The organism is Rhodococcus zopfii NBRC 100606 = JCM 9919, assembly GCF_001895025.1.
Classification (GTDB): domain Bacteria; phylum Actinomycetota; class Actinomycetes; order Mycobacteriales; family Mycobacteriaceae; genus Rhodococcus; species Rhodococcus zopfii.
This window is the reverse complement of the sequence record NZ_BCXI01000038.1, coordinates 1-56086: the sequence shown is the minus strand read 5'-3', so window position 1 is coordinate 56086 and position 56086 is coordinate 1. Positions and strand designations below refer to the sequence as shown.

The 56086-nt window shown below is 66.6% G+C and carries 56 protein-coding genes and 5 pseudogenes (1 of these 61 cut by a window edge); 18 read left to right on the top strand and 43 right to left on the bottom strand.

The window, feature by feature from the left end; translation table 11 throughout:
* From RZ1_RS21980 to RZ1_RS21950, 7 genes are all read right to left on the bottom strand, one after another.
* On the bottom strand, positions 1 to 102 hold the 5' portion of the coding sequence (locus RZ1_RS21980; protein WP_072814646.1) for a DUF3703 domain-containing protein. Its footprint begins 246 nt before the window's first position; 102 of the gene's 348 nt are visible here — the first part of the coding sequence; the start codon lies at positions 100 to 102; its stop codon lies off the left edge, out of view.
* On the bottom strand, positions 99 to 599 hold the full coding sequence (lspA, locus tag RZ1_RS21975) for a signal peptidase II (RefSeq protein ID WP_072814645.1): 501 nt from the start codon (positions 597 to 599) through the stop codon (positions 99 to 101). The genes RZ1_RS21980 and lspA overlap by 4 nt, the downstream gene beginning before the upstream one ends.
* Positions 596 to 2554 carry a heavy metal translocating P-type ATPase gene (locus tag RZ1_RS21970; RefSeq protein ID WP_072814644.1) on the bottom strand — a complete coding sequence of 653 codons (1959 nt, stop codon included), beginning with the start codon at positions 2552 to 2554 and terminating at the stop codon, positions 596 to 598. Before RZ1_RS21970 ends, lspA begins: the two co-directional genes overlap by 4 nt.
* Positions 2551 to 2934 (bottom strand): ArsR/SmtB family transcription factor, encoded by a 384-nt coding sequence (locus tag RZ1_RS21965; RefSeq protein ID WP_072814643.1) that lies wholly within the window; start codon positions 2932 to 2934, stop codon positions 2551 to 2553. The genes RZ1_RS21970 and RZ1_RS21965 overlap by 4 nt, the downstream gene beginning before the upstream one ends.
* 224 nt (positions 2935 to 3158) lie before the next feature.
* Complete coding sequence (locus tag RZ1_RS21960) at positions 3159 to 3806, bottom strand: vitamin K epoxide reductase family protein (protein WP_072814642.1); 648 nt, start codon at positions 3804 to 3806, stop codon at positions 3159 to 3161.
* Complete coding sequence (locus RZ1_RS21955) at positions 3781 to 4440, bottom strand: DsbA family protein (RefSeq protein ID WP_072814641.1); 660 nt, start codon at positions 4438 to 4440, stop codon at positions 3781 to 3783. The genes RZ1_RS21960 and RZ1_RS21955 overlap by 26 nt, the downstream gene beginning before the upstream one ends.
* Positions 4441 to 4798: 358 nt before the next feature.
* Complete coding sequence (locus tag RZ1_RS21950) at positions 4799 to 5671, bottom strand: helix-turn-helix domain-containing GNAT family N-acetyltransferase (protein ID WP_072814640.1); 873 nt, start codon at positions 5669 to 5671, stop codon at positions 4799 to 4801.
* 102 nt (positions 5672 to 5773) lie between these two features.
* Between RZ1_RS21950 and RZ1_RS21945 the strand changes: the two genes are divergently transcribed.
* The 3 genes from RZ1_RS21945 to RZ1_RS21935 are packed head-to-tail and all read left to right on the top strand — an operon-like array spanning position 5774 to position 9406.
* Positions 5774 to 7120, top strand: a complete 1347-nt coding sequence (locus tag RZ1_RS21945) for an FAD-dependent oxidoreductase (protein ID WP_072814639.1) — start codon at positions 5774 to 5776, stop codon at positions 7118 to 7120.
* A gap of 6 nt (positions 7121 to 7126) precedes the next feature.
* Positions 7127 to 8350, top strand: a complete 1224-nt coding sequence (locus RZ1_RS21940; RefSeq protein WP_072814638.1) for an MFS transporter — start codon at positions 7127 to 7129, stop codon at positions 8348 to 8350.
* A 15-nt stretch (positions 8351 to 8365) separates the two neighbouring features.
* Positions 8366 to 9406, top strand: a complete 1041-nt coding sequence (locus RZ1_RS21935) for a flavin-containing monooxygenase (protein WP_072814637.1) — start codon at positions 8366 to 8368, stop codon at positions 9404 to 9406.
* A 76-nt stretch (positions 9407 to 9482) separates the two neighbouring features.
* On the opposite strand, the gene RZ1_RS21930 is transcribed toward RZ1_RS21935, so the two are convergent.
* The gene (locus tag RZ1_RS21930; RefSeq protein ID WP_072814636.1) at positions 9483 to 9896 is read right to left on the bottom strand and encodes a hypothetical protein; all 414 of its coding nucleotides are present in this window, start codon (positions 9894 to 9896) and stop codon (positions 9483 to 9485) included.
* A gap of 19 nt (positions 9897 to 9915) precedes the next feature.
* Between RZ1_RS21930 and RZ1_RS21925 the strand changes: the two genes are divergently transcribed.
* Positions 9916 to 11001, top strand: a complete 1086-nt coding sequence (locus RZ1_RS21925) for a tyrosine-type recombinase/integrase (protein ID WP_139281935.1) — start codon at positions 9916 to 9918, stop codon at positions 10999 to 11001.
* Positions 11002 to 11013: 12 nt separating this feature from the next.
* Positions 11014 to 11175, top strand: a pseudogene (locus RZ1_RS30145) (IS256 family transposase); the annotation flags it as partial.
* Between the two features lie 198 nt (positions 11176 to 11373).
* Here RZ1_RS30145 and RZ1_RS21920 read toward each other — a convergent pair.
* The 3 genes from RZ1_RS21920 to RZ1_RS21910 form a co-directional block, all read right to left on the bottom strand.
* Positions 11374 to 11700, bottom strand: a complete 327-nt coding sequence (locus tag RZ1_RS21920) for a hypothetical protein (protein ID WP_072814635.1) — start codon at positions 11698 to 11700, stop codon at positions 11374 to 11376.
* 67 nt (positions 11701 to 11767) lie between these two features.
* Positions 11768 to 12145, bottom strand: coding sequence for a hypothetical protein (locus tag RZ1_RS21915; protein WP_072814634.1), 378 nt, complete (start codon positions 12143 to 12145; stop codon positions 11768 to 11770).
* A 190-nt stretch (positions 12146 to 12335) separates the two neighbouring features.
* Positions 12336 to 13247: a nucleotidyl transferase AbiEii/AbiGii toxin family protein gene (locus RZ1_RS21910; RefSeq protein WP_072814633.1), complete on the bottom strand. Its 912-nt coding sequence runs from the start codon at positions 13245 to 13247 to the stop codon at positions 12336 to 12338.
* A gap of 218 nt (positions 13248 to 13465) precedes the next feature.
* Here RZ1_RS21910 and RZ1_RS30640 point away from each other — a divergent pair, with 218 nt between their 5' ends.
* Positions 13466 to 14077 (top strand): hypothetical protein, encoded by a 612-nt coding sequence (locus RZ1_RS30640; protein WP_169918043.1) that lies wholly within the window; start codon positions 13466 to 13468, stop codon positions 14075 to 14077.
* Positions 14078 to 14129: 52 nt separating this feature from the next.
* Here RZ1_RS30640 and RZ1_RS21900 read toward each other — a convergent pair whose 3' ends face one another.
* The 4 genes from RZ1_RS21900 to RZ1_RS21890 all read right to left on the bottom strand — a co-directional run bounded on the left by RZ1_RS21900 (position 14130) and on the right by RZ1_RS21890 (position 16702).
* On the bottom strand, positions 14130 to 14765 hold the full coding sequence (locus RZ1_RS21900) for a type IV toxin-antitoxin system AbiEi family antitoxin domain-containing protein (protein WP_072814632.1): 636 nt from the start codon (positions 14763 to 14765) through the stop codon (positions 14130 to 14132).
* A 157-nt stretch (positions 14766 to 14922) separates the two neighbouring features.
* On the bottom strand, positions 14923 to 15348 hold the full coding sequence (locus tag RZ1_RS21895; RefSeq protein ID WP_072814631.1) for a hypothetical protein: 426 nt from the start codon (positions 15346 to 15348) through the stop codon (positions 14923 to 14925).
* On the bottom strand, positions 15348 to 15524 hold the full coding sequence (locus RZ1_RS30635; RefSeq protein ID WP_169918041.1) for a hypothetical protein: 177 nt from the start codon (positions 15522 to 15524) through the stop codon (positions 15348 to 15350). Before RZ1_RS30635 ends, RZ1_RS21895 begins: the two co-directional genes overlap by 1 nt.
* Positions 15525 to 15757: 233 nt before the next feature.
* Positions 15758 to 16702 (bottom strand): DUF932 domain-containing protein, encoded by a 945-nt coding sequence (locus RZ1_RS21890; protein ID WP_072814630.1) that lies wholly within the window; start codon positions 16700 to 16702, stop codon positions 15758 to 15760.
* Positions 16703 to 17037: 335 nt separating this feature from the next.
* Between RZ1_RS21890 and RZ1_RS21885 the strand changes: the two genes are divergently transcribed.
* Positions 17038 to 17712, top strand: coding sequence for a helix-turn-helix domain-containing protein (locus RZ1_RS21885; protein WP_072814629.1), 675 nt, complete (start codon positions 17038 to 17040; stop codon positions 17710 to 17712).
* Complete coding sequence (locus tag RZ1_RS21880; RefSeq protein ID WP_072814628.1) at positions 17709 to 18134, top strand: hypothetical protein; 426 nt, start codon at positions 17709 to 17711, stop codon at positions 18132 to 18134. The genes RZ1_RS21885 and RZ1_RS21880 overlap by 4 nt, the downstream gene beginning before the upstream one ends.
* On the opposite strand, the gene RZ1_RS21875 is transcribed toward RZ1_RS21880, so the two are convergent.
* From RZ1_RS21875 to RZ1_RS21840, 7 genes and pseudogenes are all read right to left on the bottom strand, one after another.
* Positions 18109 to 19485 (bottom strand): cytochrome P450, encoded by a 1377-nt coding sequence (locus tag RZ1_RS21875; RefSeq protein WP_072814627.1) that lies wholly within the window; start codon positions 19483 to 19485, stop codon positions 18109 to 18111. The genes RZ1_RS21880 and RZ1_RS21875 overlap by 26 nt on opposite strands.
* Positions 19478 to 20683: an MAB_1171c family putative transporter gene (locus RZ1_RS21870; RefSeq protein ID WP_072814626.1), complete on the bottom strand. Its 1206-nt coding sequence runs from the start codon at positions 20681 to 20683 to the stop codon at positions 19478 to 19480. The genes RZ1_RS21875 and RZ1_RS21870 overlap by 8 nt, the downstream gene beginning before the upstream one ends.
* Complete coding sequence (locus RZ1_RS21865; protein ID WP_139281933.1) at positions 20680 to 21222, bottom strand: hypothetical protein; 543 nt, start codon at positions 21220 to 21222, stop codon at positions 20680 to 20682. The genes RZ1_RS21870 and RZ1_RS21865 overlap by 4 nt, the downstream gene beginning before the upstream one ends.
* Positions 21223 to 21660: 438 nt before the next feature.
* Positions 21661 to 23358, bottom strand: a complete 1698-nt coding sequence (locus tag RZ1_RS21860) for a hypothetical protein (protein ID WP_072814624.1) — start codon at positions 23356 to 23358, stop codon at positions 21661 to 21663.
* Positions 23359 to 23643: 285 nt separating this feature from the next.
* Positions 23644 to 24054 (bottom strand): DUF6573 family protein, encoded by a 411-nt coding sequence (locus RZ1_RS21855; RefSeq protein ID WP_072814623.1) that lies wholly within the window; start codon positions 24052 to 24054, stop codon positions 23644 to 23646.
* 334 nt (positions 24055 to 24388) lie between these two features.
* Positions 24389 to 25482: pseudogene (locus tag RZ1_RS21850) on the bottom strand (RNA-guided endonuclease InsQ/TnpB family protein).
* A gap of 529 nt (positions 25483 to 26011) precedes the next feature.
* On the bottom strand, positions 26012 to 26458 hold the full coding sequence (locus RZ1_RS21840) for a hypothetical protein (protein ID WP_072814621.1): 447 nt from the start codon (positions 26456 to 26458) through the stop codon (positions 26012 to 26014).
* 296 nt (positions 26459 to 26754) lie between these two features.
* On the opposite strand from RZ1_RS21840, the gene RZ1_RS21835 reads away from it, so the two are divergent.
* Genes RZ1_RS21835 through RZ1_RS30630 form a run of 3 tightly spaced genes read left to right on the top strand, consistent with a single transcriptional unit; the run spans position 26755 to position 28489 of the window.
* Positions 26755 to 28056, top strand: a complete 1302-nt coding sequence (locus tag RZ1_RS21835; RefSeq protein ID WP_072814620.1) for an AAA family ATPase — start codon at positions 26755 to 26757, stop codon at positions 28054 to 28056.
* Entirely contained in the window at positions 28053 to 28334 is a 282-nt protein-coding gene (locus RZ1_RS21830) for a hypothetical protein (protein ID WP_072814619.1), read from the top strand. Before RZ1_RS21835 ends, RZ1_RS21830 begins: the two co-directional genes overlap by 4 nt.
* The gene (locus RZ1_RS30630; RefSeq protein WP_169918038.1) at positions 28331 to 28489 is read left to right on the top strand and encodes a hypothetical protein; all 159 of its coding nucleotides are present in this window, start codon (positions 28331 to 28333) and stop codon (positions 28487 to 28489) included. Before RZ1_RS21830 ends, RZ1_RS30630 begins: the two co-directional genes overlap by 4 nt.
* Before the next feature lie 97 nt (positions 28490 to 28586).
* Here the strand turns inward: RZ1_RS30630 and RZ1_RS21825 are convergent, their stop codons facing one another.
* Positions 28587 to 29090 (bottom strand): hypothetical protein, encoded by a 504-nt coding sequence (locus tag RZ1_RS21825; RefSeq protein ID WP_139281932.1) that lies wholly within the window; start codon positions 29088 to 29090, stop codon positions 28587 to 28589.
* 188 nt (positions 29091 to 29278) lie between these two features.
* Between RZ1_RS21825 and RZ1_RS21820 the strand changes: the two genes are divergently transcribed.
* Positions 29279 to 29839 carry a hypothetical protein gene (locus tag RZ1_RS21820; RefSeq protein WP_072814617.1) on the top strand — a complete coding sequence of 187 codons (561 nt, stop codon included), beginning with the start codon at positions 29279 to 29281 and terminating at the stop codon, positions 29837 to 29839.
* 259 nt (positions 29840 to 30098) lie between these two features.
* On the opposite strand, the gene RZ1_RS21815 is transcribed toward RZ1_RS21820, so the two are convergent.
* The 10 genes from RZ1_RS21815 to RZ1_RS21770 all read right to left on the bottom strand — a co-directional run bounded on the left by RZ1_RS21815 (position 30099) and on the right by RZ1_RS21770 (position 38625).
* Entirely contained in the window at positions 30099 to 30443 is a 345-nt protein-coding gene (locus RZ1_RS21815; RefSeq protein ID WP_072814616.1) for a hypothetical protein, read from the bottom strand.
* A gap of 464 nt (positions 30444 to 30907) precedes the next feature.
* Positions 30908 to 31642, bottom strand: a complete 735-nt coding sequence (locus RZ1_RS21810; protein WP_244899375.1) for an HAD family hydrolase — start codon at positions 31640 to 31642, stop codon at positions 30908 to 30910.
* Between the two features lie 241 nt (positions 31643 to 31883).
* Positions 31884 to 32240: a hypothetical protein gene (locus RZ1_RS21805; RefSeq protein ID WP_072814614.1), complete on the bottom strand. Its 357-nt coding sequence runs from the start codon at positions 32238 to 32240 to the stop codon at positions 31884 to 31886.
* Complete coding sequence (locus RZ1_RS21800; RefSeq protein ID WP_072814613.1) at positions 32237 to 32752, bottom strand: hypothetical protein; 516 nt, start codon at positions 32750 to 32752, stop codon at positions 32237 to 32239. Before RZ1_RS21800 ends, RZ1_RS21805 begins: the two co-directional genes overlap by 4 nt.
* 151 nt (positions 32753 to 32903) lie before the next feature.
* The gene (locus tag RZ1_RS21795; protein WP_139281931.1) at positions 32904 to 33239 is read right to left on the bottom strand and encodes a hypothetical protein; all 336 of its coding nucleotides are present in this window, start codon (positions 33237 to 33239) and stop codon (positions 32904 to 32906) included.
* Between the two features lie 199 nt (positions 33240 to 33438).
* Positions 33439 to 33672 (bottom strand): hypothetical protein, encoded by a 234-nt coding sequence (locus RZ1_RS21790; RefSeq protein WP_072814611.1) that lies wholly within the window; start codon positions 33670 to 33672, stop codon positions 33439 to 33441.
* Positions 33669 to 34196 (bottom strand): hypothetical protein, encoded by a 528-nt coding sequence (locus RZ1_RS21785; protein ID WP_072814610.1) that lies wholly within the window; start codon positions 34194 to 34196, stop codon positions 33669 to 33671. Before RZ1_RS21785 ends, RZ1_RS21790 begins: the two co-directional genes overlap by 4 nt.
* Before the next feature lie 192 nt (positions 34197 to 34388).
* A complete protein-coding gene (locus RZ1_RS21780) occupies positions 34389 to 36746 on the bottom strand; it encodes a pentapeptide repeat-containing protein (protein ID WP_072814609.1) in 2358 nt (785 codons plus the stop codon).
* Between the two features lie 143 nt (positions 36747 to 36889).
* Positions 36890 to 37123: a hypothetical protein gene (locus RZ1_RS21775; protein WP_072814608.1), complete on the bottom strand. Its 234-nt coding sequence runs from the start codon at positions 37121 to 37123 to the stop codon at positions 36890 to 36892.
* A 95-nt stretch (positions 37124 to 37218) separates the two neighbouring features.
* Complete coding sequence (locus tag RZ1_RS21770) at positions 37219 to 38625, bottom strand: hypothetical protein (RefSeq protein WP_139281930.1); 1407 nt, start codon at positions 38623 to 38625, stop codon at positions 37219 to 37221.
* Between the two features lie 154 nt (positions 38626 to 38779).
* Here RZ1_RS21770 and RZ1_RS21765 point away from each other — a divergent pair, with 154 nt between their 5' ends.
* Entirely contained in the window at positions 38780 to 39340 is a 561-nt protein-coding gene (locus RZ1_RS21765) for a hypothetical protein (protein WP_072814606.1), read from the top strand.
* A 278-nt stretch (positions 39341 to 39618) separates the two neighbouring features.
* Here the strand turns inward: RZ1_RS21765 and RZ1_RS21760 are convergent, their stop codons facing one another.
* On the bottom strand, positions 39619 to 39933 hold the full coding sequence (locus RZ1_RS21760; RefSeq protein ID WP_072814605.1) for a hypothetical protein: 315 nt from the start codon (positions 39931 to 39933) through the stop codon (positions 39619 to 39621).
* Between the two features lie 41 nt (positions 39934 to 39974).
* Positions 39975 to 40265 (bottom strand): hypothetical protein, encoded by a 291-nt coding sequence (locus tag RZ1_RS21755; protein ID WP_072814604.1) that lies wholly within the window; start codon positions 40263 to 40265, stop codon positions 39975 to 39977.
* Positions 40266 to 40542: 277 nt separating this feature from the next.
* Between RZ1_RS21755 and RZ1_RS21750 the strand changes: the two genes are divergently transcribed.
* Complete coding sequence (locus tag RZ1_RS21750) at positions 40543 to 42147, top strand: hypothetical protein (RefSeq protein ID WP_072814603.1); 1605 nt, start codon at positions 40543 to 40545, stop codon at positions 42145 to 42147.
* A gap of 58 nt (positions 42148 to 42205) precedes the next feature.
* Positions 42206 to 42352, top strand: coding sequence for a hypothetical protein (locus tag RZ1_RS30625; RefSeq protein ID WP_169918036.1), 147 nt, complete (start codon positions 42206 to 42208; stop codon positions 42350 to 42352).
* Between the two features lie 223 nt (positions 42353 to 42575).
* Here RZ1_RS30625 and RZ1_RS21740 read toward each other — a convergent pair whose 3' ends face one another.
* The 4 genes from RZ1_RS21740 to RZ1_RS21725 all read right to left on the bottom strand — a co-directional run bounded on the left by RZ1_RS21740 (position 42576) and on the right by RZ1_RS21725 (position 46830).
* A complete protein-coding gene (locus RZ1_RS21740) occupies positions 42576 to 42908 on the bottom strand; it encodes a hypothetical protein (RefSeq protein ID WP_072814601.1) in 333 nt (110 codons plus the stop codon).
* A 330-nt stretch (positions 42909 to 43238) separates the two neighbouring features.
* On the bottom strand, positions 43239 to 44882 hold the full coding sequence (locus RZ1_RS21735) for a hypothetical protein (RefSeq protein ID WP_072814600.1): 1644 nt from the start codon (positions 44880 to 44882) through the stop codon (positions 43239 to 43241).
* Between the two features lie 74 nt (positions 44883 to 44956).
* Positions 44957 to 45889 (bottom strand): hypothetical protein, encoded by a 933-nt coding sequence (locus RZ1_RS21730; RefSeq protein ID WP_072814680.1) that lies wholly within the window; start codon positions 45887 to 45889, stop codon positions 44957 to 44959.
* The gene (locus tag RZ1_RS21725) at positions 45889 to 46830 is read right to left on the bottom strand and encodes a site-specific integrase (protein ID WP_072814599.1); all 942 of its coding nucleotides are present in this window, start codon (positions 46828 to 46830) and stop codon (positions 45889 to 45891) included. Before RZ1_RS21725 ends, RZ1_RS21730 begins: the two co-directional genes overlap by 1 nt.
* A gap of 284 nt (positions 46831 to 47114) precedes the next feature.
* Between RZ1_RS21725 and RZ1_RS29700 the strand changes: the two are divergent.
* Positions 47115 to 48285, top strand: a pseudogene (locus RZ1_RS29700) (IS1249 family transposase).
* Positions 48286 to 49541: 1256 nt separating this feature from the next.
* Here the strand turns inward: RZ1_RS29700 and RZ1_RS21705 are convergent.
* Positions 49542 to 51113: an IS1634 family transposase gene (locus RZ1_RS21705; RefSeq protein ID WP_072814595.1), complete on the bottom strand. Its 1572-nt coding sequence runs from the start codon at positions 51111 to 51113 to the stop codon at positions 49542 to 49544.
* Positions 51114 to 51283: 170 nt separating this feature from the next.
* Here RZ1_RS21705 and RZ1_RS21700 point away from each other — a divergent pair.
* A pseudogene (locus tag RZ1_RS21700) lies at positions 51284 to 51628 on the top strand (transposase); the annotation flags it as partial.
* Between the two features lie 175 nt (positions 51629 to 51803).
* Here RZ1_RS21700 and RZ1_RS21695 read toward each other — a convergent pair.
* Both RZ1_RS21695 and RZ1_RS21685 read right to left on the bottom strand, forming a co-directional pair.
* Positions 51804 to 53270, bottom strand: a complete 1467-nt coding sequence (locus RZ1_RS21695) for a hypothetical protein (RefSeq protein ID WP_139281929.1) — start codon at positions 53268 to 53270, stop codon at positions 51804 to 51806.
* 136 nt (positions 53271 to 53406) lie between these two features.
* Complete coding sequence (locus tag RZ1_RS21685; protein WP_083583838.1) at positions 53407 to 53841, bottom strand: Rv0361 family membrane protein; 435 nt, start codon at positions 53839 to 53841, stop codon at positions 53407 to 53409.
* A gap of 177 nt (positions 53842 to 54018) precedes the next feature.
* On the opposite strand from RZ1_RS21685, the pseudogene RZ1_RS31890 reads away from it, so the two are divergent.
* Positions 54019 to 54147 (top strand): annotated as a pseudogene (locus RZ1_RS31890) (IS256 family transposase); the annotation flags it as partial.
* 352 nt (positions 54148 to 54499) lie between these two features.
* On the opposite strand, the gene RZ1_RS21680 reads toward RZ1_RS31890, so the two are convergent.
* On the bottom strand, positions 54500 to 55516 hold the full coding sequence (locus tag RZ1_RS21680) for an outer membrane protein assembly factor BamB family protein (protein ID WP_083583837.1): 1017 nt from the start codon (positions 55514 to 55516) through the stop codon (positions 54500 to 54502).
* Between the last annotated feature and the right edge of the window lie 570 nt (positions 55517 to 56086).

Below are 56086 nucleotides of genomic sequence, written 5' to 3'. Positions count from 1 at the left end.
CCGCTCGAGGTGCCGCCAACGTTCGGTGGCCTCGGTCGCGGCGGCAGCAGCGGTCATTTCGGTGGTGTAGGCGTCCCGGACCGGGGCGGGCATCGCTGTCATGGCGTGGTCTCCTTCGGCGTTTCGGTGCGGGCTTCGGTGAGCATCGCGATGAACAGCAGGGCCACGCCGCAGGTGAGAAAGGTGTCGGCCAGGTTGAAGGTGGCGAACCATCCGGTGTGGAAGTAGTCGGTGACCTTGCCGTCGAGGGTGCGGTCGATGACGTTCGCGGCAGCGCCGGCGAAGATCGCCGCCAATCCGGCGGTGGTGGGCCAGGTGCTGGTGGGGGCAGACCGCCACGCATACACGCCGACACCGGCGGTGATCAGCCCGGTGACCGCGAGCAGCAGCGGGGTGGGCAGCTGACTGCCCATGCTGAATGCCACTCCGGTGTTGTAGGTCAGCCGCAACTCCAGCACCCCGAGGTCGAGGATGCGGCCGCCCGCGAGAATGTGCCGGGCAATCGGGTCGATGATCAACGCGACCGCGAGCAGCCCGGCGGCCACGACGAGCAACAGTCGCCGCGGCCGCCGCGGCCTCGACACCGGTGTGCCGGTCATGCGTGCGACGCGGTCGCCGGAACCGGTGCGGGCGCGGCCGCTGCGGGGGCGGTGAGGGCGCGGGTGCGGCCGGCGCGGACACCGTTGGCGATGACCACGATCTCGGCGACCTCGTGCACGAGGACGACCGCGGCCAGCCCCAGGACCCCGAACAGGGCCAGCGGCATCAGGACGGTGATGATCGCCAGCGACAGGCCGACGTTCTGCAGCATGATCGTCCGGGAGCGGCGAGCGTGCGCCAACGCTTGGGGCAGGTGCCGCAGATCCTCACCCATCAGGGCGACGTCGGCGGTTTCGATGGCCACGTCGGTGCCCATCGCGCCCATCGCGATGCCGAGGTCGGCGGTGGCGAGGGCGGGGGCGTCGTTGACGCCGTCGCCGACCATCGCGGTCGGCCGCTGCTCGCGGAGGGTTTCGACGATGCGGGCCTTGTCCTCTGGCCGCAGGTCCGCGTGCACCTCGTCGATCCCGACATCGGCGGCCAGGGCGCGGGCGGTGCGGTCGTTGTCGCCGGTGAGCATCGCGACCTGGTAGCCATCGCGGCGCAGGCCGGCGATCACCTCGTGTGCCTCGGGTCGGAGTTCGTCGCGGACGGCGACCGCCCCGATCACGGTTCCGGCGCGTTCGATCAGGACCGCAGTGGCGCCGGCGTGCTGCATCCGCTCGATGTCCGTGGCGAGCGGGCCCGGGTCGATCCAGCCGGGCCGACCGAGTCGAACCGGTGTGCTGTCGATGCGGCCGGTCAGTCCGGCGCCGGTCACGGCATCGACGTCGTCGGCGGGTTCGTAGTCGTCGACGGCGGCGAGAATCGCTCGGGCGAGGGGGTGTTCGCTGCGCGCCTCCAATGCTGCGGCCACCGCGAGGACGTCGTCGCGGGTGGTGCCGTTCGCGGTGGCGACGTCGATCACGGCGGGCTGGTTGCGGGTGAGGGTGCCGGTCTTGTCGAGCGCGACGGTGCGGATGCGGCCGAGGGCTTCGAGGGCGGCACCACCCTTGACCAGGACACCGAGCTTGGAGGCGGCACCGATCGCAGCGACCACCGTCACCGGAATCGCAATCGCCAGCGCACACGGGGACGCCGCGACCAACACGACCAGGGCCCGTTCTATCCACACCAGGGGATCGCCGAACACACTGCCGATCGCGGCAATCAGTGCCGCCGCGACCATCACCCCCGGGACCAGCGGCTTGGCGATCTTGTCGGCCAAACGTTGCGCCTCACCCTTGCGGGACTGCTCGGCCTCGACGATCTTCACGATCTTGGCCAGCGAGTTGTTCTCGGCGCCGGCGGTGACCTCGACCTCGAGGACACCGGTGCCGTTGATCGACCCGGCGAACACCTCCGCACCCGGGCCGGCCTCGACCGGCACCGATTCCCCGGTGATCGCCGAGGTGTCCAGAGCGGTGCGCCCGGACCGGATGGTGCCGTCGGTGGCGATCCGCTCACCCGGTTTGACGATCATGATCTCTCCGAGCCGCAGCTCGGTCGGCGCGACGACCTGTTCCCGGCCGTCGCGAAGGACGGTGGCGGTGTCCGGGACCAGGGACAACAGGGCGCGCAGACCGCGGCGGGTGCGGGTGACCGCGTACTCCTCGAGGCCCTCGCTGATGGCGAACAGGAACGCCAGCATCGCAGCCTCGCCGACCTCGCCGAGCAGGACGGCGCCGACCGCGGCGATCGTCATCAGGGTCCCGACGCCGATCTTGCCTTTCACCAGCCGGGTGAGGGTGGAAGGGACGAAGGTGTAGCCGGCGACGATCAACGCGAGTGCTTCGAGGGTCAGTTTCACCGCGTGGGGGCCGCCGCTCCAGCCGACGATCAGCGCGGCGACCAGCAGCACACCCGCGGCCGCGGCGGCCCGGATCTCGGTGATCTGCCACAGCTTCTCGGGTTCGTGTTCTTCCTCGCCCTCGGGGCGGGGTTCGTCGTGGCCGCAGCCGCAGGCGTCGCTCATGCCGTCACCCCCGCGCCGGTGTCGGTGCCGTAGTTCGGGCAGAGTGCGACCGCGTTGCCGGTTGCGTCCAGGAGGGTTTCGGCGGCGGCGAGCAGGTCCAGCAACTCGGGTCGGGCCAGGGAGTAGAACACCTGCCGACCCTGCGGGCGGCCGGTCACCAGGCCGCAATCACGCAGGCAGGCCACGTGTGCCGACACCGTCGACTGTGCCAATCCGAGCGCTTCGACCAGGTCCGCGACCCTCGCCTCTCCGTCGGCGAGGCGGCGCACGATCGCCAGCCGGGTTCCGTCGGAGAGGCTGTGGAACAACGCCACCGCCGCACCCAGCTCCGAACCGGCGCCCGCCGCGGCAAGGCACCCATCCACATCATTCATCGTCATATGACGATAATAACCGGATTTCGGCGATGAATTAAACCCTGCCCACCTCCCGGCCGCGGCGGTGGCGGTGGCGGTGTTCGTCACCGTCACCCCCACCCGTGGCGCACCATGCCCTGACCATCGAGCGGTCACCGTCCGCACCGGCCCTGATGCCGACCGCGATCGACAACCCTCGTCCCGGAAGGCCGCAACCTCCCGAACCGCGCTTCGGGCCGATCAACGAGTCAGATCAGGCCGGACCAGTACGAGAAGAAGCGGTGGATGACCAGTGCGGCGACGATCAGGAACCACACCGTGATCGGGAGCAGGTGCAGCCCTGCCGCAGAAACCTGTTCGGCGCTACGCGGCCGAACGATGAAGGCGCCGTAGGTGATGTTGCGCAGGGTGACGTACCAGAACACCGGGACCGTCACGGCCCAGACGATCATGCAGTACGGGCACAAGGCGCCGATCTCGTAGAGACTCTGGATGATCAGCCAGTGCACGAACGCCGCCGCCGCAGTCACCCCGACCTGCAAGGAGAGCCAGTACCAGCGGGCGAGCCGGGCGCCGGCAAGCAGCGCCGCACCGGTCGCCGCGACCACCGAAAACCCGGCGATGCCGAGCAGCGAGTTGGGAAACCCGAACACCGCCGCCTGCGGCGTGGACATGATCGAGCCGCAGTTGAGAACGGGATTGAGACTGCAAGTCGGTATGTAGTCGGGATTCGCGGCGAGGGTGAACTTCTCGACCGTGAGAACGAACGACGCCCCCAGGCCGACAAGCCCGCCGACCAGCAGCAGCCAAGACAGCGCCCGGCCGAAGGGGGCGCCGCCACGAGCCGCACCGGACGGCGGGTTGACGGCGTCAGTCGAGTGCGGCGTCGAACGCATCGATGAGGTCCTGGTAGGTGGAAGGCTCGAAGCGCTGACCGTCGAGGAAGAACGTCGGGGTGCCCTGCACTCCGAGCGCTTCGCCGTCGGCGACGTCGGACGCGACCCGTGCTGCGGTGGCGGGATCTGCGTAGGCCGCGTCGTACGCGGCCATGTCGAGTCCGAGGTCGACGGCATATCCGCGGAAGACGTCGTCCTTGGGGACGCGTTGCTCGCCCCACTCGGTCTGCGTTTCGTACATCCGCTGGTACATCTGCTCGAGCCGGCCTTGCTGGGCCGCCGCCTCCACCGCGCGGGCTGCGCGCTCGGAGTTGAAGTGGCCGGGCAGGGGGAAGTAGCGCACCACGAAGCTGACCCGGTCCCCGTACTCGGCGCGCAGCTCCTCGATAGCCGGGTACACCGCGCGGCATGCCTCACACTCGAAATCGAGGAACTCCACGAACACGGGGCTGCCCTGCGGAGCAGAGGAGAGCCGGTGGCTGTCCTGGCGGACCACCTCGGCGGCTACGGCCGGCGTGCCCGCAGCCGTGCCATCCTCGGCGTCTTTGTCCGGGCGGCCGACCAGCAGGATCGCGGTGGCGGCAACCACGAACACGACCACGAGCGCCAGCGAGATCTTCGCTCCCCGACTCATGCGTGCACCCCCGGACAGCTCGGCAGATCGAGCCTTCGAGGTGAGAAGAGAAGGGCCACTCGGAAAGGGCACGGCAATCGCCGGGGCTCGCACATCACACCCAGATACTATCCTGCGTAGTAGATATGGGTGACTCCATCCCGGGGCTCCAATTGTCGGAGCTCAACGAGATTGACACTCGAAAAATATTGCATTGCAGTCATATTCGACGACAACTATCGTCGGCCACGGCTGCGGTCCGCCTACGCGGCGTGATCGAACCCGCCGACTTCGCGCAGAAGCTCGCCGACGGCACGCCTCCTCCATCGCGCACATCGTGCACTCCATCCTTGGACAACCCCGACCGACCGGGACTGGACTATTGCTCGCTGGCGGGCCTGCGACGTTCGAGGAAGACGGTGTCGCGCCACTGGCCGTCGAGTTGGGCGATGCGCTCGCGAACCCCGACGGTGCGGAATCCGGCCGAGTGGTGCAGGGCGATACTTGCCCGGTTCTCGGGGAAGATCGAGGTCTGCAGGGTCCACAGGCCGTCCTGGTCGGCGGCGATGACCTGGCTGCGCAGCAGCGCCTTGCCGACGCCGCGGCCCCGCATCCCGGCGGCGACGTACACCGAGTTCTCCGCGACCCCGTGGTAGCAGTCCCGGCTCGACACCGGACTCAGGGCAGCCCATCCGACGACGGTGCCGTCGATCTCGGCGATCCACCGGTGCCCGGGGAGCCACTGTTTGTCGAGGACCTCGCGGGTGGGGACCTCGGCGGTGAAGGTCGCGGCCTTGGTGGCGATGCCCTCGCCGTAAATGCGGCGCACCGCGTCCCAGTCGTCGCCCTGCATCGGGCGGACAGTGACGTCGGCGGGCAGATCATCCGGGCAGCACGGGCGTGGGGCGAGCGTGCCCATGACCACGTCGGCGGCCTGCGGCAGGCCGGTGCAGCAGGTCGGGTTGACCACGACGACGGTGCTGGTGCCGTCCTTGTGGACGCGCACGAACCCGACGTCGGCGAGTTTGCGGACGTGATGGGAGACGGTCGGCTGCCCGATCCCGAGCGCATCGGCCAGTTCGCCGACGGTAATCCCGGCGGGAGTGCTCGCGACCTGGTGCAGCAGCCGCACCCGGGTCGGTTCGGCCAGGCACGCGAACCAGGCGGCGTACGTTGCGGCGTCCTCGGTCGCCAGTGCCTCCGCCGCGGTGGGGCGGGCGGTCGCGGCGACCGGCATGTCCAGGGAAGTCATGACCTCACTATATCGATGTTCGTCGATGGTTGCATTCATCGATGGACGTCGATACAGTCGGGAAGTGAGTTGATCGATGATCGTCGATGAAAGGTGTTTGAGATGTCCGACCTGCCCGTTGTTGTCGTGGGCGCCGGCCCGATCGGCCTGGCCGCCGCCGCCGAGCTACGCGAACGAGGACTGACCCCGCTGGTGTTCGAGCGCGGCCCGGCCGCCGGAGCGGCGGTCGCACAGTGGAACCACGTCCGACTGTTCTCCCGCTGGTCCGAGCTGGTCGACCCGGCCGCGCAGCGGCTGCTGACCGCCGCCGGCTGGACCCACCCGGACCCCGAGGCGTATCCGACCGGATCGCAGTGGGCCAGCGACTACCTCGTCCCGCTCGCCGATGCTCTCGGTGATGCGGTCCAGCCGAACACCGAGGTCGTCGGCGTCGCGCGTCGCGGTCGCGACCGGATCGTCGACGCCGGACGCGACACCGAACCGTTGTCGGTGCACATTCGCCGCACAGACGGCACCGAGGACCGGATCCTCGCGAGTGCGGTGATCGACGCCTCCGGAACGTGGGGCGCACCGAACCCGCTCGGCAGCGAAGGCCTGCCCGCGGCCGGGGAACACGCCGCGGCTGCCCGCATCTCCTACCGCGTCCCCGACCTCGACGACCCGCAGGTCCGCGCCGAGTACGCGGGCAAGCACACGGTGATCGCCGGCGCCGGCCACTCCGCGCTGACCGCGATCGTTGCCCTCGCCTCGCTCGCCGCGGACGCGCCGGGCACCCGGATCACCTGGGCGGTGCGCCGCGCCGGGGTCGGGACTGCATTCGGTGGTGGCGACGAGGACCAGTTGCCCGCCCGCGGCGCCCTCGGGTTGCGTGCGAAGAAGGCCGTCGACGACGGACTGCTGCAGGTGGTGACGGGATTCCGCACCGCCACGGTCGAATCCGACGGCGACGGCCAGATCGCCCTGGTCTCCGACGCCGGTCAGCGAATCGACGCGGTGGACCAGGTCGTCGCGCTGACCGGGTTCCGCCCCGACCTGTCGTGGCTGTCGGAGATCCGCCTCGGTCTCGACCCGGTCTTGCAGGCACCGGTGGAGTTGGCGCCGTTGATCGACCCGAACGTGCACTCCTGCGGCACCGTCTACCCGCACGGGGTCCGCGAACTGACCCACCCCGAACCGAACGTGTACGTCGTGGGGATGAAGAGCTACGGCCGCGCCCCGACGTTCCTCGCGATGACCGGCTACGAACAGGTCCGGTCCATCGCAGCCCACCTCGCCGGCGACCACGAGGCCGCGAACCGGGTCGAGCTGGTCCTGCCCGAGACCGGGGTATGCGGCGGCGCGGGCGTGTTCGACGACCCGAACGCCGACACCGCCGAGGGCGGCGGTGGGTGCTGCGGCGCCCCCGCGGCACCGGAGCTGGTCACCCTCGCCTCGCCGTCGGGCCGGTAGACACCGGTGACGGAGACGACCACCACGCCGCAGATCGGCACCCTCGATCGCGCCGGTCTGCGGCGGGTGCTCGCCACCCTGTGCCTGACCGAGATCACCAGCTGGGGAATCCTCTACTACGCCTTCCCCGTTCTGTCGGTGGCGATCTCCCGTGAGAGCGGATGGTCCGCCTCTGTGATCGTCGCGGCCTTCTCGATCAGCCAGCTGGTCGCCGCGCTGGTCGGGATCCCCGTCGGACGGATCCTCGATGCCGGCGGTCCCCGCACGGTGATGACCGCCGGCTCGGTCCTCGCGGTGCCGTCGCTGCTGCTCGTGGCATGGGCCCCGACGCTGCCGTGGTTCTACGCAGGGTGGGTGCTGGCCGGCGCCGCGATGGGCGCGGTGCTCTACCCGCCCGCGTTCGCGGCCCTGACCCGCTGGTACGGCTCCGATCACGTCAAGGCGCTGATGATCCTCACCCTCGCCGCCGGTCTGGCCAGCACCGTGTTCGCGCCGCTCACCGCGGCGCTCGTCGATCGATACGACTGGCGGGCAACCTATCTCGTCCTCGCCGTGATCCTCGCCGCCGTCACCATTCCCGGGCACTACGTCGGTCTGCGCGGTCACTGGCCCGATCCGCCGCAGCATCCCGGACAACAGGCCACCGATCACCGTGACGCCTCCCGCAGTCGCGCGTTCGCCGCCCTCGTGATCGCCCTAGCCCTGGCCGCGTTCGCGGCGTTCGCCGGCGTGTTCAACCTCGTCCCGTTGCTCATCGAGCAGGGGTTCTCCCCCGGCCTGGCCGCGCTCACCCTCGGCCTCGGCGGCGCCGGACAGGTCCTCGGGCGGATCGGCTACCTGCCACTGTCCGCTCGCACTGGGCCACTCGGCCGCACGGTCGGCATCATCGCCGCCACCGCCGCCACCACCGCCCTGCTCGGTGTCGCCGACACCGTCGTCGCGCTCATCGGCGTCGCCATCGGCGCCGGACTGGTGCGCGGTGTGTTCACCCTCGTCCAGGCCACCGCCATCACCGACCGCTGGGGCGCCACCCACTACGGCCGTCTCAACGGCCTGATGTCCGCACCGATCGTCATCGTCATGGCCCTCGCGCCGTGGGCCGGCACCGCACTGTCCACCTGGACCGGAAGCTACACCCGCGCCTACCTCGTTCTCGGCGCCATCGCCCTGGCCGGCGCAGGATTCGCCGCCGCCTCCCTACCCCGGCGCACCACCGAACCCACACCCTGACCTGCAAGGAACCCGATGCCCGACTACGACGCCCTCGTCATCGGCGGCGGCCAATCCGGCCTCGCCGCCGCCTCCGCACTGCGCCGCGCACACCTGCGCACCGCGGTGCTCGAGGCATCGCACGAACCCGTCGGATCCTGGCCGCACTACTACGACAGCCTCACCTTGTTCTCGCCCGCGAAATACAGTGCCCTGCCCGGACTTCCGTTCCCCGGCGACGGAGACCGCTACCCGCACCGCGACGAGGTCGTCGACTACCTGCGCCGCTATGCCAAGATTCTCGACGCCGACATCCACGTCAACCAGCGTGTGACGGCCGTCGCCCACGACGGCCACCTCTACACCGCCACCACCGACACCCGGGAAACGTTCACAGCACCGCGGATCGTTGCCGCCACCGGCGGATTCGGATCACCCGCCATCCCGGCCCTGCCCGGTCAGGACAGGTTCGCCGGCACGATCATCCACGCAAGCACCTACCGCAATCCCGCCGACCACGCCGGCGAGGACGTCATCGTCGTCGGCGCCGGGAACTCCGCCGTCCAGATTGCCGCGGAACTCGCCGACACCGCCCGCGTCACCCTCGCCAGTCGCACACCACCGAAGTTCGTGCCCCAACGCCCCCTCGGCCGTGACATGCACTTCTGGTTCACCGTCACCGGTATCGACACTCTCCCGATCGGATCTCTGCTCCACCGGACTCCGACCGCGCCGGTGTTCGATACGGGCCGTTACCGCACCGCCCTCGCTACCGGGAAACCCCAGGCCCGCCAGATGTTCACCGGTCTCGACGGCCGCACCGCGCTCTGGCCGGACGGCACCACCACCGAGGTGGACACGATCATTCTCGCCACCGGCTACACCCCGCACCTGCCCTACCTCGCCGACCTCGGCGCGCTCACCGACACCGGGCTCCCTCACCACCGAAAGGGCGTGTCCACCACCCATCAGGGTCTCGGCTACGTCGGCCTCGAATGGCAACGCAGCCTCTCCTCCGCATCACTGCGCGGCGTCGGCCGCGACGCCCGGTACCTGGTCAGACGGATGGTCCGGTAGACGGTCGCAGCCTCCGTCCGATCTGCTGTCGTGAATCCGAGGATGATCCGGCGGCAGCGAACAGGGCGCCTTCGTGTCAGGACATCTCGTCGGCTGCGGGGCGCTCGGAAACGCGTCGGGTGGCGACGAGGGCGCCGTAGGCGCTGCGATGGCCGGCCTCGATTGCCCAGCCCTGGGCTGTCGTGACGTCGATCCCGAGAAGCGCGGAGAGAACGGCCGCGGGCAATTGACCGGCAAGGTCCATCAGTGTCGTCTGCCGTGCGGCTCGCGCGGGGACACCGAGGCTTTTGAGGCGTGCGTTGAGGTGGCCACTGGTCATTGGGGTCCCTGCGCGGACACCGGGAAAAAGCCAGTCGTGATCGGTGACACGGGCCAGGGCAGCGCGGCCGCGATACCGGTTGACGACCAGGTCGAGCGCGAGCTGGTCGAGCGGTGCGGGCAGTCGGGCGGGCTCGCTGCCGAGCGACAGGTAGACGGCGAGGTTGTCCACGCGCTGACCCGACCCCCGAGTGATCGCCGATGACCTCTGGGCCAAACTTCTCTGGGCCGGCCTCAACCTCGATCCCGGCGACCTGCCCGCAGGACCCGGGGCCCACCCGGTCGACATGGTCCGCGCCGTCACGCTGACCTGGCTGTTCGCCGGCCAGCGCAGCGACGAAATCGCCCGGCTTCGGGTCGGCTGCATCCGCTGGCAACACGATCAGCCCGCCGTCGGCGACGACCCACAGCAGACCGACTCATCGGTCTGTCTGCTCGATATCCCTACCCACAAGACCGGCACCGCGTTCACCAAGCCCGTCGACCCGCTGTTGGGCCGGGCGATCGAAGCATGGCAGCCCCTGCACCCCGCGCAACCACCGATGCTGGACCGGAAAACCGGTGAGAAGGTGCACTTCCTGTTCGCAGTCCGGGCCGGGCGGATCAGCAAGAACTACATCAACGACACGATCATCCCCGCGCTCTGCCGCAAGGCCGACATTCCAGCCGCCGACGTTCGCGGGCCGATCACCAGCCACCGCGCTCGCTCCACCATCGCGACACAGCTCTACAACGCCAAGGAACCGATGACGCTGTTCGAGCTGCAGGCCTGGCTCGGGCACCGCAGCCCGGAATCGACCCAGCACTACGCCAGAATTACCCCGAATACCCTGGCCAAGGCATACAACGACGCCGGCTACTTCGCCCGCAACGTCCGCACCATCGAAGTCCTCGTCGACCGCGACGCGGCGACCTCCGGCGCTGCCGCCGCTGGTGAGCCTTGGCAGCACTACGACCTCGGCCACGGATTCTGCAGCTACACCTTCTTCGAGCAATGCCCGCACCGCGTGGCCTGCGCCCGCTGCGACTTCTACATACCCAAAGAGTCCAGCAAAAGCCAACTTCTACAAGCGAAATCGAACCTTCAGCGCATGCTCGTCAGCATCCCGCTCACCGACGATGAACAAGCGGCCGTCGAAGACGACCAAGCCGCCCTCGAGCAGCTACTGCAACGCCTCGCCGACGTTCCGACCCCGGCCGGAACAACACCACGCCAACTGACCGCCACCCCGTTGCCGATCGTCGCTGTCAACCATGGCCGACCAGCACGAACTTGACAATCGTGATTCCACAGAACCAACGAGCAAGCCGCGATCAAGTGCCTGTATCTGGCGACCCGGGCACTGGACCCGACCGGGAAGGGAAGAGCACGATGGGCAGCGATGTGGAAGCCGGCCCTCAACGCCTTCGCTATCACGTTCGAAGGCCGAATCACACCAAGTGAGAACTAAACCTGTGTGCCAGAACCGGATCCACCGTTATCCGGATAGTCCCGGCGACTGCGCGGACACCGTCGCCGAACCACAAGGTGGACAGCCCGTGCATCTGTGAGCGCTCGCGCACCGTCGCATCCGCCGGTTGATGTTCGATGCAGGGCGGGCGCGGAAGCTGGCGGTGACTCCAGCCGTGCGCGCCCGGGGCTCGATGGACTAGTCCTCGCCCGCCACTTCCGCCTGGTGGTGCGTGGCGGCGGCGTCGACGGCTGCATCCCAGTCCGTTCCGATCGCGTCCGAGAGGTGGTGTAGATCGCCGAGCAGGTCGGTGAGGCCGGTCTGCAGTTCGTCGTCGCCGACGGATCGCATGTACTCGGCGAGCAGCCGTGCCGCGTTGAGTCCGCGCACCGCGTTCGCTTCGGTCGATTCGGTGATCTCGTAGGTGTTCGGCGTGCGATCTCGTAGGGCTGCTGCTTCGATGAGGTCGGCAGTCGTGGTTGCGGCGCGCAGGACGGGCAGGGCTTTCACAGGTGCCTCGGGCATTTCGGTTCCTCCGGTTCGTGGGGATTGCGGTGGGCGTCGGGTTGCTTTTCGGGATGACTGTGGAGTGTCAGGCACGGCCGTGGGAGGGCCACTGAAACCCTGTGGGTCGCGTTCCGGTGGCGATGACTCGGATGAGGGAGGCCGCGGTCAGGGCGAGGCCTGGCACGATCAGGATCAGGGAGAACGCGCCGTAGCCCTGCAGGCTCGGTCCTGTGCCGATGAACCAGCCGATGAGCGCGGTCACGGCCAGGACGATCGCGGTGGCGGGGCGTTCCGCGACGGCGTAGCGACGGGCGAGCCAGGCCAGTGAGATCGAGGCGATGACCGTGGCGACCGCCGGTGCGGGGAAGGCGAGGATCACGAGCGGGACGTAGATCCATTTGCGGGCACCGATGCCGGCGGCGGCGATGAGAGTGGCGATGGGGATGATCAGTGCGAGGGTCACGGTCTGCTCCTGCAGGCTCGGTTCGTGAGGGCTTCACTGTCGCGCGGACCCAGTTGTGTTGTTGCAAAGTGGAACTGCGGATGATGGTGAGTCGTCTCGGGATTTCCGGTTCAGCGGAGCTGTGCGCGCCGCCGCCGGGGTGGACAGCGGGCGCGCATCGGCGGGCCCGCCCCTTGAGCGGGCTCGCCGGTTAGTCGTCATGCCAGGTCGCCGTTTCCGGGGACCAGGTGCCGGTGGTGCGGGTGCCTGTCAGCAGCGGGTTCAGGCACGTGCCGACGATTGCGAGGGCGGTGTCGAGGTCGGCACATTCGGCCGCGAGTCCGGCGAGGCGGGCGGTACGGCGGTAGCCGTCGTGCCACCGATCTCCGGGTACGGATATGGCGGCGACGGCGGGCATCTGGCGGCGACGGAACTCGCTGGCGAGTGCGGTGTGGGTGTCGGCGGCGGGGATGGTGCAGCGGGTGACGATGAACAGCAGGTCGACGAGGTCGTGGAAACGGGTCGACGGTGAGCGGCGCGGGCCGTAGCGGTAGAACATCGCTGAGATCTTGTCTGCCACCTGGTTTGCGATCGGGTACAGGGCAATCGCAGGGGTGGGGGTGATGCCGTCGAGGTCGAGAACCGGTGCGGGAGCGATCCGTTCGATGCGGCCGACAGTGCTGCGGCCGACCACGAGATCGACCGGGAAGTTCCCGGCGGCGGTGGTGCCGAGGTGCGCGTTGACGCGTACGGTGGCTCCCCCGGTTAGACCGTGGAGTGTGGTGGGGACGCTGATGGTGAACCGGAACGGGTCGAGATCTTCGGTGGCGGTGATAGTGGCGCGCAGGTCTGCGATGGCGGCTGCGGCGTCGGTCCCACTGCTGGTGTGGAGCAGGTCGAGATCTTCGCTGTGCCGCGCACCTGCGAGACGAACCAGCAGTCCGGTACCGCCGGTCAGAACCCAGGGTGCAGCCGGATCGGCGAACACGCGGGCGAGGAATCGCTGGGCCAGGAACTGGCGGCGGACCTGTGCAGCGGGGGTGCCGGTGGTCATTGCCACGGACTTGATGCGCGCGTTCAGCGCCATCTGGAATGCGCCGGGGCTGCGGTATCTCTGGGTCATGCCGCTAAGCGTCTGTGCGAGCGGTTTCTGGTGTTGCAGTTCACCTTTCCGATATGCACGTCGGCGCGGGATGGTTGGTGAGCATGTATGGATACGGTGTCGGGGAATGAGGTAGATACGATCGCGACCGTTCATTTCGATTCGCCGGCGTGGCCCGGCGGGTGTGGCGAGATTCGCGGACAGAGGGGAACAGTGTGATGGCGTTTTCGCGGGGTGTAGTGGGCAGTGTGGCGTTGTGCGCGGTAGCGAGCGCGCTGCTCGCTGGTTGTGGGAGCGATTCCTCGGAGGGCGTTGCGTCGGCGACGTCGCGGAGCGCGGCGGTGGAAGGCACGACGGCGAGCGCGCAGCCGACGGTGTCGGCATCGACCACGACGGCAGCTACGACGACGGACAGGGCGGCCGCGGATCCGCTCGTCGGCGAGGCTCAGCACGTGTCGGGTAGCGATTGGAGTGCCACGATCACGGTCGGTGGGCAGCTGGCAAGGCGTGAGAGCTTCACATACAACGGTGTGCTGGTGCCGGTGTCAATCGATGTTGAGTCCGGTGCCGTCCCGGCGGCGCCGCTGTATTGGAAGCTGCATACGCTCAGTGGACAGACGGTCGATGGCGCATCGACGAGTTCCGTTCCCAACGTGATCGGTGATCGTCCGCTCGATCGCGCAGCGGAAGGACTGATCTCGTTCTCCAGCTACAGCTCGTCCGGTCTCGCCGATGATGTCTCGATTACCGAGGTCGCGCTGTATCCCAGTGCGACGGCGAAGGATCCGATCGCGCGGTGGGCGTTCCCGTCTCCGTTGGCTGTTCGGGATATTCCGCAGGCTGCGGAGTGATGGAGTGATAGGGGCCGGGGTCATCGGAGGGTTGGCCCCGGTCCGTCGCCGGTCAGGCGAGGAGATGTTCGAGCAGTCGCCGACCGTTGTGGCGGGGATGGCCGTAGCGGCGGGAGTGTCGGTCGAGGATGGCGGCGGCCGCGGTGTCGGTGAGGCGACCGGTGTTGATCGCGGCGTGGATGATGCCGGCGAGGTGGCCGCCATCGAGGAGATCGGCGGCGAGATCGTCGATGGTGCGCGCCGGGGTGGTGACGGGTAGGCCGTCAACGAATTCGATGTCGTCGGCGGTGAGGGTGCCGATGTGGAAGCGTTGGTCGGTCAGTCGGGTCTGGCGGCGGCGAGGGAGGGTGAATTCGAGGAGGTCGGCGTCGGTGTCGCCGAGTTGGAGGACTTTGGCGGCGCTCCGATGCGACACGGCGGCGGGGGTGGTGGCTGCGGTGAGGCGTTCGTCGGCGGTGTGGGTGGGGTCGAGCGCGAGCCAGGCCGCTCGGAGGTCCTCATGGGGATGCCAGGGAGCTCCGTTGATGCGGTGGACGCCGTGGCGGACGTGGTGGATGGCGCCGGCGTCGGCGAGGGTGGCGAGGTGCTTGGGGTGCATGCCGGCGGCGCGGGCCTGAGCGGTCGTGAACAGGCCCCACTGTGTGGTGGCGAGTTCAGCTGCGATCGGCAGCCAGGTTGTCCCTTTCATGCTGCAAAAGTACCTCCCCCTTGGGTGGGTATTGCAGTCACAATTCCGGGATTCCTCGTGCCGCACCCACAGGCGGACAGCTCCCCGGCAGGCGTCGGCGTGAACGCACGTGCGCCCCGCACGACGGGACTGTCGTGCGGGGCGCAGAGACCGGTGGTCACGGGAAGCGGTGGCGACCGTAGATGTGGTCGGCGCAGGAGTCGTCCTCCTCGAAGGTGCGGCCACAGGCGATGCACCGGGGCGGGCCGCCGGGCAGCGTGACGAGATGGGTGTCGGCGTCGCGGTCGTAGGTGACGGCCCCACCGGGGAGCGCCGAGACGGCTTCGACGAGGTTGTCGTCGGGGTCGATTCCGTCGATGTCTACCGTTCCGTCGATCATGTCGCGGCCCTCGGCGGCGAACATGCCGAGGATGTAGTACCCGCCTCCGTCGCAGTTCAGGTGCAAGGCCCGCGCCTCGGGGTGCTCCTTCGCGGCGACTTCGCGGACGCGGTCGACGGCGAGTCGTGCGATCTGGGCGTGAGCGTCTCTCACGACGGTTGCCCACACGTCGATCTGGGCATTGATCTCGTCAAGTGCCGTCATCAGCGCACCTGCTCGGAGATCGCGCGGCCGCGGGTGGCGGAGCGGTTGCCGCGCCACTGGCCCTTGGCGTCGCGTGCGCGGCCGTTGGGCTGCAGCCGCCCGGACGCGTGGGCGACGTTGAGCTTGTGCCGGAGCTGCCGGGCGGTCATCTTCCCGGTGGGCTGTACGACGGTCATCGCGGGTGTCCTCTCTGTTCGTCTGGCGTGATGACTCGACTTTGCTTGTCGCCTACCTGCTGTGTTGCAGGCCTAGTACCCGGGAAATACACGACACACGCGATGCACGCGATACCCGTGATTCTCCCGGTTCTCCGATAGCCGGCCGGCGGGTCCGGCGGACAGCGCGGCGCGGAAACATGGGAAGGGGCGGGAAGACCCTCCGGCCTCCCCGCCCCTTCCCTAGTCAGCGATCAGACGCCGGCGAGCATCTTCATCGCCCGGTCCTTGGCGCCCTGGGCGGTACCGTCGAGCTGACGCAGCGCCCGGGCGTCGTCACCGCCCCGCACCGGCGCGAACCAGTCGACGTACTCGGTCAGGGCCGAGTACGCGCCCCACCGGCTCCCCCTGCCGAGATCGTTGGTGTCCGCGAATCGGAACAGCTCGATCAGCTCGTGACGGCGGCGCTCCCACCGACCGAACTCGCGCGCGTTCTCCTCGTCGGGCCGCGGGTACATGGCATCGATGAACGCGCCGAACTCCGACAGCGTCATCGGGGTGTCGAGCATGTGATCCGCGATTGCGCTGAACTCCTTCGCGTAACGGACCGCACCCTGGACCATCGTCGTCGCTGCGGCGAGACGATCGTGTGCGGAGCGGGTGTGCCCAATGGCGAACGTGGTCGGGAAACCGATGTTGGCGGTTTGTCCGTTCATGCAGACGAGTCTGCGGGCGACGGCCTGGCCGGTCACCCGCCCGGAGCCGTCGTGGGCAGTGCGCTGTAGGAGGGTGAAGGTCACCAGGTCCTTGCCTCCGACCTTCACGGCGGCGTCCGGCAAGTCCAGTTCCAGATAGGTTTGCCGACCCCCACGCAGCGCGCCACCGGTAGCGAACCGGGCGCCCATCGCGACTGCGGCGTCTGCGGCAGCGAATGCGTCCGCGTTGGTAACGGGCGTGTAGCGGGCACCGCCCAGGTGCAGCGCCTCCTTGGTGTCCGACCGCAAGAAGAAGCGCATCCCCGGCATGCCGGTCATCGTGACACCGTCGTCCGTGGTGAGGGCGAAGCTGTCGGCCGGATGCTCTTCGATCCCCCAGTCCAGTCCGGCGAGCTCGAGGGCGTCGTGCACGGTGCGTGCTGTGCTGATGTCGGCACCGAGTGCGCGGCTGGCGGGGATGCGGGTGGCGGCGGGAGCGGTCATGTGAACCTCCGAGATAGCTGGAATGCGATGTCGGATTCGACGCTATGAACGGGACCCCCGGGTGTTTCAGGCGTCGCGTCACCGCGCTACAGGACGAGCTGTCGACCGCTGGCGGTAACGCCGGCGACGTGCGAAACGGTAGACGGGTCGGTGTGCCTCGTCTTGCGCTCGCCGGACAAGGGTCGGAACGGCGAAAAAGTTGCATTCGAGCGAATCAGCTTCCCCAGTACCGGTGATCCACGCAGGTCATCGGGTGATTTAGAGGAGACATTGAGCGTGACGATATTTTGCCAACAGTTGGCTTCTTCGTCGCTCCTTACCCTAGGCTGCAGGTCATGAAGGCGTCGAATCGTGTCCGTTTCGGACGTATCGTGCGTGAGCGACGTCTGAAGCTCGGACTGACACAGGATGACGTGTTCGGCGCCGGTGGCCCCTCGGACACCACCCAGACTCGTGTCGAACGAGCCGATGGCCCCGAGCCCTCCTTGAGCACCCTCAACAAGTTCGACGCGGCTCTGCGTTGGGAGCCGGGAAGCGCAGCCCGGACATGGCGCGGTGGGCACCCCACTCCTGTGCCTGATCCGATCTCGTTGAACGGAACCTCGCCGGCCGCTTTCACCCTCGGCCCAATGGAGGTGCCGGTCTCGCTCGAGGAGCTGACCAAGCTCCTCGACATCCACAGCACCCTGGTCGCGGTCGCCGATGCGAATCCCGACAATGCGCTGCTGACGAAAACCGTCGCGGAGATGAAGGAATTCGTGTCCTCGTTGACCGGGATCTGGGTCACCGAAATCCTTGAGCGAAACGCTCATTCAACGAACGGGATCCCGGTGATGATCGAGTTCGCCTTCAGCTCGCACCTGGCAGCCCCGGTCGACCTATCGTCACCGGACGCCGAGGAACGCCTCTACCGGCGCTGGCTGGCGGGCCGGACAGATAACATCTCGGACGAGCAAGCAGCAGACTTCACCGAACGCCTTGCCCGCAGACAGGAGGCGCCAAACTCGTGATTGGTTCGGACATCGCTACCCGGGTCGACCGACTGTTCACTCTCGCGCACGGACTCCATGAGCCCGAGCGTTCCGCCGCGTCGGTCGCGGCTGCGGTGGCCGCCAAGCTCGACACCCACGTCGACGAGGACACCATCGTCGCGCTGCGCCGCGGCACCCTCACCGACGCGCCCACCAGCCTGCTGGTGGCGGTGGCGGAAGTCTTCGCCGCACCCGCCAACTACCTGACGGAGTTGGATGCGACAGGCGCCTACGATCTGCAGTTCCGTGCATTGATCGCCGCCCGTGATGCCCAAGTCAATGGCATCTGTTTCCGCGGCGACGGTGCGGGTCCCGAGTTGACGAACTTGGTGTCCGAACTCGAAGACCTCGCCCGCCACCGCGACGACGCCGCTCTCAGCGTCGACGGAACTCGAGAGTGAACCCGGCCGGGCGCAACGTCAGCAGCTCATCGACCTCGAGGGTGTAGTCAGGGTCGGCCACCAGGTCGTACTGGTGCACGATCGTGGCGAGAGCGAGCACCATCTCGTGCAGCGCGAATTGGCGTCCGATGCACGAGCGAATCCCCGTCCCGAACGGCCGGTAGACGTGGCCGGGCCGGGCCTTGATGTTCTCCGGCAGGAATCGATCCGGATCGAAACGCTCGGGATCGGGTCCCCACACCGGGTCGCGATGCAGCCGCAGCAGCAGCACGAATGCCCAGTCCCCGGCCTTGAATCCATATCCGCCCGCGACGGTGGTGTCGGCGATGGCTTCCCGGAAGTAGCCGGGAGCCGACGGCCACAGCCGCAGGGTTTCGTCGATCACACGGCGGATGTAGCGGAGCTTGGGTACCTGGTCGAAGGACAGTGACGGTGCCGAGGCATCGGGCCACATTGCGTCGATCTCGGCGCGGGCACGAGCGGCGATGTCCGGGTGGGTCGCCAGCAGATGCAGTGCGAAAGACAGCGCATTCGACGACGTTTCGTGGCCGGCGATCAGGAAGGTGATCACCTGGTCGCGTACGTTCTCGAGATCGAGCTGTTGACCGGTCTCCGGGTCCGGATTGGTCAGCATCAGATCCAGGAGGTCTGCATGGGCTCCGGGGTTTCCGGTTCGGGCCGCGATCACTTCGTCCACAACCGAGTGGAGGTAGGCGATGTCGGCGGCGTTCTGCTTGGCCTCTGCACGGCCGAGGAGTGCGCCGAGAATCGGGATGGGAATCGATGACCGCTGGGAGTAGTCGAGCGCGCGCAGCATCGCGGTGACGAATGGGTCGACCGCGTCGCGGCTGAACGATCCGAAGCTGCGACCAAATCCGCATCGGCCGATGACTTCGAGGGTGAGCTTGCTCATCTCGGCACTGACGTCGAGCCGCTGGCCGGGGCGCTCGTCCCAGTGCTTGACGAGCTCAGCGATCGTCGTGGCCATGGTGTCGTGGTAGCCGCGCATGGCGTCTTTGGTGAACCCGGGCATCAGCACGTTGTGCGCGCTGGTCCAGGCGTGGGTGTCGTTGAACGCGGTGAACAGGCCGTCACCGCCGAGGCTGCGGAGTTGCTGCAGCGGCCGGCCGACGTGCTTGCGGAAGCGAGTCTCGTCGTTGAGGTCGGCCACCACGTCCGCTCCGGAGGCGAAGGTCAGGTGCGTGCCCATGATGGTGCGGCGATAGATCGGTCCGAGCCGCTCGTGCATGAGCAGGGTCTTCTGGTTGGGTTTGGCTCGGTCGATTCCGATGATGTCGCCGAGGATCGGGATGCGCTTGGGCGGGTGCGGGATTGTGGTGTGCTCAGCCATGCGATCGAGACAGCCGGGGCTGTCCGTGTCCTTCCTGGTTGGCGGGATCATTGGTCGAAATTTTGAGGTCCCGTGCTGTAGCCCATGCTCGGGCGAGACGGTCGATGTCGATGGATTCGGTGTGGTCGTCGAGCCGTGCGATGGGCCGGGTGCCTTGCTGCGCGCGGTACGTGTCGATCGCTTCGTGGACTGCGAGTGCGCGGATGACGTCGGCGCGGGAGTGTCGGCTCACCTGGGCGAGGTCTGGAAGGTCGTGGGGCGTCAGGTCCGGGCGGAGATAAGGGCGGAGCCGGACGATCGTGTCCCATATTTCAATCTCGAGGCGGTCGACAATCGCGTCGACGTCCGTAGGGCGCGGGTGGAGCACCACTGTGGGCATCGCCTCTGTCAGATCGCGCCACATCGGTTCGAGACGTCGGATACGGCGGCTGGCTCCGTCGATGCCGAGTTTCGCCGCGAGCCGGTGTGCCAACGGTGTCGCAAGGACGATGGCGATCGCGGTGACTTCGGGCAGGAACAAGATGTCGTTGGACTCGCTGCGCCATTCGGTGAAGGCGTTGTTTTGGTGAGCGGCCACGAGGAATGAGTTGATGATCCGGGTGATGCCGTCGAAGGCGGACACAGCGCTAATGAAGACGGCGAGTCCGGCTCCGATTTGGAGTACTCGGGTGCCGGCGGCACGCGCGGTTTCCCAGGCGAGTGCGGCCAGGCAGGTGACGGCCACGATGGTCGGGGCCGAATAGATCGTCATGTACGCGACGACATGCCAGGTGCCGTGCTCTTCGAGGGTTTGCCCGGCCACTCGTGCGGGCGCGGACAGTGGGAAGAGTGCCAGGCCTGCGAGGAATACGGCGCAGTAGATGAGCGGCTGGCGATCGCGGCGGCGGGTCTTGGTGATGAAGCCGTCGTTGTCGTGGTCTGGGGCTGCCCAGATGGTGACGGCGCCGATCATTGCTGCGCTGGCGAGCATGGCGCACATGTGGGTGGCCTGGCGGATCACCGAGGGATCGACGAGGTGAACGGCGAGGAGGTTCTGGACGTGAGGGTCGCGGAGGAGCCCGACGAAGACCCAGAAGGCGAGCATGGTGGACAGTCGTTTGTCGACGAGCGTGTGCAGGAACAGCACCCGAAGGATGACGATGACGGCGAGTGTGACCAGCATGGGCCAGGCCAGGTAGTCGGGCAGGGTCGAGGTCATCGACCGCCTCGCAGGAGCAGTCGTGCCCGCCCGACGCGGGTGGCGACTTGGCGGTTTGTGGATCGGATGCCGAAGTATTCGACGTCGCGGCGCCACAGGCGCATCGCGAGGAGTTCGGCTTCTTGTTCCTGGGGCCGGTCGTAGTCCGTGCGGCCGAGGATCTTCTTGATCAGCTCGGGATCGACATCGGGGGCGAGGCACTCACCGAGGAGTTGCCGGTCCTCGCCGCTGCTGCTGTGGTCGAACAGCAGGTGCGCGCATTCGTGGTAGGACACGACTCGACCCTGGCGTACGGCGTTCGACGAGTAGATGATGTCGCGGTCTTCGCAGACAATGGTCCATCCGCACGGTGAGTCCGGATCCATGCCGCCGGGCACTGTTCTGATCTCGAGTGGCACCCCACGCCGCTCGGACAGCCAGGCGCGAAAGTCGTCGAAATTCCACAGGCCCGGCAGGGCCTGGTCGATCTCCGACAGCATCACGTTGACGCGGTCCTGAACCTCCATACAAATCCGGTTGTCCGGATTGTTTCCACTCATGACACCTCCGTGCACGTTCCCCCCTGGTGCAGCTTTTTCAGCGCACCAACCATACGGGCGGGCGCCTCCCGGCGCCCCACCTACCCTCCCCATGTCCCCCACCTGAGCGTCATCTCGCAGTCATTCAGGCAGCATATAAAGGCAATAATTGGCTTTTCGATCATCTTCCACTGACCGACCCATCCATCTTGTGAACTGGCACTATCTCCGATCTTCAGTGAGTACTTGTACTCAAAAGCGATACACAAGCGATTTTTGACTTTCACACAAGCAACACTTCGTGTCATACTGTTCCCGCGCCCCTACGGGGCCGCACACATACAGACCCCGGCTTGCCGGGTCGGCCGAAACATGCCGTACGTGCCGCTGATGCTCATGCTGGCGCGAGTCGTAAAGAGCCTCAGCCCCCACCACACGGTGGGGGCTGAGCTATTTCCACTACCTGCGATTCTCGGACCTCAACGCAGTCACCGCCGCAGCACCGATGAGCTGCCCGATGCGACTCGGGTCCTCGATCACGGCGACCTCCGCCCCCGTAGGTGGCGTCATCCCACCGTCCTCGGTCACAAGCCACAAGATCCGCACACCAGCAGCGATAAGCCCCTCCGCCTCCTCACGCACCACGGCGTCGTTCGGAAGGTCGCCGTCAGTGACCACCACGACCATCCGAGCGCCCTGATCGCGACTGAGGGCGAGCTCGCGGTCGAGGACGCGCATCGCGGCCGGCAAGCCGGTGGACCCGCCGCCGATCGACGGAACAGGGACCGATCCGCTCACAGCGGTGACCGGCAGCATCGCCGCGGTGTGATTCCAGGTCACCGTCGCGGCCTTGCCGCCGACCTGCCGCACAGCCCTGGCCAGCGCCCATGCCGCCACCGCCGCGGGCGCAGCGAACGGCTCCATCGACCCGGAAATGTCGAGCGCGACCCCCACGACCAGGCTCGGGGTGTCGACAGTCCGCCGGCGGGTGTTCTCCCAGGGGGTCGCGGTCGGTCGCACCCGAGCATGAATCTGCCCCTGCCGCCGCACCAGCTGTGAGGTTCGCAGACGCCCCGGTGGGGTCGACGACGGTGTGCGGGTCACATCGACAGCGCGCAACGCCGCCGACTCGAGACTCCGTGTCAGGACCTTCGCGTGCTTGTGATCGTCAGCAGTCGGTCGGCGGCGACGAGACTCGTGCAGCCCCTGACGGGCGGCGCGCTGGTCCTCGACGGCCTGCGCAGTGTGGGCCTGACGCGCTGCGCGGGCAGCCACAGCAGCGGGGGATGGATCGACGATTCCGGCCGCCGCACGCAACCCCCGAGCGGCGGCGACAGCGACAGCAGTCAGCGCAGCCGCGAGCGGTCCGTCCCCGGGTGCGCCGTGGTGCGCACCGCAGTCGTCGTCGCCGTCGTCGGTGCCCTCACCCTCCGCGGCGTCGTCCCCGAACAGCGAGGCGATCTTCTCGGCCGCGGCAGTAATCGTCGCTGTATCGCCGTCGACCGCGGCGACCGCGCGGTCGGTCTGCTCGGCGATCACCGCGATCTGCTCCGCGGTCAGCCACGGCGCCAGCACGGCGTCCAGGTCCGGCAACGATTCCCCCTCGAGCACGCCGGCCAGAACGCGGCCACCGAGCAGAACCAGAGTGCGGGCTGCATGATCCGTGCTCGTGGGGTCGACCTGCCCGAGCAGGTGCAGCGCCGAGGCCTGCAACCATCGGCGGGCCTGGGGATTGCCTGCGGCCACCCGGCCCTCCATACGCGGCTCCTCGAGCAGCGCCGCCCACTCCGCGACAGCCCCGCTCAGACCGTAGCGACGGCTGGTGTGGGTGGCGTGGCCTGCCTCGTGAGCGAGGACGCCGGTCAGAACCGGGAATCGCGCGCGGTCCCGCTCGTCGCGCAGATCGATCCGGTCAGGGTCCGGCCGCCCGGGCATCGCTTGGGTGGCGTCGAGGGTGATGCGAGCTGTGCGGTGGTTGAACACACCCGCGGGCTGGCCACTGCCCGGATGGTGCGGGAGCACCGAAACGAGGACGTCGCGGCGCGGGGTAAGCGTGTCTACCCAGTCCGTCAGCCGAGAGCCGAGCTGCCGCCACTGCGGATGGGAGGGGCTCTCCCACGCGGCGCGGGTGGCAGTGGCAGTGGCGGTGGCGGGCATTCGGTGCTCCTGGCGGTCGTGGGGTTGTGATTTCACCGATCGTCTCGACGCCGGTCCTACGGAGTTGCAGGCGAGCGCTCCGGGAGCAGGCCGGCGGCTCTCGTCTCAGGCATGCGGCAGCGGAGGAGCCAACACAGGGAGGACAGCCGCCCGCAGCGGGCGGAGCCACTGCCGGCACCTCATCGCGGACGCAGGGTGTCGCTCCCCCGTTTGTTCTCGTGTCGCCACCGCCCCGGAACGTCGGACCGTTCCGGGGCAGTGGACGAAGGGATACCGACAACCGCGTCAGAGGTCCGCGGATGACGTGATCGTCAGCGCCGGCTCGTAGTTGTCGCCTGGGCCGACGGAGATTCCGAGAGTGACCGGCTCGGGCTCGTCGGCACCGAGACGGTTCGGAACGACGTACACGGTGAACTCCTGCAGGCCCGTCAGGCGGAGCCGACTAGCGCGACGCAATGCCACGGCAGCCATCGTCAGGACGTCCCACTGGCGGCCCGTCTCGTCCTGCATCGCCCCGTGCTCCTCGTCCCAGGCCACGGCAGCATCCCACGCGTGGGTCGCAATCGCGACCGGGTACCGCATGCCCTGCTGCGCGGCAAGCTCGGTGACATCGTGCAGAACACCGTCTGCGATCGCGTCGGCGCGGATGTAAGCGTGGATGACCTCGAGCTGGTCGATGGCTCCTGCACTGCTCATCAATTCCTCCGTGGATGTGTCGTCCGGCTGATGGGAATGACGTTATGGCGTTGCCTGCGAGCGTGTTTCACATCGATCGGGCGGCGTTGGGGGGTCTCGACGCGGCGATCGCGGGGGTTCAGGGTTCCTCGTGGTCGACATCAACGATGTTCAGTTCAGCGAGATCAAGCCTTCGGAAGGTCCTCGGACTCGGCGCGCGGACAGCGGTTTGCTGTACGTCCTCGAATTCAGTTCGGGATGGTTGACGTCCTCCCTGCCGTGAACGACCGAGATTCCTCCTGCAGCGCTACGCGCCACTCCAGTGGGTTCCTGTTTCACTGGGACTCGCCTTCCGTTAGACGGAAGGACTTACGGTCCCTCCGCAGGCGTTTAACCACTCCGCACGTCCTGCGGCGTGGATGTTCTTCGCAGCATTGAGATCGCGATCGTGGACCGCACCGCACGGGCAGGTCCACTCCCGCACCGATAGTGGTTTCGGTCCGTCGACCCGCCCGCACGTCGAGCACATCTGGGACGACGGGAACCAGCGGTCCGCCTTCACGAAAACGCGCCCGTACCGGGCAGCCTTCTCCTCCAGCATCCGGGTGAACATGCCCCACCCGGCATCCTGGACCGACTTCGCCAACCGGGTCCGTGCTAACCCTGCGACACACAAGTCCTCGACGAACACCGCTTGGTTCTCGCGGATGATCGCCGTGGACTGCTTGTGCGCCCAATCCTTGCGGGCATCGGCCACCTTCGCGTGCGCCTTGGCCACCTTGATCCGGGCCTTGGCCCGATTTCTGCTGCTCTTGTCCTTGCGGGACAGGGATTGCTGCGCCTTGCGGAGTTTGCGTTCGGCGCGGCGGAAAACTTCGGGGACTCGATGACCTTCCCGTCCGAGAGCACCGCAAACGTAGTGAGCCCGAGGTCGATCCCCACCTCCGCATCGCACTCCGGCAGCGGCTCGTCGGCCGTCTCGACCACGAACGACGCGAAGTACCGGCCCGCGGTGTCCTTGATGATCGACACGCTCGACGGCTCCGACGGCAGATCCCGCGACCACGCAACTTCGAGTTCGCCGACCTTCGCCACATACAACTTCCCGTTCGAACGCAGCGAGAACCCGTTGCGGGTGAGCCGGATCGCCTGCCGGGTATCCTTGCGGGAGCGGAACCGTGGCGCCCCGATCCTGCGGCCCTTCCGCTTCCCCGACATCGAGTCGAACCAGTTCCGGTAGGCGCGTCGCGCGTCCTGGGTGGCCTGCACCAGCACCACCGAGGCGACTTCGGTGAGCCACGCCCGCTGCGGGGTCTTCTTCGCGTCGGTGACCACCTGCTTCTGCACCTCGGTGTCCGAGAGCTTCACCCCAGCCTTGTGTGCATCCTGGCGGGCGCGCAGCGCGTCGTTGAACACCACCCGCGCACACCCAAACGACCGGGCCAGCATGTCCTGCTGCCCGGGCGTCGGATAGACGCGATACTGGTATCGGAGCTGCACGCCCGCAACGTACTGGCACCCACCGACACCAATATCGAGGGATTGCTATCCCGGCCGTGAACGACTGGGATAGCGCCGAAGAACCAGCAGGTCAAGGTCGGGCGGACAGCGGCAGCACACTCCGATGACGCACGGATCATCCAGGTTGGTCGCAACTACCTCGACGTGCGCGGGTGGGAGATCACGAACAGCTGAGTGTCCGAGGTACGGCTCTCGACGGTGCGCCGCGCCGGCCAGCGCAGCGCCGACCTGGACGATGCCGAGGCCCGGGTGAAGCGCCATGCCGCCGACCTCGGGAAGCAGCTGTCCGTAGTCGACCTGAAGGGCTGCACCGGGGAGACCGAGGTCTTCTACGGTCCGGCTTCTCCCACCTGCTTCCTACCTGTGCGCGTACGCGGACGTCGTCAGTCGCTGCACCTGATCGCGTCCAACAACGAACGCCTCCGACCACGCGGGTCGGAGGCGTTCGTTGATCAGCTCAGGCGGCGGCCGCGAACAGGTCCGGGCTGTCGACGGTGAACTCGGCGACGTGCGCTGCGAACAGGTCCGCCCATACCTTCTTGCTCAGTGGGGCGCGCTGACCACGGCGGATCTGCCGCTGGTGCCAGTCGTTGTCGAATGCCTGCCGTTCGGCGATGACGGTGCGGGCGTGGCCGACAGCCGCAGCCTCCGCCGCATCGCGAGGCTCGAGGGTCCGCGGGTATCCGGAGGCGGGGCAGTCCTTGAGGACCTTCCGCGCGGCGGCGACGGCACTCTTCGAATGCGGGACGCCCAGCTCGGGGGCCAGGTAGCGCATCTCGGTCATGGTGCGGGTGTCGACGACAGTCGGCTCGTCGGCGGTGAGGACCCACACGGTGTGCATCTTCGGGCCGGGCGACCAGAGTTCGCCTGCGGCGGGTGCGCCTTTGAGATCGGTGTAGTGCATCCCCTGCTCCTCGTCATCTCGCGATCGTGAACGCTGCCGACGCTACGAACTCACACGGAAGATGTTGCAGCACCGCTAATCCCGATTCCGGCGCTGACCATCCCCGAGCCACGGACAGCACGCCTACAACGTGGGAATGCGCGCGTGGGAGTGCCTGAGCGAGGGGCGCGGTGAGCATCCAGACTGTGCCGGCGCAGCCCGATCACGCCGCCCTTCGAGGTCTGAAACACCATGGCATGGCGGTTCATACGTTGGTGGCACACCGATCACGACCACACCACCAGGAGAAGCACGCCATGACCACGACCGTCGCCGGATTCGCCGTCCAGGATTCGAATAGCCCGGAGCAGAAGGTGTATGCGGCATTCGTGTACCGCGACGGCTCGTCGTTCCGATTCGCCACCGCCTCCGGGGGCTTCGCCAACTGGGTTGGCAACCGGATGCGCGTTCAGTCCAACAAGCAGTATGCCTCGGTCGACACCGCGGTCGCTGCGATGGCGGATGTGTGGACGAAGAAGTGCTCGAAGGGCAGCTACGGCACGGTGCTTGCCGGCCCGGTCGCGTTCGACGTCGCAGCGACCGGTGAGATCGACCCCGCCGAGCTGGTCGCCGTCGCTCGGGGTGAGAACGCTGTGCTGTCGGCTGATGTCTCGACCGTCGAGGCCGTGGTCGCTCAGACTCTCTCCCCCGTGCCGGCATCGGCGTCCGCTGCCACCGCGGCGCCGTCGGCGTCCCGGGTGACCGGCCTGACCGTTGATCCCAGCGAGCGCAACGGGATCGTGCTGCCGAACGGGCACACGATGTATCCGCGCCAGGTCGCCGGGCATACCGACGTCGCCCTCATGCGGCACCTGCGCGCCAACTCGCCCGACCTGTTCGTGCGCCTGCACGGCCCCGCCGGCGGCGGCAAGTCCACCGTTCCCTACGGCGCGTTCGGCACCGATCTGGTCGTGATGCAGGGCCACGGTGACACCAACGTCTCGCACTTCGTCGGCCAGTACCTCCCGCTGCCCGACGGCGGGTTCGAATGGCGGGACGGTCCGCTGACCCGGGCGATGCGCGAAGGCAAGGTGTTCTTCCTCGACGAGGCCTCCCGCGTGCCGTCCGAGACCATGGCCGTGCTCATGTCGGTGGCCGACGGGCGCCGCACCCTGAACATCGACGATCTGCCGGGGTCTGAGCCCGTCGTCGCCGCTGACGGGTTCTGGATGGTCATCGGCTACAACGAGTACGGCCAGGGTGTTCGCCCGCTCGATGACGCGATCAAGCGGCGGTTCCCTATCGCGATCGAGGTTGCTGCGGACTTCACGGCCGCGGAGGCAGCCGGGGTCGACCCGAAGCTGATCAAGGTCGCCCGCAATCTGCGCACCCGTAACGCCGAGGAGACGAGCGACGGTGGCCTCGGTTGCTGGGTGCCGCAGATCGCGGACTTGCTGGTCACGCAGAAGGTCCTCGATGCTGGCCTCGGATTGGAGGTTGCGCTCGCGACGATGCTCACGGCCTGCACGGATCCCGACAGCGTCGACTGGGTGCAGGAGGCGATCAATGACGTCTACGGGATGGGTGTGCAGCCACTCGCGCTCGGTGGCCGCGCATGACCGTCCTCCGGCCGAACATGCGGCAACAGCTCCCGTCCTGGCGGGGTGGCGCAGTGTTGCGCCCGCTCAGCGCATCGGACGTCGACTTCGACGGCTACACCCGGTTCGGGGTGATCTTCGATGACGAGCCCGACGAGTATGCGGTGGCGTACCTCGAGCAGGTCGTCGGGTACGCGTGGGCTTCGAACATGGCGGCGTACCGGCGATCGGCGAGGGGCGGGTGTCGGTGCACGACACCACTGTCGTGTTCGACGCAGACATTCGGCTGCGCCGCATGAGAACCCGTACTCGTGACGAGGCGACCCGGGCGCTGGCCGCGCAGGTGCTGACGTACTACGCGGAAGGCTCCCCGGTGCGCCGGGACGGGGTGCGGCTCGTCGCCCGCACAGACGACGTTGCTTTACCGAAGATCGTGGGGTTCGGGGTCGGGTGAACCGGCCAACGAACAAGGATCGGGACGGCTCGCTGATCACCCCCATTACTGGGTCAGCGAGCCGCGCCGCGCCCCTATCCGTCACCGGCGCGTGGGATCAGAGCACCACCGCGTCGGGGTTGCTGATCCGCTCGTAAGCCGCGCTCAAGTCAAGAGTTTCGACCTGCGGATGCCGAAGAAACGTGTCGGACAGCCGCACGATGCGCCCGTTGACGTGGGCACGGACTTGGAAGGTCTCTTCAACGAGTTCACGGGGAAACTTGACAGCGTTGGTCAGCTCGAAGGCGGCGTTGAACATCACGACGACGACCGAGTCATAGTCGCTGTCGCGGATCGCACCGAGGTTGCGACGCTGCCGCTCACCCGCACGACGAAGAGCCTTCACCTGGATCCGTTCGCCGGCCTCGGTGCGGATGTCCCAAGCCTTCTGGTTGAACGATCCTCGCTCGCCGCCGAAGTGCTCGAAGACGATGGCTTCCGCGAGACCACCGATCGGATTGTTGGCGGTTCGGATCACGTTGCGCTTCTGGAGCTCGTCCATTGCTCCGGTCCACACCTTCAAGATTTCAGGCACGGACAAATCCTCCAGGTCAATACTCACGGCTCGGAGTCTATGGCAGGCGCACCGGCCGATTCGTACTGTCTGGTCAGCCGCGATCTCCGATCGATTACGCCTTGCGCTCTGTCTTTTCGAGCCAACTGTCCTGATGTGCAACACCCACCGAGCGTCAGAGCGAGAGTGGTTGCACCGGTTCGGAATCGCCGAACCACCGGTCTTCAGGAGGCAGCATGTCGGTCACCTTCACCCCCGAGATCGAGCCCACCGGCTTCGACGTCACCGACGGTGAAGATGGCCGGGAGCGGCACGCCACCCGTGAGGCCGCGTACGCCCGCGTTGCCGAGCTCAAGGCCACCCGTGAGCCGCTGCCCGGCTGCACCGATCCCGAGACTGTTCGCGCCTACGGGGCGTACATGGTCGAGCCGGTGCACGGCGACCAGGAGATTCCGTCGGTGAATGCGTCGAACGCGAACGCACGTCACCTGCTGCGGTTGCTCGGTCTGCTCCCGGGGCTCGGCGCGGGCGACGTCGCCCGCGCGGGCGACGGCGGCGAGCTGCCGATCGCTGGTGAGGACGATCTGTGGGGTGAGGAGTCGTGCGAGCAGTTCCTCGGACGCACACTCCTTGCGCTGACTGCGCCCGCGTCCGCTGGTGTACCGACGCGCGCGATCGGGCCACGGATGATCGACTGCGGCCGCGCCGAGGGCTACGACGGTCGTCGGCTCACTCAGCTGCACGACCTTGCGGTCTGGGCGATCGAGAACGGAGCCAGCCGCATCACCTGGGGGTGACCTCAGGAGTGTGACTGCCCCTACGGGGGCGGTCCGCGCCCAGGACAATCTGGCGCCGGGTAGCCGGGGTGGCGTCGTGGGGATCGTCGGCTGATCAGGTCACGAGGGTGACAGGGGACGAATACCGAGCTCCGATCCCGTTGAGCGTCAGGCGCTGGCGACGACGATGACGATGGGCAGAAGGCCGGGTAGCTCGTGTGCCGGAGGGCATTGGGCGGGGCCGCTCGCCTGGAGCACCCCGCCAGCACAGCAACCGAGGTCAGAAGCGAGCGAGTTCGACGCGGTAGACCCCACCGTCGGGGTTGATCGGCTCGAAGCGGTCGGCGATGGCGCCACGCAGGTTCGTCACGTACACCGCGACATTTTCAGCATGCTCGTCGACTTGGTCCATCAGCGACGTGCCGTCAGCGGCGGTGACGTCGGCGAGGTCGTGGTGTGGGCCCTGATCGCCCCAGTCGAGCAGCAGGTGCGTCGCGGTCGGGACTGCTTCACGCAGCAACGCGGCGATCAGCGCCATGCTGGTCGTCTCGATCTCAAGATTCGCATTGGAATGCTCTTCGTAGAGCTCCGTGAGGCGGGATTCGAGGTCAGCGATGGTGGCCATACAGTTCTCCTGGGCGAACTTGGTGGGTTGGATTCGCCTGCAACGCTATGAACGCAGCGGAGCCATGTTGCACCGCTACGCGTCGACGCGGACCGGTTGGCGTTCGTGTCGCCCTTTGACAGGAACTTCGGGAAGCCGCGGCGGTGTCGCAGCGGAAAGCGGCACTCATCCGCCCGTGATCGTCACCGTCCGGCAGCCGGACAGCACGAGAGGGTTCTCGACCCGCCGGTCATTGGCGGTACGCAGAATCTGGTCGACGGCATAGTCATCGGTAGGCCGCATTCCTGCGTCCCCGAAACCGTCGGCGCCGGATGGGACGGCACGGCGACGAGGGCACCGGTCCGCAGCGATCCGATGAATACCCGGATGTTGGTGCGACCGAGGGCTGCAAGACGGTCAGCAGCGCGAAGGCGTCCTTGATGCCGATGGCGGTGTCAACGAGACAACTGCCCGGCGGCGGCCGGTCACGACTGGGCGCGTCGTTGGCGGCGTTCCCTCTGCCGCTGCTTCATTCGGGCTACGTGTGCCTGCTGCCATTTCTTGTGCTTGCGCTGGTGCTCCGCTTCGGCCTCGTCGAATATGGGGCGGGCTTCGGCGCGCTGTTGGGCGAGCTCGTCGGCGGGGCGGGGGCCGCGCTCGATCGTCGGCAGCAGGTTGCCGGCGAGGTGCTCGACGACGAGCTGGTCGAACTTCCAGACCGGACAGCCCTGCTCGGCAAGCATCGCCACGGCCTCGGGGCCATCGTCGATCCAGGCCACAACCGGTGACTGGTCCTCGTACTTGTCGACCCACTTCCACCAATGCCGGCGCTTGATGTCGAGGGACGGGCGGACGGTGCCGTCAGTCCAGAAGTCGCGGCACTCGATATGTCCCGGAGGCAGGGACTTCTGCCGGAGCCAGTAGTCCGTGGTCTGCATGAACGTGTCGAGACGCGTGGTGGTGTACGCGATGGTGAAGCCTGCGTCGACGAGGTCCCGGACGAGGCGTCCGCCGGCTCGGTTGAGTGCAGCGTCGCCGAAGTGACTGTGGAAGGCCTTCCAGTCCCGGTCCTTGTACTTGGGGGCCTGAATCAGGTGCGCGAACTCGTCCATGTTGGCCAGCGGGCCATCGATGTCGATGACGACGGTCGGGCCCGACGCGGGTGGGTCTACCCAAGGTGTCGGGCGGTCGAGAAACCGCCCCTTGTTCGGCTGACCCACTCTCATCCTCCAGCTGTCGTGTCGTAACGCACCCATGAGAGTAATGGGATACAAGCATCAAACCGGAAGCGGCCCGCGCGTTTCTCCAATGGCAATGCGCTGCGCCTTCACGGTCTGTGGGGGCGCTGGAAGGCCTGGTCTGGCCACTCGATCAGTCCCGGTTGGGAGTGTCGTTTCGGGCGGCTTCAACCGATGTTCTTGGACGACACGGGTACTCACTGACGAGCCTATGGACAGCGCATCAGCAGTGAGGTCGAGCCCCCAGGTTTTCGTCCTGGGAGCTCGACAGGTCATGCAGCGGCACCTGCTGAACCCAGGTCGAGAGGGACCAGGGCTTCGTCCGGCCACCGTGCGGCAGATGGTGAGGCCGCAACGGCGACAGGACGTCGGCCATGCTGACGTCGTGGTGGGACTGCCACAGCACCCGCAGTCGCTGGAACTTCGTCCACAGCAAATCGTGGAGGCTGGGGTTGATCCGTTTGACGTCAACGCCTGCGTCCGAGATGCCGATGCCGACAAGCATCGCGGGCTGAACCCAACGCCACGGTTCCCACAGACCCGGAGCTTGCGGGTCGGTGCAGTACTCCTGCGCGTTCATCCCGCCACGAGCTGTAGGCCGACCTTGGGATCCAGCCGCTTCGGGCGGTTGTCGAACGATTCCTTCGACTTGTAATCCCCGATGATCAACCGCCCGTTCGTCTCGAAGCCGATGTCGATGTCGATGTCGATGTCGATGGTGCCGGCGTATCCCCCAGCGTCACGATTCCAAACCGTCGCCTCACAGAAAACTGGCCGCACCTGGTACCTCATCCACCAGTCATCGAACTGTGCGGCGTAGCCAAGCTCGTCGTGAGCAGCGAGTCGATCGCGGGCATCGGCGATCTCGTCGAGAGTGCCGACCCCGAGGTAGAAGCGGGCGATCTGTTCGGCGTAGTCGTGCACACGATCGCCTCGCTCAGATGCCTGGTCGGCCAGCCAGACACCGGTTCCCGCGATTGCCTTGCGCGCTGCGCGGTCCACGTCGCGCTTGCGGGCGCGGGCTTCGTCGATCGCGGCGGTCACGTGCGGGTACCGGGCCAGCGCGTCACCGCCGTCGAGGTAGGCCTTCATCGCGTCGGCCGCGACGCGGGCGTGCCACCCGTGCAGGGTGTCCGGGGCCTCCCCCCCAGGACAGTCGTAATCGAGGGCACACGCGGCCGGTCGCCCACAAACCGGCCGTACATCCGCCCCCACTCGGTTGCGTGTGCGAGCTTTGGCTGGGTCACGACGCCGCCAGCGGGCGCCGGATCGATTCGACTGCCGGGGCTGGCAGGGGAAGCGGAATCGGCGGTGCGAGTGGCGCGGTCAGCGCGGCATCGACGTCGATCACGTACCGGCCTGCGGGCGGGTGCACGGCCGAGAACGCTGCGACGACGTCTGCGTCGAGTTCGAGTGCGTCGAGCGCCCCGTACTTTCCGACGGTGAGCACGACCATCGTGTCCCACGTGGGAACCTCGGTGCAGTCCGCGAGCTCCAGGGTGATGGTGCGTGCCTCGGGTACGACGAGCAGCACAGCAGCAACAAGATCAAGCTCGGACTGATCGATAGGTGTATGCACGGCGGCTCTCCATTCAATGCGGGGGGGTGTGAGCAGATCCGATGCACAAAATGTATGGCGGTTCTTCGCCATGTGTTGCACCCACCGAGCCTCCGAACCTTGTGCCCGTGCCCCGGTACAGCAGGCCACCGGGAGCGGACGGACAGCGCCCGGTTGGCAAGCCCGTGCGCAGTTTCTTGGGACGGGGCAGCGGTGCTGGTCACTCGTCGATGAGCACCGCCTCGGCGACTGCGCTGGTGACCTTGTTGTGGCGCTCCATGTCCTCGTGCAAGAGCCCCTCGCTGTCGCCGTGGTCGTTGATGAGGGTGACGATCTCGCCTGGGGCGAAGTCGGCGAGAGCGGGGTCGGCCTCGACGATTTCCGTGGGCGTGTAGATGCGCTCGTAGACGATGGTCTCGGTGATGGTGACGCGGATGCGCGGCTGATCGCTCATGCTGGCTCCTGGGCGGGCGGCTGCAGGGACGGGTAGTTGGAGACCGCTGCGCCCCGCCCGGGGGCAGGGCGCAGCGGTGTCAGGGCGGCCAGGTAGGCGACGGAGCGCTCGGCGAGGCGGATTTCGCTGGCCAGGGCCTTGATGTAGACCGCGTTGCGCGGCGGCAGGGGCTGGCCGTTCTCACGAAGGCGGCGCTCGACGCGGGCCTGGTCGATCGCGTCGCGCAGCCAGCGGGTGGCGTCGTGGTGGACGTGACCGCGGAGCTGCCCGAGATCGATGTTCATGGCGTCCCACAGGCGCTGGTGGCTGGCGCTCCACACGGTGGCGGTACCAGCAGCAGGGCGGGCGCGCAGCAATCGTGTGGCAGCGGCCGCGGCGGAAATGAACAGCTTGTGCTTGGCGGCGGTGATAGCCGGGGGCACCCCGAGGAACGCGCCGTCGACGTCGACGAGGTAGCCGGTCTCGGCGTCGATGCCGTGAATCTCAGCGAAATTGGACTTGGTGGGGATCACGGGAGCGGGCATGGCGGGCAACCTCTTTCGGTCGTTCTCGGTGCTGACGGGAACGACTTTGCCGATGAGGGCCGGCGGGTGTTGCACTAACAATTCGCCCGCTACCGTCCGGGATACCCTAGGCAGCCAGCAGGTTTACCCCGGTGCCCTCGCCGGCGATTCGTGGACAGCCCACCCCGCTTCCCCGCCCGCCTCGGCCAGGGGTCAGCGCTTCGTACGACCCCGGATCGCCAACACAGCGAGAGCAATCAGCACCGGAACCAGCAGCCGCAGCGCGATGTCGGTGACGGTCCCGATCCCGGTCAGCGCCGGTGCGCCCGCCGGGGCCCGCAGCAATGCCACGCTGGTACGCGCGGCGAATTCCAACGACTCCGGCCATGTGAAAGCTGGCCGTGGCACCTTCGTGTACTCGACCTCGCCGGTCCCCACATTCACCCTGTCGATCTGAGACGTCGGCACCGGCACATACTCGACCTGACCAGTAGCGGAATCCACCATGGCCACCTGCGACGTTTCGCCCGGCGCGTACTCGACCTGACCTGTGCCGAGGTCCACCTTCGCCAACTGGGATGTAGACCCCGGCGGGTCCTGCACCCCCACCGTCCAGAACACCACCGACCCCACCAAGATCAGCACCACGATCGCAGCGATCGCCCGCGATGCCCGCAACCCGTACCCGGACACCGCCCAGTACGCAGCCAGCAGTGCACTCTCGGCTCGCGGCTGGGCCCGATTCCCGGTCTTCGTCCCACGACGGGCAAGCCGGCGCATCTCCATCTCGCCGTAGTAGAAGTCCGCCGCACCAGGCTCGTTGCCGGAGTCCTCGAGGCCCTTGCGCAGCGCCCGGTAGATCCCCGCAATCGTCGCTGCGTCCGGTGCGTCGTGACGTCTTCCCTTCTCCACCTCGCGCTGATCAGGATCAGCCTCCGGCACCGCCCCTTCGGTAGAAGCCTCACGCTCGGCCTCCGGCACCGCCTCGGCGACCGGGTCGTGTTGAGTGTCCCCGCCTTGCTCCGCTGCGGGCAGGGCGAGCTCAGTTGTCCCGCCACCTTGATCCCATGTCGCGTGCTTCTTCCGCCAGATACCTTCCTCTGCGATCACGATCCGCCGGGTGAAACGTCGCAGCTTCCAGAACACAGCGGTAGACGGCGTGGTCGGGAGAGTGCAGGCGCTGTCGATGCGCATCTTGTCAAGACCGTGCGCACCCGCGAAGCGGCACTCGGTCAGGTCAACTGCGGACAGCTCGAGATCAGCGACAGTCGCCCGCCGAAGCGATGACACTGTGGTGTGGAACTCCGGTTTAAGGAGAGGTAGCAGCTGTTCTACAAGTTTGATTCGCGCTTCGTTCTGAACTGCTTCTCCGTCGAGCAGCTTGCCTGGAAGCCACTCTTCCCATTGCTCGGTCCCCGGATCGGCGAGCGTTGTTCGACCACCGAATGTTGCGGCGGTTCCATCGACTTCGCCGCGTAGCTGGAGGGTTCCTCTGGATTGCAGTTCGATGTTGGTCAGACTCACGCTTGGGCACAGCAACTGAATGGTCACGGGTTCAACGAATCGAGCCGCATCAAACGTGACAGTTCGCGCGGCCCATGCACCGTCGACCGGGCCGTTGAACGTTGCTCTCCGAAAAAATCCTTCTCCTATGACTGTCTCCGAGAGAAGGAGATCTCCGAACGTCGCCCTGTCGAACGTCGCTTTACTGGTAAACGTCACCTCAGAAAAGAAGGCAATCCCGGTGAACGTCGCCTCGACGAACAAGGATTCCCCGGCGAACGTCGCGTTGGGGAACCATGACTCGCCGGTGAACTTCGCCTGAGCGAACGAAGCCTCGTCGACGAACGTCGCCCGAGCGAACGAGGCCTCGCCGGAGAACACCACCTGTGCGAACGATGCCTTTCCAGTGAACGTCGTCCCGCTGAACCGAGTCTCCGCTGCGAATGTCGCCTCGCCGAACCCTGCATATCTGGCGAACGTCGCTCCGCCGAACCAGGCATCCCCGTCGAACGTCACGTTAGAGAACCATGCCTCCCCAGTGAACGTCGCCTTGCCGAACCCTGCATACCTGGCGAACGTAGCCCCGGCGAACCAGGCATCCCCGTCGAACGTCGAACCAAGGAACCCTGTGTATCTGGCGAACGTCGCCCCGCTGAACTGGGCCTCCCCTACGAACCTCGAATCGCCGAACCGGGCGGCACCCGTGAACGTCGAACCAAGGAACGATGCGCCTCCGGTGAAGGTCGCGCTTTGTAGTGTCACCTCCTGATACCGGCTGTACTCGGACTGGAAGTCGATGACGTCAATCGGTCCGGTGAGGTCGAGGTCTCCGTGAATGATTGCCCCTCTCACCTCGACTTTCGCGATCTCGTGGCCGTCGAATTGGTTGGTGATCAGTCGGGCGAAGAATTCGGCGCGGATTTCGCGCTCGCGGTCATTCCAGGCGACGATTTCGTCATGGGTGGGCCGCGCGTCTGGGTTGATGAGGTCGCAGGCTTCGCCGGCGATTGCTGCGTCGAGGAGTCGTTGTTCGGCGGGGAGCAGATCTGTGAGGTCGATGGTGGTCATCGTCGGCGGTCCTTGTGGTTCTGGGTGGACGCTGCGATGGTCCCCGCGGTGGTGTGGTGGTGGTGACGTGAAGATACCGAAGGGGCGCACGGGTTGTGTATCGGTGCAGGTGTCGCACCGTTCCCATGGCGGCCCGGGCGGTGTCAGATGCTCGACGCGACCACTGCGTAGGCGATGAGGAAGGTCAGTGCGACGCCGCTGACGCCGGCGACGATGCTAGCCGCGGTCGGGTGGTGTGCCATCCACTCGTCCAGGCGCGCGAGCAGCTCGTCCTCGAGCGTGGCCGGGGCCGGCGGCCGCGCCACCTCGAGCCGGGTGCGGTGGCGCACCACCGAAGCAGTCGGTCGGTGGGTGGCAGTGTGCGGGAGGTGCGCCATCGTGGATTCCCCTTACATTCCGATGTCTCAGTCGATTTCGGTCGATTGAGATGCTAGAAACGGGAATCCGCGATGTTGCAGCCGCAACAAGTGGGTTAGACGGTGGCGCAGAGCCCGAGAATCAGGTGCCGGTGTTCCGGGTCGGCGCGGTAACCGTGGCGGCCTTTCAGACCCCCATGGGAACCCCCGAACACCGATTCCATCCCCATCGACAGCACCTCGGTGTGCACCGACGACTGGTATTGCTTGCCGACGTAGACGTCGACGAAATCGTCGGGGCGCACGTACTCCCCTTTCGCATACTGCTGCAACGGATGCGGAGTTCCGTCTGCTGCCATGGTGCGGCGTTCCCGGAAGCTCAGGCATGCAGCAGTCGCTGCAACGTTGAATGCCTCGACGCGGTGGGACATCTCGTGGATCGCTGTGCGGTGGGTGTCCTCGGCAGTCGATGCGGAGCTGGGCACCCGCAGTTCGGACATCGTCACGGTGCCTTTGTAGGTCATGCGCAGTTTCCACCCCCAGCGGCGCGTTTCCGGGTCCCGGACAGCGACCCACTTCGGTTCTCCGTCGGGCCAGTCGAGCTCACGCATCCGATCAACGGTCGATTTCTCCGGTGCCGGCGGCATCTCCTTGCGGGTTGCCCAGGTCTGCTCGGACTTCGGGTCGGCGCTGTAGTCGTAGTCGGTGTCCTCGGAGACACGCACTCTCGATTGGTGCTGGTAGTACGCGCGGTCCTTGGACTCCTTGACGATCATTCGACGGCTGTTGTTGGACGCGGTCATCCAATCCGCGGGGAAGACGGTTGAGGCGGCGGCGGTGACCTGTTGCGCCCGCTTCGTGGTGCTCTGGTGGACGTCGGGCACTACGGTGCCGTACTGGCGATAGCGGCCCAGCACCTCTGCGGCGACGCGGCCTTCGGAGGCGCCGTGTGCGAGCCGGCGACGTTCAATCTCCGCAGCAACGGCCTGCAATGTTCGGGTGCGCTGGTTGAAATCAGTGATCACCTCGTCGATCTCGTCGAGGTACTGGACGCGTTCCGATGGCGGCAGCCGTCGTAGCTTGGCCCTGAGGTCATGCACTCGCTGTTCTACGGCGCGTTTCTCGCTGGCGTGCTTGATGGCTGCCGCCTCGAGCACGGCAGCGTCGGCGTCGAGTCGGTCGAGTTCGGTCGGGTCGAGGCGGGCACTGATCTCGGCGTCGACCTGGGTCGCAACGAGCTCGCCAGCGTAGCGGACAGCAGATTCATATCGGCGAAGCGTCTCGAAGTCCTGGTTGCTGGTGAACGCGGCGAACGCGGCGCTCGCCGCGGCGCATGCCTCGCGCACTTGGGAGTCTGCCGCGATTGCCGAGTGGTCGCCAGGCGTGGAGTCGGGTCCGGCAGGATCGGTAATGGCCGCGGCCTTCTGCGCCGCGTACAGCGCCCGCCGGTATTCGCGGCGACGCTCGCCGCGCTGTGAGGGGCATCGACGTGGCCCGCCCGGATCGTTGATCCCGTCACACACAAATTTCTCTCCCTGTTTCCCGACCGGCTTTACCTGTGGTTTCGGTGTCCCCACCGCGTGTGGGAGGCGGTCGCGACGTGATCGAGTAGGTGCAACGCGCGTAACGGGGCAAGATTGCGTAGCCACCGCTACGACCGGCCGACGAAAGGACCGCATGCCGCCGCGCGACCAGCTCGCCGACCTCAGCGATTCGGAGTTCGTGCGCGCAATCCTCACCGAACTCGATCGCCGCCCGGGATTCGAGGCCGTGCGCGACCAGCTCGCGACTCTGCTTTCGATGGGACCGACGCTGACCGCGGTCACCGAAGCCGGCGTCGGACAGCTCGTTGAGCAGGCCCTCGCCGCCGCCCGTTCCGAGATCGCACAGCAGAACGTCGTGCTCGGCCAACCCCTGTTTACCGCGGTGGAGGTCGCCGAAGCCGTGGGTGCGCGCGGATCCAGCAACCGGGTTGTCGCATCGCGGTTGCGGTCGCGCGGGGAGATCGTCGGGCTGGAGGTGCAGGGACGATTTCTGTTCCCGGCGTTCCAGTTCGACGTCGAGCGGGCGCGGGTCCACCCGATGGTCGCCGAGGTCAACCGGCAGCTGACCGATCACGGCGATAGCTGGATGGTTGCCCGCTGGTGGGTGACCGTCGTGGACGGGCACGCCCCGGCCGGCCTGATCGATACCGACCCGGAGGCGTTGCGCGCGCGGGCGGCGGCGTTCGCCGGGTAGCGCGGCGAACGGGCCAGCGCCGGCTCTGTTCCGGCTGCGCAGGGCACTGACCTGCGGCCGGGAGATTGAGAGTCGGCGGTGGCTCATGCCGGAAATGGGACCATTCGCCTTCTCCAACGCTCGAACATCGACGTAACGCCGGAGATGTTCGGCCCGCCCTGGCCGATGAATTTTCCTGCGTTCGTACGGGTCGGCAGGAGGAACCCTCGCGACCTTCGGGCAATCCACGAGGATCGGGCGCGTCGTACATCAGCGGCGCTGGCGGGCGGGTTCGCGGTTCACGTGCAGGGTCGGACAGCGGCTGCGGGGCACCATTGGTCGACGTCGAGGTGTCCGCGGCCGTTGCTGGTCGGGATCGAAAACGAGACGCGGCAGATCCAGCTACCTGTGTTCACTCTTGCCCAAGCCGACAGTGTTCCCATCACCTGAACATCCAGGGCGAGTCCCTCGGCTCGCACCCTGAGCGGAAGGGTGTTCGCGGGGCGCCCACCGATCGCGCCGAACGCCGATGCGATGTGCACGAGAACCGGCGTCGGAGGGTCGACGATGCGGTAGGGCAGCGGCTCGAACTCCGCACGCCAATCTTCGAACATACATTCGATATTATCCGTAGTCGGAGTCACTCGACATCCGATCAGCACCGCAGTAGCACAGTCCGCTCCCCCACCTCCTGCAGTTTCTCGTCGAGCACCAACACCGGGACCTCAAGAACACCGCGCCGATCAGGGTCGCCGCTGCGGGCGTTGCGCAGGCGGGTGCGCAGCCACACCACCTCCCGCACCGGGTCCTCCCCGTACCCGCCGGCCACGGCGCCAGCGTGAACGATGCCGAATACCTCCTCCAGCACCCCGTCGAGGGTCTCCGGGGTCGCAGCCGCGATCGCAGTGAGTGTCGCGAGAGTGATCGGGGTGTCGGCCGACGGCACATCGGCACTCAGCTGAGCCAGCCGTTCGGCGGCGCGGACGATGGTCCGAGGCTTCGGGGGCGACTGCGGTGGCGGTCATACAAACCTCTTGGTCGTGGGGGGTTGGGGTGATGGCTTCACACTCGGCTGCAGACCGGGTCGAGTTGCAGACCCGCTACGAACGCGGCCAGACGAGTGTTCTGCAGCAGCAGCCCGGTGCGCTCGCTGATGGCCCGCACCGGCGAACGCGGCCCGTACCGTGTGCCCGCCCCGGATCCCACCAACCAGGAGGACAACTGTGTGCCGTGTCGGCCGACGATGCTTCCCCCACACCGCGGAAAGCCTCGACCGCGCCGAACAGGAAGTGCGGCGATTGCAGCTCACCCACGATGCCCGCCTGAAGACCGCGCAGCGTGAACCGGTGTCCCCGGCATGGCTCGATCAGTCCGCCGGCGAACTCGACCAGGCCCGCCGCCGATTCCAACAGAAACGCATCGACCTGGCCTCGACCGCACGCGGCGCTCACAACCTGATGCTCGAAGCCCACGCCCACGAACAGTGCGGCCAACCCGAGCACGCCACCGAACTGCGCCGACTCGTCACGCGTGGGCTCGCACGCCGCCGGGCCGCCGACATCGCGGAGAACACGGCAGCTGCCGATGGGTGGAAGCCTCCGCAAGTGCGAGGTGGCGGTGAGCGCTGTCCTGCGTGCGGCCAGTTCGCCGCGGCCTCCCACCGTTGTCCTTCGGTGATCCTCGACGCCCGCCGCCTCGCCCTCACCGCCAGCACCCAACTTCCGCCCCCGACACCAGCGGGCACCATCGCTGGAACCGCTGCTGCGCAGTCCCTGTCGGCCGGCTTGTACGAGGACATTCCGCTGATCGCGGCCGACGCCGACGCGATCACGCAGGTGTGCCGGGACGACCGGTACGGGCCGCTACCTGAGGGGCTACCGGAAATCCCGCGCCGGGCGGACGGGTCGCTGGATACGAGCAGCGCACAGTTCGCGGCTCATCGGAACGTGGCGCTCGACCGAGCGCAGCGGGCGTGCATCGAAGACGACCACATCGACGGAGTGCCCGTGCCGGTCGTGCTGTCGCAGGGCGCGATCGAACCGTTCGCGGTGCCGGTCAAACGCGACAACGCTGCTCAGTTGGGCGACGAGCTGGCCGCCGTCGAGGACCACGAACTGTTCGACGACGCGGAGTGCGCAGCGCTGGCAGCCCCCGATCAGGCGCAATGGGGTCAGTCCGCGTCCGGGTTGTGCTGGCGGACAGCCAACGACGAGCCGTGGCGGCAGATCGGGACCGGGGAACGCGTCGATCACCGCACGGTGACCCCGAGCAAGACAGGATCTGTCGCGGTCCTCGCTCGGCGCACCATCGCCTCTCAGGCGATGTCGGCGTGGGCTGCGCACACAGAGCGCGACATGTCACCCGCGGCGGTGCACATGCAGTCCGCGGTCCGGGATGTGTTCGTCCACCCCGACGCCGGCCCGCCGCGGTCGGTGGAGGCTCTGCGGGCCCGGGCGGTGGTGCAGGCCCAGTACGCCCTCACGCAACGGCATCTCGCAGCACGTGGCATCACCGAGGTGTCGGTTTCGCGCGGGATGTGGTTTCCGACCGGCTCCCCTGCTCCTGCGTGGGTGCCGGCCGCGAAAGGCGAGCGGCAACAGGCAGATTTGACGTTGAACCCGGCAGCGTCGTTCACGCTTCGCGGCGAGGTGTCGTCGTACTTCGCACGCCGCGAGTGGGATGACGACGAGTACGTGTCGGTACGACTGCACGGCACAGTCCATGCCTCGCGGATCCTGTCGTTGCCGCGAACCGGAATGGGATGCTTGTCCGAGGAAGAGGTCATCGTGGTCGGTGGCCGTGCGCAATGGGAGGTTGAGCGTGTCTGATCGAACTCGGCGTCCGCTCCCGATGTTTCGGGATATGCGGGCCTGGGATGTTCGCAATGTGGATGGGACCCTGGTCACCACGATTGCCGCGCTGGGACAGGTGTTGGGGATGTCGCCCCGCGAGGCAGTCCGGTGGGTCCGCGAGAGGGAAGGACAGCGGGCGATGCCCGACAACCTGATCGTCGAGGCCAGGCAGGCCCGCTGACCCCTTCCGCCCGCACGGGAGGTCAGCCTCCGGTCATGACGACGGGTGCACTGTCGAGTCGTAATCCGAGAACAACGCGCGGTGGATCATCTCGGTCGTGTTCGGCCCGGGCGCCGGTCGCTCGTCGGTGATTGGCTGGGGCCTGCGGCGCGAATCCTCACGCGGAGTGTGGCCGTCATTTCCTCGGGTACTGCGATAGTCCATGTGCGAGTAATCCTTCGGGTCAGTAGATCCGTCTGTCACTGCCGTCGACGCCGTCGGTGTCGGTGTCGGTGTCGGTGTCGAGGATGCCGTCCCACAGCTCCGGATCGTCCTCGACGACAAGGCCGCGCCCACGTGCCGCGCCGAGCATCGCCACCATCGCACCCTGCCGGCTGTCGCTCCCGGCGGTGGCATATCCACCGGGTGTGACGACCTCGACCTGCGCCTCAATCGCTGCAAGGCCCTGCGCCCGTTCGACGAGTTCGCGGTCGCCAGCGAATGTTCCACCGGACCAGGCGACTGCGCGGTTCTCCCCAGGAAGTCTCACGGTGACCGTGTCTTTGGCCTTGGCCATCAAATCCTCCTGCCCGCCATCGTCGGCGGGTGCATCGGTATCGGTGCATTGAGGGTACGGCCGGGGTTCGCCATCACGAGGGATCAAGGGTGTTCACCCATCAGGCCGCGTTATGTTCACCCATTGGAACCACCGCCGAGATCTCACCCCGATCTGCATCGCTACACCGCCTGAACGGTCGGATCCGGCAGATTTGCCGCCCGACCGCGGCGCGATTCCCCACAGACCGAGCCGAGTCGTGCTCTGGCGCCGTCGACGCGATGAGCAATTTCACCAGGTGGCCGAAGTCGAGCCGCGGAACCCGTGGGTTTCGCTACCGGGGCAGGGCCGCTATCTGCCGGATCGAAACCTCACCGGGAACTCCTCGCGCGATCGCGTTACGAGACGACGCCTGCCGAATGCGCGCACCGGTTCCGGCTCACCGAGGAACCGGCCCCACGGATCGAGACGCGCACGCTTGCAGAACCAGTCGTGCAGCTCGAGCACGTTCAGCGCAGCAAGTGTGAAGCCGACAAGCACCGTGTACCGGCCGATCCCGAAACCACGGAAGTACCCGCGATGCACGTGCAGCCGATTCTGCTTCAGGTCGGCGTAGACGCTCTCGATTCCAGGGCGACGGTGATACGACTCCTCCCACGCGAGGGTGCCGTGCTGGAACGGCATCCGCATGTCGGGGTAGTCCGTGTCGTACAGGGTGACGGTGCGCCCGCATCCGCATTCCTCGCCACGGATACAGGAGGTGGTAGGCAGACTGTGCGGCTCGCGCATCGATCGCGGGTTGTTCGGGCAGCGCACCCGCGCCGGTGGGACGGCTGGTCCACGGTAGCGGCGTGCTCCGTCGCGATGGCGGGCGTCGTGCGGGGTGTACGCGTACGCCTGGCGTGCTTGGTGCCGGCGTTCGACCCGGGCGCGTTCGTCCTCTTTCATGTCGGTACTGATCGGGTCGAGGCCGTACAGGCCTTCCGGGAGACTGTCTGCGTAGAGGACCCCGTCGATCCACATCGTGTGTGTGCCCGTGGGTCCGGGATGCATCCCACGCTGATTCGGGTGCAGGTCGTAGATCGTGGTGTACCCGAGTCGCCAGACCGGGAGCGCGAAGGTGTCATTGCGGACATTGTTGTAGGCACGATCGGCGAGGAGCTGGCGCGGCTTCGGGATCGTGGCCCCGAGTGCCTCCACTGCGGGTAGCCCTCCGATGCCCTTGTGCGACCCGGCCGGGGTGAGATTCATCGACCGTGCGACGTGCACCACCGGCCCGAGGCCGGGAGCGGCGGGGACGTCGGTAATCACATGGAGGTCATACCCGCAGAAGTAGCAGGTCTCCTCGAACTCGGCACTACGCCAGCCCATTCGAGCGGTGATATCGACCGTGTAGATGTACCGCTTGTCCGCGCCGACCGGCGCGTTCGGGAGATGATGCCCGCGGCGACGGGCATGGGGATGCTTCGGGTCCGGGGGCGCCAGCGGATGATCGGGCGGTGGCACCCCGTCGGGGTCGGCGTCGACGAGCGGTTTGCGGTACCGAACCTTCGCCCACGTCGAAATGTCCGTCGAATCCAGGGCGACGGCACCGGTCGGCGGATAACACCACAGGGACGCATCGAGGAGAGCCTGCGCGAAGCCGCGTTCGTCCCACTGCGGATAGCGGGACGATCGGCACGCCCACAGCAGGCGACGCAGCGCATCGTTGACGCTCTTGTACGTGATGACCGCATGGGGCGGCAGTCCCAGTGACCGGCGCTGCGAGGTGGTCCAGCCGCGGACGACCGCGGTCACGTTCGTCTGGTGCAGCGCGATGCCGAGCATCGGGGTGAGCAGATACGCGGCGAGGAAGGCATCGGCGGTGAACACGCGGTGCGCGCCGCGGTGGTGGTCGAAGACTTCGCGGACGAATTCGCGTGCGGTGCAGTGTTCGATCAATGCCAGGACCCGTTTGAACTGCCACGGCTCGGTGCGGTACACGGCGGTGCTCACCTCGTGTAGCCGCCGGACGCGACGAGTATCCGCGTCGGGTCGGCGGTGACGTCGGTGCGCTACGCGTGTCGCTCTCACCATGGCTCCGCCTCGGCGAGCGTAGCGAGTTCTGCTGTGGTCCACCAGGGCCGGGACCGCGGCCGCGCCCCGGCAAGCACATCGGCGAGCCGGTGTGTATCCGTCCGCCCTGACATCGCCATGAACACCGGCAACGGAACGCGCTGGATCATCGCGCACTCCCACGTCCACCGCAGACGCGACGTCGTCACCGGCATCAATGTCGCCGGAACCTCACACTCGTCCAACGCCTGCGCGGCACCCTGAGCCGACCCCGGCACCGGATCCCGGAACAGGTGACCGCCCGCCGCCCGATCCACGGCCGCGAGTACCGCGGCCGCGTACTGCGGGCGCACCGGAACCTGTCTGGCCCGGGGACCTGTCACCGTGACGATCACATGATCCCCACGGACTCGAACGTCCGAGGCGCGGACGGTCATCATCTCGATGCCCCGTAAACCACACCCGGCCCCGAGTGCAACCGCGGCGGCAAGGGTCCGTCGCCGCAGCTCGGTCGTCTGTCGCGGCGCCCACCACAACAGGCGCGCCACCTGTGCCGGCGTGTACGGGTTCGCCGTGCACGGATTGTGCAGCACCACACGCGGGGGCTCCCACGGCGCCACGCGGGTGATCCTGCGTGAGAGCCCCGTCAACGTGGCACGACGCGTACACCGCGTCGCATCGGACAACCCCGCGACGGTGAGCGCATACCGATTCACCGTCGCCGGGTGGAAGATCTGCTCCACATCGAGCGGGAGCCCTTGCTCGAGCGCCCATCGCACCAACGAGGTCACTTTCCAGATCCGGCCCCGAACCACTTGAGCCACCGGTGACGGCTCGAATCCTCGCCGGACCACATCCCGCACGAACGGCGCGATCTCCTCCCACCAGTCCGGATCACCCCGCGGTACGTACAGCTCGAGTACGTCCTCCGGCCGCGTCGGTGCCATCACCGCTCACCTCCCAACCGCCTCCAGGCAGGCGAACCGACCTCCGCAGCAGGCAGATACGGCACGAGATCGGACAACGCCTTCCCACTGGATATACCGGCGGCCGCGAAGATCTCCGCGACACCACAGTCGGTGAGCACACCGGTCAGCCAGGTCGACCGCAGCCGCGCCACCTTCAACGGCGTCATCCCGGCGGGGTACTCGAACGAGCCCACCAACGCCGACGCCCGATCCCGACCGACACGCCGCGACGCGATCAGCGGCACCGTCCCCGCACCGCCGGTGACCGTCTGCAGTCGCTCGACCCACCGGGCGCGGACCGGAACGACGCGCACCGACCCATCCGCCCCGAGCCGCACCGCGGTTACCCCGTCGACATCGACGACGTCCTCCCCCGTCACCGCGAACAGCTCCCGAGCCCGGGCACCGGCCCCCACCGTCAACGCCAGGACCGCGCGCAGCGCTTGCACCCGGAACGGACCGTTCTGCGCCGCCGCGGCCCCCCAGTAGGCGTCGATCTGGCCGTCGGTGTACGGCGCGGACAGCCCCTGCCTCGCGGCGCGTTCGTCGGCGGCGGGCCACGGTGCCCGCCGCGTCACCGACCTCGCCAGCGTCCGCAACCGGGAGATCTCCGTCGACCGCGACGTCGGAGCGAGTTCCCGCATCCCGGTCACCCGGTAGCGTTCGAGCACCTCCGGGGTCAGCACTACCTCGCGGTCGAGGTCGTAACCCACTTCGAGAGCCCACACCGCGAATCGGGTCAGGACCTTCATCGAGTTCGCGGCCTGACTGTGCAGGCTCGGCTGCGACAGCGTGACCGTCTCGCGCACCCAGACGGCGACCGCGGTCCACGATGCGGGATCGACCGATCGTGGTTCGAAACCCCGGATGCAGACCGCAATCGATTCGGGATCATCGACGCGACGCCGGTACGCAGCCATCACCGTTCACCGCGATCATCGGCACTCGGAGAACGTCGGAAGCGTGCTGTCGCTGTCGGCGCGCAGAGGGGTATTGTCATGAGTAGTCACACCCTCATGAGTCATGTGAGATCCCCGCAGGATCCTGGCTGATGATTCCGGAAGGACACCGAATCGGCTCGGCGTCCTTCGGCATTTCAGAGTGCCAATCGGGGTTAATGGCCAGAATGTGTGTACAGAACCCGCCATTTCCTGCCCCTGACCTCGAATGATAGGCGTCCGAACATGCTCTGAAAGCATGTTCGGTGTCAGCTACCCGGAATTCCCCGCTCTGCGGTGTATGCGGAGCCAAGCTGGTCAAGAACGGCACCACCACAGCCGGCCGCACCCGCTGGCGCTGCAAAGCCTGCGGCGCATCGACCACCCAGTCACGCCCGGACATCACCCGCAAAGCACAACTCAACGCATTCCGGGCATGGCTTCTCGACGGCCACACACCCACCCAGGTGGCCTCCAGCGCCCGCACCTTCCGCCGCGACACCTCCTGGTGCTGGAACATCGAGATCCCACCACCGGCCCCCGCCCCGACACCGGCCGATCTGGTGATCCTCGACGGCACCTACTTCCAGTCCTGGTGCCTGCTGATCGCCACCGACGGCCACCACGTCATCGACTGGCAATGGTGCGACCGCGAGAAGAAGATCGCCTGGCTGCAGATCCTCGAGCGCCACCGCGCCCCGACCGTCGCCGTCATCGACGGCGGCACCGGCCTGCACGCCGCGATCGCCGAACAGTGGCCCACCACCCGCATCCAACGCTGCTACTTCCACATCTTCCAGGTCGTACGCCGCCACCAACACCCTCAAACCCCGACTCGAAGCCGCCCGCGAAATCCTCACCCTCACGCGAGCTTTGATGAACGTCCGCGGCATCGACCAGGCCGTGCTGTGGTTGCAGGCGTACGCCGCGTGGGAGGCACGCTGGGACGGCTTCCTGCGCCACCGCACCTACGCGAAAACGCATGTGGCCCGCCCCAGCGGGGTCTCGGACGACCAGCAGTGGTGGTACACCCACCGGGACCTGCGCAAGACCCGCGGCCTGTTCCGCCGCCTGATCGCCAACAACCACCTGTTCACCTGGATCGACCCCGAGCTGACCGACGACGATCACCCCCTGCAGCGGACCACCTCACCGCTCGAGGGCGGCCCGAACAAGGCGATCAAGGACCTGTTCCGCACACACCGTGGGCTGCCGGTCGAGCACGCCCGCCGGGCCGCCGAATGGAAACTCAACAGTCTCACCGCCGAGCCCCGCGATCTGTGGGCTCTGGTCCGGCCCGAGCACTACGCACCGCCGCGGATGACCCGCCGCGTCACCACCGAGGACGAACCGCTCGGCCCGGCGATGGGCACCGATTTCAGTTGGGAGGACGGCAACGGTCTCCAACAGGGTTGGGCGGGCAGATCACGCCGGTGAACCAGGGCGACACACCGAGGGCTGTACACACATTTTGGCCTATAACCCGCCAATCGATCACCACCCTGACCACGACGCGGTGCAGTACTCGTGGTGCGTAGTCGCACAACGAGTCAACGGGATTCAGGTGGCGTAACACCCACGGTAGAACCAGATTCCGCTGTCCGACACTCTGCCAACGAGCAGCGTGAACCATCCGATCGAGCGGCCGTTGCAGGCAGTGCCGCATCCCTATTTCGGCACTGCCGTCCGTGGCTGTGCGACCTAGAATCGACAGTGCGGGCCCGCGACACATTCAGCGAGCGGGAACCACCCGAAGTGCCGCCGCAACGGGGCGGCGCGGTTCGCAGCGCCAGTGGAGGGCCCCCGACACTGCGGGCACGGCGTAGACCGGGCGCCGAGACAGGGACGGCGCCCGATATGCCACCCGCCTCCCGCGTAGCATGCCAATGAAAGCGAATCATCATGGCGGACAACGACACCACCGACGCGAGGGAAGTCGTCATCACTCTCCGTGCGCTTATCGGTACGAAACTCGTTGCTCATCTCGGACACAGCACCGACACCAGGGCAGTCAACGGATGGTCCGACGGCACACTCCCAGTGCCTACCGCCGATCTTCTCGAGCGCCTCCGCATCGCCTCCGCCGCGGCACAGATCCTCACCCGACGAGACAGTCCGGCCGTCGCGCAGACCTGGTTCCAGGGCCGCAACGCCGCCCTCGGTGACCGATCACCCGCACAGGTCCTGCGAGACGCCGGTCCCGACGTCGTGCTTACCTCGATTCTCCGATGCCGCAGACGAATTCGCGGTGCACAGCACCTGCTCAACGCTCCCAACGAAAGGCAGGGACGCAATCCCATCTCTGTGAACCTCGGCAGATGCAACCGAACGAACCTGTCTGCAGACCCGCAATGATCACTCGCCTACGGTGCGGCGCACCCGCAACACCGACGAGCGTGTAGATCGTGTCGCCGGCGACAGACCCGATGATCGGTCCGAACCACGGCAGACCGATATGAGTGGACATAATAAATGTTATCGGCACTTTTCTGCCGGGAGTTGCGGCACATGCGAGAACTCCCGCCCTGGGGCGATCTTGGCGTTTATGCAGGTCATCGCCAGCGCTAGTGAGGTAGCAATCTCACCTGCGGCGTGTCGTGGCGCGGGCATCGGCGCCGGTAGCCGTATCTTTCCTGCATTAGATGTGCGATCCCGCGACGAGGTGGGTCCACATGGACCCGAGTTGCACCAATTTAGTGTGCCAATCCCGACCGGGGATTCGCGATGCTGAGGGAGTCGAGGATGCTCGCGGCGTCGTCGGTGAGCGGATCGAAGGCGGTGTGTTCATGCCCGGCGATGGTGATGGTGACTTCCTGCAAGGGACGCAGGGTCCGCACGATCTTCCGGATCGACATCCCCGTCGCATCCTGCAGGTAGCGTGAGATCGCCAACGCGGTGAACACGATGGTCAGGTGCGCCTCGATCGACTCCCGGGTGTGACTGAAGATCGGGCGGGCCCGTAGGTCGGTCTTCGACATCCGAAACGACTGCTCGACGTGCCACAGATCGTGATACTTCTCCATCACTTCACGCGGATTCATCAGCGAGACAGGAAGGTTCGTGACGTAGCCCTTCAGTCCGATAAGAGAACGGGCACGTGCCAGAGCATCTGCGTCGAGGGATTTGCCCTTCGTGGTGGTCTTGACGAACCGGGGTGTGCGGGCAGCGCGGGTGCCGTCGATGACCTCCCGGGCCCGCGCTTCCTGAGCATTCAGGGTCTGATTGTCCCGCACGGCACGCTTGGTCGAGTACGCCCAGACCGCCCGCCAGGCCGCCGTGTCGGAGGGCTCCCACACCGGCTCACTACGACGCGTGAGGTCGTTGACCACGCTTTTGGCGTGCCGCGGAGTGACCGTGTCGATGACCTGCCCATCGGTGAATACGTCCCCGTTCCAGTGGAAATGACTGGCCAGATCCGCCGGTGCCTTCGTCACTCGCGATCCGACGATGAACTTCAGTCCGGCAGCATCGAGATCCTTCAGGTTCGTCGCCGACAGCATCCCGGCGTCGGCGGCGATGACCATTTCCACCCCGTCGATATTGTGGCGGGCCTGGAACTGCCGCACGATAGGCACGATGGTGCGGGTCTCGGCATGATTTCCTTCGAAACACCCGATCTCCAAGGGAAATCCGGTGCGGTCGACGAGCAGTCCGACGACGATCTGCGGGTCCACCCGGCGTTCTTTGGAGTAGCCGACCTTGCGGAGTTCGTCTTCCTTCTCGGCTTCGAAATACAAGGTGGTCACGTCGTAGAGCAGCAGGTTCAGATCCCCTGCGGTGGCGGCGTGCTCGAAGCAGCGTCGTGCGATGTCATCGCGGTAGCCGTGGGCGGTGCACCGCTGCAGGGTCCGCACGAAGGTGTTGCGGTGGGCCGGTGCGATGCCGATCTCCCGCAGCACTCTGCCCGTGTCTGCGACCGACGTCGGCTCGACGATGCGGGCCGCCACGAGCTGGAAGAACGCCTCGTTGTCGATCACGTCGAAGCCGAGGCGCCGCCAGGCGGTGTCGATGGCCTCGATCAGCCAGCGGGAGCGTTTCCCGGTGATCGTCGGTGCTGTGCTGGTGGTCGTGCCGAGGTCGAGGTCGAGTTCTTGCTGGCCGGCGAGCAACTTCTCCCGAGCGGTCTCGAGCAGCGCGGCGAGTTCGCTGTCGGTATGGGCCGATCCGAGGTGTTCGAGGACCTTGTCCCGGCGTCCTTGCTTGGCCGCGATCTGCACCGCCGTTGCTCCCGAGGCGGTGCGGACTTTGCGGATGTAGGCGGCCACGGCCGGAGTCTACCGAGGCGTTAGTGTGCCACTTTCCGAACGCACACCGCCGCTACCTGCGCAGATGCCCACGACTACCTCAGAAATCGGCTCACCTGGTGCAAGTCAGGTTAGATGTGCGATCCCGCGACGAGGTGGGTCCACATGGACGTTGTCAAGTCGGGTCTGGTCTGGAGTTGCAACACCGGCGCCGGGCGCGTTGCGAGGACCGGATCCGGGCGGCGAAAGCCACCGGAGTGCAGAACCTTCCGTTGCACGGTTTCGATCAGAACAGAATCTGGTTGGCGATCGTGCAGCTGGCGCGTGAGCTCGTCACCTGGACCCAGATGCTCGCGTTGGCCGGCCGTCCGGCCCGGTGTTGGGAACCGAACGTCTGCGGTTGCGACTGTGGTCGATCGCTGGACGGATCACCCGTCACGCCCGCCGCACCGTGGTCAGTCTCGCCGTCCGGGCCGTCGGTCGAGGTCCTCACCGCAGCACTGGACCGCGTCGACGCACTGCCCACACCTGCCTGACCAGCCAAAATCACTCGACCGAGACGAAGAGGGACGATTCCACACTCGGGGCCGCGGACCTCGACGCCACCCGACCGCGTCGGGCGACAGACCGTGGCCGCACACCGAATCCGCGGTCGCCACGCCCAATCCGAAGACGCTCAGGCGGGGACGCGGACCGCACGAAAGATTGAGGTTAGTAGTTCGGACCGGGGAAATTTCCGTTGATATCCTGCACGACCCTATATGCCGGGCAATTGTAGTAACCGTCGATTCGGGTCGAGTGCCCGCCGTTAATTCCATAGTTCCGATATTCCTGTCGGTACCGATCGCGGTATGTGCATTCCAACACTGGCGAGGTCCTCGCGGGGGGCCCGACAACTGCGACGATGGTGTGCCCGTCACCGCGGAGTATGGGACGGTACTTCCAGTTACTCGACACCATCTCCTGCGTCTCGATATCGGTAACCGGACTGTCTACCTTGTTGTCAACGTAGAGCAGTCCATTGGCTAAACCAATATCCCTGATCGACAACCCTGCGGACTGATCGCTCGTGATAGTTAGCAGCGCCTTCGATGTCCTAAGATCGTAGACAACGTACGCACGGTCGAGTACTTGATTGTGGTTGACAAGTAGCGACTCCCCGAACGGGTCGATGTCGATCTCGAAGAGATCAGTGATGTCGGTATGCAGGACGGTTCCCATCGTTCCATCGATCCACGTGAAGCGGAGGTCAGAACCATTACCTGGGAGGGGGGACAACCTCTCCAGCGCATATCCCTTCGGCGTAATCACCATCACTTCGAGTCGTTCGATACCGTCGATCTGCGCGCCGTAGTCGAGGCGCGACAGTTCGGCACCGGTCTTCGCATCGAGAACGTATACGACGCCGTCGGGAGTCATGGTTGCACGGGTCGCCGGATCGTGTTGCTCGATCAGCACGGTGTTCCCTGTGGCGCCCAGTAGTTCCCCCGGGCGTGACCATTGTGTATCCAACTCCGTGGTGAAAGCGTCGACGACCCCGTAGCCGTACTTGTCCCCAAAGCCTTGTCCCACGATGACGCTCGTCGTTGTGCCGTACAGTTCGAACGATCCGTCCTTCAAATCGGGCACACTCGACATCTGGGACTGCTGGCCGACGAGCTTGCCGGTACGAGCATCGAAGGACCGCAACTCAAGCTGATGATGTTCGGGTTGCAGCCCCTTCGATTCGACAACAAGCCCCATTGCGTAGACCACCACCAGCGAATCGCCAGTTCCTGCGGTTGCGCATGCAAAAGACTCTAGCTCGCTACCTGAAGGCACCATGGGCGCAGGAAATGTGACCATTGACCCGCCGTCGATGACCTGCGCGCGGACGATGAACGGAGTTCCGAAGCGCACTTCTGTCTCGTCGCCTTCGAGGCAACCCCAGGTGATGATCTCGTCGGACACCTTGGCGACGTCTCCGAAGATTCCGTTGCCGGCCTCCGGGCTCGTGATGAGCTCTGCAGTGTGTGAAGCCGGCGTCGTTGTTACCGGAGCAGTCGTCAGCGGCACGGAACTCGGTGTGGTCGATGGCACCGCCATCGTTGTCTCCGCGGTCGATCCGCACGCCACCACGCAGAGCAAGGCGGCCGAGAGTGCAGCGCAGCGCGAGATGTAACTAGCGGAAACGTTCATCGAAAAAATCTAACCGCCACTGCCAACGGATGATGTCCATCAAAGGAACGACACATCCCTCGTTGTGTCGGTGGGTTCTCCCACTCGATACCAGTGAGATCCCGCTTCGGCCGTGATAGCGGCGGCTAGCGGGATTTCAGCTCTGTCCCTCTCCGCATACTCGCCATTCGCCATCCTCGCGAACGAACTTGATGGTACCTCGCTTGTCGGCGTTCAGTTCACCGTCCTCATTAAAAAGCTCGGTAACCGATGTGGCGGTGGCTGTATCGCCGTCGACGCTAATATCTGTCACATATAATGTTGTGACCTTGCCGTGTTTGGCAGACTTCTCGGCCTCTAGCTGAGCGAGGAACTCTTCTGGGGAGAAACCGCGTCGGGCTTCGTCAATGTAGTCCCTGCAATAGTTCTGGTAGAAGGACTCCACGTCGCCCTCTGTGTAGGCCATGTTCATTTGGTCAACCACAGCCATGATCTCGTCCTCAGGGGTATTACCACCGCTACATGATGTCAGTGCTAGTACGGACAGAACTATTCCAACAGTCGTCGGCGCGAAACATGTGGCGGATTCCATTGTGATTCCCTGTCATCTAATTAGGAACGGTGCAACTCATCGTGAATAGAGCAATGGTCAGAACCTGTGGATCCTGAAAGTGCGTGCCTTCCCTGAAGATGATCTGCAAGGAACCTCAATTCTGATCAAGACCAGGCGTTGGCGCGCTGGTGGGAAGACACACCCGTGCTCATGGGTATGGACAACATCGACGACACCAGCGAGTCCGGCAAGACGGGTGGTGCCGGCCGTTCGTTGCTCGACGAGATCGTCCGCGACGGCGGCCGAAATATGCTGGCTGCCGCCCTGCAGTGCGAGCCACCGGCCCTATTCACAACGTCACCCCTCAGCACCTGTGCAACGCGGACTGCCTCCGGCCGAGGCGCATCGCGCTTCGATGATGACGGTTCGTTCCCGCGTGCGCTATCCAGCGTTCGGATGACATGTTCGCTGACCGCAGCTCGATCCCGTGGCGCAGCTACGCAATCACGCAATGACGCTGTGTGAAACGAGCGGTTACTTGCGCGTCACGCCGGAGCTCGGGTCGTTGGCGGCACACCCGTCACGCGTCCGACGGTCGATCGGACCGACATCGCGTTTCCCGGAAGCGATCGACGAGTGTCATCTCGCACCGAAACCCCCGCTCGGCTGGGTGTTGATCCAGGCTTTGCCAGGACTCTCACTGCGGCGGGTAGAACGTCAACGTGTCCCCGAAGCTGGCCACGAATCCTTCCCCCACTCGCGCCGTGTCTATGCCGGGGTATTCGTTTGTCGTTGTTCGTGTCATCGAAAGGCCGTCCCAGACCATCCGCCCGGTCTCCGGATCGAACGCCACGAGCTCGCCACCACGCTCTTCTGTGAAGCCGATAACGCGGCCTTCGCTGTCTACGACGCTGGACCCGGATCCGCTATCCGGAAAGTCCTCGAGATTGCCGTTCCAACGCCACAGTTCCCGCCCATCGGAAAGCGAATGACCGACATAGCTCGTGCGGTCACCCCCGATCATCACATCGCCCACAATTCGGTCGATACGGAACTCGCGGGACGTCCACAGCTCGTCGCCGGTCTTCGCGTCGTAGCCGGCATACGTCCCCTCGCTGCGCGCACCGAGGATGTAGACACTGCCTGCCGTGTAGACGTCGTCGCCGCTGCTGCTGTGTGTCCTTACCCTGTTGCCGGCCGAGTCGAGGATCGTGATCCGAGTGGGGTCGTCGCAATCGGCAGCGACGAATCCGCCTCCGGGGAGAGCCGCCTGGACGAACAGGTTCGTCGGGGTGCCGACGGCCCCCGTCTCGCGGTCGATGACGTGGTAGCCGGTGGTCAGCACGTCGGCGCCGATCTCGAGTTCGAGGAAAATCTCGTCTCCGATGCATGTCCCCGGCTCGACATACCAGTTCGCACGGAAGTCCCGCCCGGTGCCACTGCCAACCCATTCTGGAGCGGACCCGCGGCCAAAGGAGCCTGTCGAGTAGAGAGTGTTGTCACGCACCTCGACCTGCTTGAGTCCGTCGATGCGCTTACCCCACATCAGTTCGCCGTCCGATTCCCGGTACGCGCGGACGTTGTCGACGGTGTCCCGCGAGTCTGCATCCGAGTAGTTCGTGCATACGAATGCACCGTCCAGTGGGACATCTGCACAGAAGATCCCGGCCGAGCCCGGCTCGGCCTCCGACTGCCACCGAACGCTGCCCGTCACCGGGTCCAAGGCAACCAGGCGAGCGCTCGATCCACACGAGGCGAGCACAGTATCCGCAGTCACCACCTTGACGACGAACCGATGGTCGCTGTTGTCGGCACCGCATACCGGTACCGCGCTGACCGACCAGCCTGCCGTCGGAGCGGTGGGATATGCAGTTGGCAACCTGTCTTCCGGTTCGCCGAATGCTCGATCACTGGCTGCGGCGTCCTCGGCGTGCGTCGCTGCGCTTCCGCCGCATGCCGACGCCAGCAACCCGACAACGCCGATCAGCGCGGCGACTGTACTCGCGCATACCCGGCTTCCGCCGTGGACTCCGTGCCGTCTGCCGGATCGAGGACGCAGTGGACTCATCACGATCAAGGAGTTTCACACCAATTCGCCGGAAAATCTGTCGGCTCTTCGGTCGACAACATGCCATTACTGCATGTGACCTGGTCACGTCACGTCACGTCACGTAGCGGGTAGGTAGGGCGCTACCTAAACGAACCAAGGTGTAGGTGTCGACCGTCACGCAATTCCCAATGTCCGGGCGCTGAGGCGAGAATAGCCGGCCCGGGTACCCCAGGG

Excerpts from the sequence above, each read along its gene's own strand:
- RZ1_RS21870 (WP_072814626.1), bottom strand. The coding sequence starts at position 20,683 with ATGACCTCGACCCTGCCCGACTACCTGGCCTGGCCCATGCTGGTCACA.
- RZ1_RS21945 (WP_072814639.1), top strand. The coding sequence starts at position 5,774 with ATGTCCGACCTGCCCGTTGTTGTCGTGGGCGCCGGCCCGATCGGCCTG.
- RZ1_RS21695 (WP_139281929.1), bottom strand. The coding sequence starts at position 53,270 with ATGAACGTTTCCGCTAGTTACATCTCGCGCTGCGCTGCACTCTCGGCC.
- RZ1_RS21765 (WP_072814606.1), top strand. The coding sequence starts at position 38,780 with ATGCCGCCGCGCGACCAGCTCGCCGACCTCAGCGATTCGGAGTTCGTG.
- RZ1_RS21965 (WP_072814643.1), bottom strand. The coding sequence starts at position 2,934 with ATGACGATGAATGATGTGGATGGGTGCCTTGCCGCGGCGGGCGCCGGT.
- RZ1_RS21835 (WP_072814620.1), top strand. The coding sequence starts at position 26,755 with ATGACCACGACCGTCGCCGGATTCGCCGTCCAGGATTCGAATAGCCCG.
- RZ1_RS21890 (WP_072814630.1), bottom strand. The coding sequence starts at position 16,702 with ATGACCGCTCCCGCCGCCACCCGCATCCCCGCCAGCCGCGCACTCGGT.
- RZ1_RS21820 (WP_072814617.1), top strand. The coding sequence starts at position 29,279 with ATGTCGGTCACCTTCACCCCCGAGATCGAGCCCACCGGCTTCGACGTC.
- RZ1_RS21790 (WP_072814611.1), bottom strand. The coding sequence starts at position 33,672 with ATGAGCGATCAGCCGCGCATCCGCGTCACCATCACCGAGACCATCGTC.
- RZ1_RS21730 (WP_072814680.1), bottom strand. The coding sequence starts at position 45,889 with ATGGCACCGACGCGGCCGGAGGACGTACTCGAGCTGTACGTACCGCGG.
- RZ1_RS21685 (WP_083583838.1), bottom strand. The coding sequence starts at position 53,841 with ATGGAATCCGCCACATGTTTCGCGCCGACGACTGTTGGAATAGTTCTG.
- RZ1_RS21775 (WP_072814608.1), bottom strand. The coding sequence starts at position 37,123 with ATGGCGCACCTCCCGCACACTGCCACCCACCGACCGACTGCTTCGGTG.
- RZ1_RS21725 (WP_072814599.1), bottom strand. The coding sequence starts at position 46,830 with ATGGCTGCGTACCGGCGTCGCGTCGATGATCCCGAATCGATTGCGGTC.
- RZ1_RS21875 (WP_072814627.1), bottom strand. The coding sequence starts at position 19,485 with ATGGCTGAGCACACCACAATCCCGCACCCGCCCAAGCGCATCCCGATC.
- RZ1_RS21885 (WP_072814629.1), top strand. The coding sequence starts at position 17,038 with ATGAAGGCGTCGAATCGTGTCCGTTTCGGACGTATCGTGCGTGAGCGA.
- RZ1_RS21920 (WP_072814635.1), bottom strand. The coding sequence starts at position 11,700 with ATGCCCGAGGCACCTGTGAAAGCCCTGCCCGTCCTGCGCGCCGCAACC.
- RZ1_RS21970 (WP_072814644.1), bottom strand. The coding sequence starts at position 2,554 with ATGAGCGACGCCTGCGGCTGCGGCCACGACGAACCCCGCCCCGAGGGC.
- RZ1_RS21805 (WP_072814614.1), bottom strand. The coding sequence starts at position 32,240 with ATGAACGCGCAGGAGTACTGCACCGACCCGCAAGCTCCGGGTCTGTGG.
- RZ1_RS21840 (WP_072814621.1), bottom strand. The coding sequence starts at position 26,458 with ATGCACTACACCGATCTCAAAGGCGCACCCGCCGCAGGCGAACTCTGG.
- RZ1_RS21830 (WP_072814619.1), top strand. The coding sequence starts at position 28,053 with ATGACCGTCCTCCGGCCGAACATGCGGCAACAGCTCCCGTCCTGGCGG.
- RZ1_RS21895 (WP_072814631.1), bottom strand. The coding sequence starts at position 15,348 with ATGACGGCACTTGACGAGATCAATGCCCAGATCGACGTGTGGGCAACC.
- RZ1_RS21950 (WP_072814640.1), bottom strand. The coding sequence starts at position 5,671 with ATGACTTCCCTGGACATGCCGGTCGCCGCGACCGCCCGCCCCACCGCG.
- RZ1_RS30635 (WP_169918041.1), bottom strand. The coding sequence starts at position 15,524 with ATGACCGTCGTACAGCCCACCGGGAAGATGACCGCCCGGCAGCTCCGG.
- RZ1_RS21855 (WP_072814623.1), bottom strand. The coding sequence starts at position 24,054 with ATGAGCAGTGCAGGAGCCATCGACCAGCTCGAGGTCATCCACGCTTAC.
- RZ1_RS21935 (WP_072814637.1), top strand. The coding sequence starts at position 8,366 with ATGCCCGACTACGACGCCCTCGTCATCGGCGGCGGCCAATCCGGCCTC.
- lspA (WP_072814645.1), bottom strand. The coding sequence starts at position 599 with ATGACCGGCACACCGGTGTCGAGGCCGCGGCGGCCGCGGCGACTGTTG.
- RZ1_RS21960 (WP_072814642.1), bottom strand. The coding sequence starts at position 3,806 with ATGCGTTCGACGCCGCACTCGACTGACGCCGTCAACCCGCCGTCCGGT.
- RZ1_RS21800 (WP_072814613.1), bottom strand. The coding sequence starts at position 32,752 with ATGAAGGCCTACCTCGACGGCGGTGACGCGCTGGCCCGGTACCCGCAC.
- RZ1_RS21760 (WP_072814605.1), bottom strand. The coding sequence starts at position 39,933 with ATGTTCGAAGATTGGCGTGCGGAGTTCGAGCCGCTGCCCTACCGCATC.
- RZ1_RS21865 (WP_139281933.1), bottom strand. The coding sequence starts at position 21,222 with ATGAGTGGAAACAATCCGGACAACCGGATTTGTATGGAGGTTCAGGAC.
- RZ1_RS21815 (WP_072814616.1), bottom strand. The coding sequence starts at position 30,443 with ATGGCCACCATCGCTGACCTCGAATCCCGCCTCACGGAGCTCTACGAA.
- RZ1_RS21740 (WP_072814601.1), bottom strand. The coding sequence starts at position 42,908 with ATGGCCAAGGCCAAAGACACGGTCACCGTGAGACTTCCTGGGGAGAAC.
- RZ1_RS21910 (WP_072814633.1), bottom strand. The coding sequence starts at position 13,247 with ATGACCCAGAGATACCGCAGCCCCGGCGCATTCCAGATGGCGCTGAAC.
- RZ1_RS21860 (WP_072814624.1), bottom strand. The coding sequence starts at position 23,358 with ATGCCCGCCACCGCCACTGCCACTGCCACCCGCGCCGCGTGGGAGAGC.
- RZ1_RS21900 (WP_072814632.1), bottom strand. The coding sequence starts at position 14,765 with ATGAAAGGGACAACCTGGCTGCCGATCGCAGCTGAACTCGCCACCACA.
- RZ1_RS30630 (WP_169918038.1), top strand. The coding sequence starts at position 28,331 with ATGAGAACCCGTACTCGTGACGAGGCGACCCGGGCGCTGGCCGCGCAG.
- RZ1_RS21780 (WP_072814609.1), bottom strand. The coding sequence starts at position 36,746 with ATGACCACCATCGACCTCACAGATCTGCTCCCCGCCGAACAACGACTC.
- RZ1_RS21785 (WP_072814610.1), bottom strand. The coding sequence starts at position 34,196 with ATGCCCGCTCCCGTGATCCCCACCAAGTCCAATTTCGCTGAGATTCAC.
- RZ1_RS21955 (WP_072814641.1), bottom strand. The coding sequence starts at position 4,440 with ATGAGTCGGGGAGCGAAGATCTCGCTGGCGCTCGTGGTCGTGTTCGTG.